At 68.5% G+C, this 57671-nt stretch carries 50 protein-coding genes (1 of these 50 cut by a window edge); 31 read left to right on the top strand and 19 right to left on the bottom strand.

Annotation, left to right across the window (positions count from 1 at the left end; all coding sequences use genetic code 11):
- Positions 1-1404 carry the 3' portion of a methyl-accepting chemotaxis protein gene (locus ACT541_RS03025; RefSeq protein ID WP_476134162.1) on the top strand. Its footprint begins 57 nt before the window's first position, so 1404 of the gene's 1461 nt are visible here — the last part of the coding sequence; the start codon falls outside the window, past its left edge; its stop codon occupies positions 1402-1404.
- Between the two features lie 73 nt (positions 1405-1477).
- Here ACT541_RS03025 and ACT541_RS03020 read toward each other — a convergent pair whose 3' ends face one another.
- From ACT541_RS03020 to ACT541_RS03010, 3 genes are all read right to left on the bottom strand, one after another.
- On the bottom strand, positions 1478-1786 hold the full coding sequence (locus ACT541_RS03020) for a 4Fe-4S dicluster domain-containing protein (protein ID WP_476134160.1): 309 nt from the start codon (positions 1784-1786) through the stop codon (positions 1478-1480).
- Between the two features lie 56 nt (positions 1787-1842).
- Entirely contained in the window at positions 1843-2754 is a 912-nt protein-coding gene (locus ACT541_RS03015) for a DUF3313 domain-containing protein (RefSeq protein WP_476134159.1), read from the bottom strand.
- A gap of 98 nt (positions 2755-2852) precedes the next feature.
- On the bottom strand, positions 2853-3272 hold the full coding sequence (locus ACT541_RS03010) for a DoxX family protein (RefSeq protein WP_476134158.1): 420 nt from the start codon (positions 3270-3272) through the stop codon (positions 2853-2855).
- Between the two features lie 126 nt (positions 3273-3398).
- On the opposite strand from ACT541_RS03010, the gene ACT541_RS03005 reads away from it, so the two are divergent.
- On the top strand, positions 3399-4382 hold the full coding sequence (locus ACT541_RS03005; RefSeq protein WP_476134157.1) for a LysR family transcriptional regulator: 984 nt from the start codon (positions 3399-3401) through the stop codon (positions 4380-4382).
- Here the strand turns inward: ACT541_RS03005 and ACT541_RS03000 are convergent.
- The 3 genes from ACT541_RS03000 to ACT541_RS02990 form a co-directional block, all read right to left on the bottom strand.
- Positions 4369-5271, bottom strand: coding sequence for a LysR family transcriptional regulator (locus tag ACT541_RS03000; RefSeq protein WP_476134155.1), 903 nt, complete (start codon positions 5269-5271; stop codon positions 4369-4371). The genes ACT541_RS03005 and ACT541_RS03000 overlap by 14 nt on opposite strands.
- 123 nt (positions 5272-5394) lie before the next feature.
- Complete coding sequence (locus ACT541_RS02995) at positions 5395-6471, bottom strand: tartrate dehydrogenase (protein ID WP_476134153.1); 1077 nt, start codon at positions 6469-6471, stop codon at positions 5395-5397.
- A 25-nt stretch (positions 6472-6496) separates the two neighbouring features.
- Positions 6497-7801: an MFS transporter gene (locus ACT541_RS02990; protein WP_476134152.1), complete on the bottom strand. Its 1305-nt coding sequence runs from the start codon at positions 7799-7801 to the stop codon at positions 6497-6499.
- A 160-nt stretch (positions 7802-7961) separates the two neighbouring features.
- Between ACT541_RS02990 and ACT541_RS02985 the strand changes: the two genes are divergently transcribed.
- Entirely contained in the window at positions 7962-8876 is a 915-nt protein-coding gene (locus tag ACT541_RS02985) for a LysR family transcriptional regulator (protein WP_476134150.1), read from the top strand.
- A gap of 59 nt (positions 8877-8935) precedes the next feature.
- Here the strand turns inward: ACT541_RS02985 and ACT541_RS02980 are convergent, their stop codons facing one another.
- From ACT541_RS02980 to ACT541_RS02955, 6 genes are all read right to left on the bottom strand, one after another.
- The gene (locus ACT541_RS02980) at positions 8936-9802 is read right to left on the bottom strand and encodes a fumarylacetoacetate hydrolase family protein (protein WP_476134149.1); all 867 of its coding nucleotides are present in this window, start codon (positions 9800-9802) and stop codon (positions 8936-8938) included.
- Positions 9803-10072: 270 nt separating this feature from the next.
- Positions 10073-10681, bottom strand: a complete 609-nt coding sequence (gene ttdB, locus ACT541_RS02975; protein WP_476134147.1) for a L(+)-tartrate dehydratase subunit beta — start codon at positions 10679-10681, stop codon at positions 10073-10075.
- The gene (gene ttdA, locus ACT541_RS02970; RefSeq protein WP_476134146.1) at positions 10678-11577 is read right to left on the bottom strand and encodes a L(+)-tartrate dehydratase subunit alpha; all 900 of its coding nucleotides are present in this window, start codon (positions 11575-11577) and stop codon (positions 10678-10680) included. The genes ttdB and ttdA overlap by 4 nt, the downstream gene beginning before the upstream one ends.
- A gap of 37 nt (positions 11578-11614) precedes the next feature.
- Entirely contained in the window at positions 11615-12916 is a 1302-nt protein-coding gene (locus ACT541_RS02965) for an MFS transporter (RefSeq protein ID WP_476134144.1), read from the bottom strand.
- 1483 nt (positions 12917-14399) lie between these two features.
- Positions 14400-15842, bottom strand: a complete 1443-nt coding sequence (locus ACT541_RS02960) for a hypothetical protein (RefSeq protein WP_476134143.1) — start codon at positions 15840-15842, stop codon at positions 14400-14402.
- A gap of 352 nt (positions 15843-16194) precedes the next feature.
- The gene (locus tag ACT541_RS02955; RefSeq protein WP_476134141.1) at positions 16195-17889 is read right to left on the bottom strand and encodes an Hsp70 family protein; all 1695 of its coding nucleotides are present in this window, start codon (positions 17887-17889) and stop codon (positions 16195-16197) included.
- Positions 17890-18800: 911 nt separating this feature from the next.
- Between ACT541_RS02955 and ACT541_RS02950 the strand changes: the two genes are divergently transcribed.
- The 14 genes from ACT541_RS02950 to ACT541_RS02885 all read left to right on the top strand — a co-directional run bounded on the left by ACT541_RS02950 (position 18801) and on the right by ACT541_RS02885 (position 37042).
- Positions 18801-18920, top strand: coding sequence for a potassium-transporting ATPase subunit F (locus ACT541_RS02950; RefSeq protein ID WP_476134139.1), 120 nt, complete (start codon positions 18801-18803; stop codon positions 18918-18920).
- A 36-nt stretch (positions 18921-18956) separates the two neighbouring features.
- Positions 18957-20666: a potassium-transporting ATPase subunit KdpA gene (gene kdpA / locus ACT541_RS02945; protein WP_476134138.1), complete on the top strand. Its 1710-nt coding sequence runs from the start codon at positions 18957-18959 to the stop codon at positions 20664-20666.
- A gap of 22 nt (positions 20667-20688) precedes the next feature.
- Positions 20689-22743, top strand: coding sequence for a potassium-transporting ATPase subunit KdpB (kdpB, locus tag ACT541_RS02940; RefSeq protein WP_476134137.1), 2055 nt, complete (start codon positions 20689-20691; stop codon positions 22741-22743).
- Positions 22744-22753: 10 nt separating this feature from the next.
- Entirely contained in the window at positions 22754-23359 is a 606-nt protein-coding gene (gene kdpC / locus ACT541_RS02935; RefSeq protein WP_476134136.1) for a potassium-transporting ATPase subunit KdpC, read from the top strand.
- A gap of 13 nt (positions 23360-23372) precedes the next feature.
- The gene (locus ACT541_RS02930; RefSeq protein WP_476134134.1) at positions 23373-26084 is read left to right on the top strand and encodes an ATP-binding protein; all 2712 of its coding nucleotides are present in this window, start codon (positions 23373-23375) and stop codon (positions 26082-26084) included.
- Positions 26081-26776 carry a response regulator gene (locus ACT541_RS02925; protein ID WP_476134132.1) on the top strand — a complete coding sequence of 232 codons (696 nt, stop codon included), beginning with the start codon at positions 26081-26083 and terminating at the stop codon, positions 26774-26776. Before ACT541_RS02930 ends, ACT541_RS02925 begins: the two co-directional genes overlap by 4 nt.
- Positions 26777-26794: 18 nt before the next feature.
- Positions 26795-27244 (top strand): PTS sugar transporter subunit IIA, encoded by a 450-nt coding sequence (locus ACT541_RS02920; RefSeq protein WP_476134131.1) that lies wholly within the window; start codon positions 26795-26797, stop codon positions 27242-27244.
- A gap of 239 nt (positions 27245-27483) precedes the next feature.
- Positions 27484-28197, top strand: a complete 714-nt coding sequence (locus tag ACT541_RS02915; RefSeq protein WP_476134129.1) for a response regulator — start codon at positions 27484-27486, stop codon at positions 28195-28197.
- A gap of 8 nt (positions 28198-28205) precedes the next feature.
- Positions 28206-29546 carry an ATP-binding protein gene (locus tag ACT541_RS02910; RefSeq protein ID WP_476134128.1) on the top strand — a complete coding sequence of 447 codons (1341 nt, stop codon included), beginning with the start codon at positions 28206-28208 and terminating at the stop codon, positions 29544-29546.
- An 83-nt stretch (positions 29547-29629) separates the two neighbouring features.
- Positions 29630-31255, top strand: coding sequence for an efflux RND transporter periplasmic adaptor subunit (locus ACT541_RS02905; RefSeq protein ID WP_476134126.1), 1626 nt, complete (start codon positions 29630-29632; stop codon positions 31253-31255).
- Between the two features lie 6 nt (positions 31256-31261).
- Positions 31262-34411, top strand: a complete 3150-nt coding sequence (locus tag ACT541_RS02900) for an efflux RND transporter permease subunit (protein WP_476134125.1) — start codon at positions 31262-31264, stop codon at positions 34409-34411.
- A gap of 18 nt (positions 34412-34429) precedes the next feature.
- Positions 34430-34810 (top strand): hypothetical protein, encoded by a 381-nt coding sequence (locus ACT541_RS02895; protein WP_476134124.1) that lies wholly within the window; start codon positions 34430-34432, stop codon positions 34808-34810.
- 55 nt (positions 34811-34865) lie between these two features.
- The gene (locus ACT541_RS02890; RefSeq protein ID WP_476134122.1) at positions 34866-35345 is read left to right on the top strand and encodes a DUF411 domain-containing protein; all 480 of its coding nucleotides are present in this window, start codon (positions 34866-34868) and stop codon (positions 35343-35345) included.
- Between the two features lie 59 nt (positions 35346-35404).
- Complete coding sequence (locus ACT541_RS02885) at positions 35405-37042, top strand: multicopper oxidase family protein (RefSeq protein ID WP_476134120.1); 1638 nt, start codon at positions 35405-35407, stop codon at positions 37040-37042.
- A gap of 96 nt (positions 37043-37138) precedes the next feature.
- Here the strand turns inward: ACT541_RS02885 and ACT541_RS02880 are convergent, their stop codons facing one another.
- From ACT541_RS02880 to ACT541_RS02860, 5 genes are all read right to left on the bottom strand, one after another.
- Positions 37139-38038 (bottom strand): LysR family transcriptional regulator, encoded by a 900-nt coding sequence (locus tag ACT541_RS02880; protein ID WP_476134118.1) that lies wholly within the window; start codon positions 38036-38038, stop codon positions 37139-37141.
- A 59-nt stretch (positions 38039-38097) separates the two neighbouring features.
- Positions 38098-38508, bottom strand: a complete 411-nt coding sequence (locus ACT541_RS02875) for a HypC/HybG/HupF family hydrogenase formation chaperone (RefSeq protein ID WP_476134117.1) — start codon at positions 38506-38508, stop codon at positions 38098-38100.
- The gene (gene hypA, locus ACT541_RS02870; protein ID WP_476134115.1) at positions 38499-38894 is read right to left on the bottom strand and encodes a hydrogenase maturation nickel metallochaperone HypA; all 396 of its coding nucleotides are present in this window, start codon (positions 38892-38894) and stop codon (positions 38499-38501) included. The genes ACT541_RS02875 and hypA overlap by 10 nt, the downstream gene beginning before the upstream one ends.
- Positions 38895-39047: 153 nt before the next feature.
- Entirely contained in the window at positions 39048-41240 is a 2193-nt protein-coding gene (gene fdhF, locus ACT541_RS02865) for a formate dehydrogenase subunit alpha (protein WP_476134113.1), read from the bottom strand.
- Positions 41241-41276: 36 nt separating this feature from the next.
- Positions 41277-41822, bottom strand: coding sequence for a 4Fe-4S dicluster domain-containing protein (locus ACT541_RS02860; protein WP_476134111.1), 546 nt, complete (start codon positions 41820-41822; stop codon positions 41277-41279).
- A 590-nt stretch (positions 41823-42412) separates the two neighbouring features.
- Between ACT541_RS02860 and ACT541_RS02855 the strand changes: the two genes are divergently transcribed.
- From ACT541_RS02855 to moaA, 13 genes are all read left to right on the top strand, one after another.
- Positions 42413-42997 (top strand): 4Fe-4S dicluster domain-containing protein, encoded by a 585-nt coding sequence (locus ACT541_RS02855; RefSeq protein ID WP_476134109.1) that lies wholly within the window; start codon positions 42413-42415, stop codon positions 42995-42997.
- A 2-nt stretch (positions 42998-42999) separates the two neighbouring features.
- Positions 43000-45015 (top strand): hydrogenase 4 subunit B, encoded by a 2016-nt coding sequence (gene hyfB, locus ACT541_RS02850; protein ID WP_476134107.1) that lies wholly within the window; start codon positions 43000-43002, stop codon positions 45013-45015.
- A 10-nt stretch (positions 45016-45025) separates the two neighbouring features.
- The gene (locus tag ACT541_RS02845) at positions 45026-45964 is read left to right on the top strand and encodes a respiratory chain complex I subunit 1 family protein (protein ID WP_476134106.1); all 939 of its coding nucleotides are present in this window, start codon (positions 45026-45028) and stop codon (positions 45962-45964) included.
- Positions 45965-45983: 19 nt separating this feature from the next.
- The gene (locus ACT541_RS02840; protein ID WP_476134104.1) at positions 45984-47423 is read left to right on the top strand and encodes a hydrogenase 4 subunit D; all 1440 of its coding nucleotides are present in this window, start codon (positions 45984-45986) and stop codon (positions 47421-47423) included.
- A 10-nt stretch (positions 47424-47433) separates the two neighbouring features.
- Positions 47434-48087 carry a hydrogenase 4 membrane subunit gene (gene hyfE, locus ACT541_RS02835; RefSeq protein ID WP_476134102.1) on the top strand — a complete coding sequence of 218 codons (654 nt, stop codon included), beginning with the start codon at positions 47434-47436 and terminating at the stop codon, positions 48085-48087.
- A gap of 5 nt (positions 48088-48092) precedes the next feature.
- Positions 48093-49667, top strand: coding sequence for a hydrogenase 4 subunit F (locus tag ACT541_RS02830; protein ID WP_476134101.1), 1575 nt, complete (start codon positions 48093-48095; stop codon positions 49665-49667).
- 25 nt (positions 49668-49692) lie between these two features.
- Positions 49693-51408: a hydrogenase large subunit gene (locus tag ACT541_RS02825; RefSeq protein WP_476134100.1), complete on the top strand. Its 1716-nt coding sequence runs from the start codon at positions 49693-49695 to the stop codon at positions 51406-51408.
- A 17-nt stretch (positions 51409-51425) separates the two neighbouring features.
- A complete protein-coding gene (locus ACT541_RS02820) occupies positions 51426-51977 on the top strand; it encodes a formate hydrogenlyase complex iron-sulfur subunit (protein WP_476134098.1) in 552 nt (183 codons plus the stop codon).
- Between the two features lie 77 nt (positions 51978-52054).
- Entirely contained in the window at positions 52055-52771 is a 717-nt protein-coding gene (locus tag ACT541_RS02815; RefSeq protein WP_476136014.1) for an NADH-quinone oxidoreductase subunit B family protein, read from the top strand.
- A complete protein-coding gene (locus tag ACT541_RS02810) occupies positions 52768-53169 on the top strand; it encodes a formate hydrogenlyase maturation HycH family protein (protein ID WP_476134097.1) in 402 nt (133 codons plus the stop codon). Before ACT541_RS02815 ends, ACT541_RS02810 begins: the two co-directional genes overlap by 4 nt.
- Positions 53166-53624 carry a hydrogenase maturation peptidase HycI gene (hycI, locus tag ACT541_RS02805; protein WP_476134096.1) on the top strand — a complete coding sequence of 153 codons (459 nt, stop codon included), beginning with the start codon at positions 53166-53168 and terminating at the stop codon, positions 53622-53624. Before ACT541_RS02810 ends, hycI begins: the two co-directional genes overlap by 4 nt.
- A 58-nt stretch (positions 53625-53682) precedes the next feature.
- Positions 53683-54582 (top strand): formate/nitrite transporter family protein, encoded by a 900-nt coding sequence (locus ACT541_RS02800; RefSeq protein ID WP_476134094.1) that lies wholly within the window; start codon positions 53683-53685, stop codon positions 54580-54582.
- Between the two features lie 60 nt (positions 54583-54642).
- The gene (gene moaA, locus ACT541_RS02795) at positions 54643-55665 is read left to right on the top strand and encodes a GTP 3',8-cyclase MoaA (protein WP_476134092.1); all 1023 of its coding nucleotides are present in this window, start codon (positions 54643-54645) and stop codon (positions 55663-55665) included.
- 79 nt (positions 55666-55744) lie between these two features.
- Here moaA and fdhD read toward each other — a convergent pair whose 3' ends face one another.
- Complete coding sequence (fdhD, locus tag ACT541_RS02790; protein WP_476134091.1) at positions 55745-56584, bottom strand: formate dehydrogenase accessory sulfurtransferase FdhD; 840 nt, start codon at positions 56582-56584, stop codon at positions 55745-55747.
- Positions 56585-56928: 344 nt separating this feature from the next.
- Between fdhD and ACT541_RS02785 the strand changes: the two genes are divergently transcribed.
- Positions 56929-57264, top strand: coding sequence for a hypothetical protein (locus ACT541_RS02785; RefSeq protein ID WP_476134090.1), 336 nt, complete (start codon positions 56929-56931; stop codon positions 57262-57264).
- Here ACT541_RS02785 and ACT541_RS02780 read toward each other — a convergent pair.
- Entirely contained in the window at positions 57237-57590 is a 354-nt protein-coding gene (locus ACT541_RS02780) for a hypothetical protein (protein WP_476134089.1), read from the bottom strand. The genes ACT541_RS02785 and ACT541_RS02780 overlap by 28 nt on opposite strands.
- Positions 57591-57671 lie beyond the last annotated feature (81 nt).

The raw sequence follows: 57671 nt of genomic DNA, 5'->3' as shown, positions 1-57671 counted from the left end.
GTGCTTCCGGGCTGCGCGGCGATCGCCGCCGCGATCGCCTTCGCTACCGGGCGCCATCTCGTCGCGACCGCCGTCATCGGCGCGCTCTTCGCCGCCGTCGGGTCTGGCGCGCTGGTCGTCGCGGGCGAACGCCCCTGGGCGCGGCAGGCGTCGTCCGGGGCGTTGATGGGGCTGGTCGGCCTCATGGTGCTGGCCACCGCCGGGACGGCTTGGCAGATCGACATGCACATGGCGTTCTTCGCCGCGCTGGCCGTGGTCGCGGGGTGGGTATGCTGGCAGTCGATCGCCGTCGCGGCAGGCGTCGTCGCCGTCCATCATCTTCTGTTGAACTTCGCCTATCCCATGGCCGTCTTCCCCGGAGGAGCGGACTTCGGCCGTGTCGTCGTCCATGCGATCGTCCTGGTCACCCAAGCGGGGACATTGGTGTGGTTGACGCTCAGGCTGGCGCGGTCGTTCGACACCGCGGCGCACGCCGTGCAGGCCGCTCATGCGGCGCGTACGGCGGCGGACGAGGCGGCTGCGAAGGAACGCGCGTTGTTCGCCGGTCAGGATCGGCGCCGCGATGTGATCGAAAGGGCCATCGCGACGTTCGAACGGTCGGTCGCTTCGACGATACGCGACCTCGACGCCCGCGCAGGCGAAATGGACGGGACGGCAAAGGCTCTCGAACTGACGTCGAGGACCACGTCGGAAGAGGTCGTGAATGCAGAGGCGGCATCGAGCCGCGCCACCTCGAGCGTCGACGGCGTGGCGGCTGCCGCCGAGGAGTTGAGTTCGTCGATCGCCGAGATCGCCGGACGCGTCGCGCGTACGGAGGAGATCGTGAGTGCCGCCAATCGGGATGCCGAGGCGGCCAACCACGAGGTCGAGAGTCTCGCCGCCGCGGCAGACAAGATCGGGGACGTCGTCGCGCTCATTCAGAACATCGCGGGGCAGACCAACCTGCTCGCTCTCAACGCGACGATCGAAGCCGCGCGCGCCGGAGATGTCGGCCGGGGCTTCGCCGTCGTCGCTTCCGAAGTGAAGGAACTGGCGAACCAGACGTCCAAGGCGACCGACGAGATCGCCGCACAGATTTCCGAGGTCCAGAACGCGACGGCAGGTGCCGTCGAGGCTATCCGCAAGATCGTCGGTCGCATGGGGGAAATCGACCAGTTGACCAATGCCGTCGTCGTCTCGATCGAACAGCAGAACGACGCGACCCGTGAGATCGCGCAGAATGTCGACGAGGCCGCCACCGGCGTCAAACAGGTCGCAGGTCTTCTCTCCGAGGTGACGAAGGCCGCCGATCGAACCGTCTCCGCGTCGGGAACGGTTTCGAATGGTTCGACGGCCGTCATCGACGCCACGCGCAGGATGCGCCACGACGTCGATTTGTTCTTGGCAGAAGTTCGGTCTGCATGATCGTCGGTGGTCCAGCGTTCGAGTTACCGGCGCATGGTCCGTGCGGCAAGCGAAGCCGATCACGCCGTGTCGATCAGAGGCTCTCCCCCAATGGGCTCCGGCGCAACCTTATCGCGCATTCCGGGCAGGCCTGGACACAGAGGCCGCAGGCGCGACAGGCTTCGGCACGCACCGCATAGGCGACCTTGCCGCCGCGAACCCACAGCTTCAGCTTCTGGAAGAAGCCGAACTCGGCCTTGTCCTGGGCCGCGATCGGCAGGATGTCGAAGACATTCTCCGGGCAGACGTCGGCGCATTCGCCCTTGCCCTCGCAGCGCCCGAAGTCGATCACGGGCAGAAAGGCGCCGGCGGGTTGCCGGCACGTGTCGTCGAGCGTCGTCACGTTTCGATCTCCCGTGGCTCGTCCATGTGTCTCGAGCGGTTGCTCGCTCCGGTGTCTCATCGGGTCGAATTCGTCCCGGCCGCCGCGTCTGCCGACTTGTCGGTCCATTCCGGCGGGGCACCGACGGCACCGGCGACGAGGCCGGGAATGCCCGGTTCGCGGCCGAAGGTGTCGCAGGCGGGGTATTTCGGCTCGCCGCCGAAGAAGGACTTGATCCGGCTCTTCGACGGCAGATCGACATCGATCAGCGACGGCTCTTCGCCCTTGACGATCAGCTTCGAGAAGTCGCTGCCGTAGGAGGCAGCGAGACCATAGGCATCGCCGACTTCCGACACCCGCGGCCCGTTGGTGATCGAGTTCGCGCCGCGCGCCCACACGATCGCAGCCTGCTGCGCGCCGGCGGCGTCGAGCGCCTCGCCCTCGATCGCGATGCCGCCGAGGCCGAAGGGCAGCCGCGGCACGCTCACCGGCAGGACGAAGCTGCTGCCGAACGTAACCGCCGTCGATACCCCCGCGACGACCTTGTCCGTCGGCGTGATGTCGACGACGACGTTGCGGATGGTCAGGTCGGCCGGTTGACTCGACGGGACGACGACGAACCGATCGCTCAAGGCGACGCAGATCGCTCGATCGAGGGCCTGCGCGACGAGCGCGCGGTCTCGGGCCTCGGCGATGCGGGTCGTCGCGGTGGAGGAAAAGACCGTCGGTCGGATACGCACCGTCTTGGCGTTGCCGACGGCGCCTTTCTCGACGAAGGACCGCGACCGGCTCAGGATGCCGCCTTCCTTGCCGAGCCGACCGTAGGTCGAGAGCGTTCCGCCCTCCTGGATCGGCATGTCGGCGCAGGCCGCCAGCAATGCCGCCAACGCCAAGGCGGCGAGCCGTGCGGCGAGGAAGCCGCGCTTCGTCGTCGGATGCCTCCCCCAAGGGGGGCGCCCCGGTACCGGGGCGCCAGGGGGCGGGACCATCAGGGATCGCTCTGCAGTGCCCGGAGTGATCCTGCCGTCGTCCCGATGCGACGCGAACCCCGACGCGCCGGGCGGACCTTCCTTCGATCGACCTTCGTTCATCGACGTGCCGCGCCTCGCAGTTCGTTGCCGCGAACCCAGACGACGAAGATGGCGAGGGCCAGCAGCGTCGCGTTGAAAGGCAATGCCGAGAATTCGCCGCGCACCGCGTGGAAGGGCATGGCGAGCACCTGGATGGCGGCGAGACCGAGGGCAGCGAGCGACGTCAGTTCGCGCCGGATGCCGACGAGCGCGGGGACGACGATGCCGATGGTTCCGGCGAGCTCGCAGATCCCGATGAAGCGGATCAGCCAGACCGGCGTGTCCATCGCCCAAGCGACGCCCATCTGGGCGAGTGCCACCGGGCTCATGAAGGCGTGCATCCCGCCCGCCATCCCGTAGAAGGCGGCGAGCGTCGACTGCGCCGCCCATGATCCGATCATCCATCCGCGTGCCCGGCGCACGGGAGCCATCGCCATGTCCACCATCGTCGTCTCCATCGTTTTCGAGCGGCCTCGAAGGCCGATTGCAGAGAGGCTACGAATTTCTCCACATTTGATCATTGGCGTGGTATTTGATGCTGTATTTCTCATGGAGAAATAATCTTGGATACGCTCCTGAGCCTTCGAGTCTTCGCCGCGGTGGCGGAGCTCAAGAGTTTCTCGGCCGCGGCCGAGCGGACGGGGTTGTCGGCGGCGATGGCGACGAAACACGTCCAGCACCTCGAGCGTCGTGTCGGCGCACGCCTGTTCAACCGGACCAGCCGCACCGTCAGTCTCACCGAAGCCGGCACGCTCTACCTACGCCGCGTCGGCGATCTGCTCGAGGGCCTGGACGACGTCGAGGCGACGTTGGCGGAAACGACCTTGGTGCCGCGCGGGCGGCTGAGGCTGAGCCTGCCGCCCTGGATGGCCAATCCGTCCTTCGTGCGCCTCGTCGCGCACTATGCCGAACGCTTTCCGGAGGTCTTGCTCGATCTCGACCTCGAGGGGCGCATGGTCAATCTCGTCGAGGAGGGGTTCGACCTCGCGCTCAGGGCGACGACCGTCCTCGACGACGGCCTGGTTGCCAGGAGGGTGGGCGAGGTTCGGTTCCACATGGTGGCAGCACCGTCGCTGCTAGAGCGGATCGGAACGCCACGGCGGATCGCGGATCTCGACGGCCTCCCCCTGCTCGCCTACACGCCCGTCATCGCCGGCGGTCGCATTCGGCTGGGCCACGGCGACGAGGCCCGCGAAGTCCGCTTCGCGCCCGTCCTGCAGACCACTCACGAAGGGCTTCTGCATCTGGCGGCGGTCGAGGGGCTGGGCGTGAACTTCGCTCCGAGCCCGTTGGTGGAGGAAGACGTGCGGGCGGGCCGGTTGGTTCGTCTGCTCGGCGACGAGCTGGATCTGAGATCGCCGCTCTTCGCGGTCTATCCCAATCGTGCCCAACTCCCCGCCAAGGTCCGGTCGTTTCTCGACTTTCTGTCGGAATACCGCCAGATCTGGGACGGGCAGTCCGGCCGGCTCGGATCTTTGGCACCAGCGGTCGAACCGGGGCGCGCGACGACGGTCCGATCCGCAGCGAGCGTCGTCATCGATCGATGATCTTGCCGAGAATGTCGAGAATCTCGTTTCTTGTTTCGTCGCGCGTGCCCTTCGACCAGACCAGGGCGAGCGGGAGCCCTTCCAGAGGGCGACCATCGACATCGCAGAGCGGAAGGAAATCGACACCCGGAATCGCGAGCCTCGCGGTGCGATTGGGCACGACTGCGAGCCCCAGATCGGCGCGCACCAGATTGATGATCGTCTGCTTCTCGTCGGCGATCTCGCCGATGCGCGGGGTCAAACCCGCCTCGTGGAAGAGCCTCATCGTCAGATCGTAGCTGTGAGGTCGCGCCTTGCGGTCCGGAACGATGAGCGGCTGATCCGCGATGTCGGCAAGCGTGAGGAAGGGTGCGTCCGCCAAGGGGTGAGACGACCGCAACGCGACGATCGGCGCCTCTTCCAACAAATGGATGAACTCCAGTCGGTCGTCAGGGCGCTCCGGCGGCCGAACGAAGGCCATGTCGAGCGATCCCGTCAGGACTCTCGGCAGCAGCTTGTTTGATTTGTCCTCGTGGACCTGCACGCTCAGCTCCGGATGGATCAGTTTGAGATTGTGAAGCAGCTGGGGGATGAGCCCCGACGCGGCGCTGTCGATGGTGCCGATCTTGACCCTCCTGTCCGGCTTCATGCGGCCGCGCCGACGGAACGTGTCCTCGATCCCCTCGATCCGCAGCAGAACGGCACGTGCCTCGCGAACCAGTTCGTTGCCTTCTCTGGTCAAAGCGACCGAGCGGGTCGTGCGCACGAAGAGCGGCGCGCCCAGCTCGTCCTCGAGCAGCTTGATCCAGCGGCCGAGAGCCGAAGGCAGCATCTCGAGTTTCATGGCGGCATGTCCGAAGTGGAGCTCGTCGGCGACGGCGAGGAAGCACCGCAAGTGCGTGAGTTCCATGTCTTCCTCCCGAGGCCGGTCGGAGTGGCGCCTCCGAACATGTCCGGACAGCCGACGCGCCTTGCCGGCGACGAGGTCTCGTCGCCGGCCTGATGTCGGAGCGGACGGCCGTCGCGCCGTCCGTCAGTCGTTGGCGCCGTCGATGGCGTCGATCATCGCCGCGGTGACGTCGGCGGTCCGCGCGGAACCGCCGAGATCCGGCGTGTGGAAGCGGGGATCGGCGGTCACCCGTTCGATCGCCGTCATCAGACGCTTCGCCGCCGCGGCTTCACCGAGATGCTCGAGCATCATCACCGCCGACCAGAAGGTGCCGATCGGGTTGGCGATGCCCTTGCCCATGATGTCGAAGGCCGAACCGTGAATCGGCTCGAACATGGAGGGGAAGGTGCGTTCCGGATTGAGGTTGGCGGTCGGCGCGATGCCGAGCGAGCCGGCGAGCGCCGCGGCGAGATCCGACAGGATGTCGGCGTGGAGGTTGGTGGCGACGATCGTGTCGATGCTCTCGGGCTTCATCACCATGCGCATGGTCATGGCGTCGACCAGCATCTTGTCCCAGGTCACGTCCGGGAACTCGGCCGCGACCTCGGCGGCAATCTGATCCCACATCACCATCGCGTGGCGCTGGGCGTTGGACTTGGTGACGACGGTCAGGAGCTTGCGAGGGCGGGAGCGGGCGAGCGCGAAGGCGAAGCGCATGATACGCTGCACGCCGGCCCGGGTCAGGATCGAGACGTCGGTCGCCGCCTCGATCGGCAGACCCTGATGGACGCGACCGCCGACGCCGGCATATTCACCTTCCGAATTCTCGCGAACGATCACCCAGTCGAGTTCCTTGTCCTCGACCTTGCGCAGCGGCGAGGTGATGCCCTTGAGGACGCGGGTCGGGCGGACGTTGGCGTATTGATCGAAGGGTTGGCAGATGGCGAGCCTGAGACCCCAGAGCGTCACGTGGTCGGGAATGTCGGGATGCCCGGCCGAGCCGAACAGGATGGCATCGTGGTCGCGGATCTGCTCGCGGCCGTCCTCCGGCATCATGCGGCCGTGCTTCAGGTAATAGTCACCGCCCCAGTCGAAGTGATCGAAGTGGAAGGCGAAGCTCCGTTCTCGGCGGGCCAGTGCCTCGAGGACTTCGACGCCGGCGGACACGACTTCGGTGCCGATGCCGTCGCCCGGAATGGCGGCGATCTTGTAGGTCTTCATGGGTCTTTCTCCGAATGGCAGAGGGTCAGGTACGGTTCGCTTCGGCGACGGCCGCAGCCGTGCGGTTGGCCGAGCGAGCCAGAACGAGCGTGAGGACGGCGGAGACGACGAGGAGGCCGGCGACGAACCACAGGCCGCCGAGGAAGCTGCCGCTGCGATCCTTGATCCAGCCGATCATCGCCGGGCCGACGAAGCCGCCGAGATTGCCGATCGAGTTGATCGTGGCGATGCCGGTCGCGGCGGCCGAACCCGAAAGGAACAGCGTCGGCATGCTCCACAGCGGCGGCTTGGCGCAGCTGATGCCGACGTTCACCAGCACCAGTGCCGTGACCGCACCGAGCACCGTCGAGGAGATGCCGGCCACGACGAGGCCGACGGCGGCGGCGATGCAGGCGATCACCACGTGCCAGGTCCGCTCGTTGCGACGGTCGGAATGCCAGGACCACAGGTACATGGCGACGACGGCGACGGTCGGCGGAATGGCGTTGAGCAGGCCGACCTCGAGATTGCCGAGCCCGAAGCCCTTGATGATCTGTGGCGCCCAGATGCCGAGCGTGTAGAGGCCGGCCGACGTGCCGAAATAGACCAGAGCCAGAGCCAGGACGCGGATGTCGAGAAGGCCGCGCAGGACGCCGACATGGGCGACCGAGGCCTTGGCGGCGGTCTCGGCATTCATGGTCTCGACCAGCCAGGCGCGCTCGTCGTCGGCGAGCCACTTCGCCTGTTCCGGGCGGTCGGTCATGTAGAAGAAGACGACGAAGCCGAGCACGATCGCCGGCGCCGCCTCGAGGAGGAACAGCCACTGCCAGCCCTTGAAGCCGGCGACGCCGTTCATCTCGAGCAACAGCGACGAGATCGGCGAGCCGATCACCACCGACAGCGGCGCCGCCGCCATGAACAGCGAGGTGATCGCCGCGCGACGCCGCGCCGGGAACCAGTAGCTGAGATAGAGGATGATACCTGGAAAGAAGCCGGCCTCCGACGCGCCCAACAGGAAGCGCAGCACGTTGAACGAGGTCGCGTCCCAGACGAAGGCCATCGCGCCCGAGCACAGACCCCAGGTGACCATCACCCGCGCGATCCAGATCCGAGCACCCACCTTGTCGAGAACGATGTTCGAGGGGACTTCGAACAGGAAGTATCCCCAGAAGAAGATGCCGGCACCGAAGCCGAACACCGCCGGCGAGAAGCCGAGGTCCTTGTTCATCGTCAAAGAGGCGAACCCGATGTTCACCCGGTCGATGTAGGCGATGAAGTAAAGGAGCATGATGAATGGCACGATCCGTAGCGCGACACGGCGCATGGTCCTGCTCTCAATGTCGTTCGACATCGTTGCGTCTCCGTTTCCCTGATTTTTTCCTTGTTTCCTTCCTAGTGGAAGGATTGGGGACATCTTGGGCTTGGGAGGCGACGGCGAACAATCGACGATCGATTTTATAAATTTCGTATATAATGCGCCATGCGACCAGGCCGTTCGAGGAGAGGCGAGGGTGGAACTGAACCAGTTGCGATGCTTCGTCGCCGTGGCGGAGGAACTGCATTTCGGTCGTGCCGCACGTAGGCTCGAGCAGCACCCTGCGGCCTTGGGAAGGCACGTGCGCTTGCTCGAGGACGACCTCGGCATTCAGCTCTTCCTGCGCACGACGCGCAACGTCGTGCTGACGGCGGAAGGAGCGTCGTTGCTCGACGAGGCACGCGACCTTCTCGATCGCGCGGCGAAGATCGCCCGACGCTTCCGCGACGGTGCCCGTCAGAAGGCCAGGACGCTGCGTATCGGCGCGATCGACACGGCGGCGGCCGGACTGGTGCCTCGTCTGCTCGGTCTCTTCCGCGAGACGATGCCGGGCGTCACCGTGCAACTGGTCGAGGACAAGACCATTCGGCTGTTGCCGCGGCTCCTGTCGGGGCGTCTCGATCTCGCGTTCGTCCGGCCGCCGGAGCACAAGGGCAGGGAACTCGAGTTTGAAGCCCTCTTCCGCGAGACTGCCGTCGTCGCCGTCACGAGCGGGCACCGTCTGGCGCGGCGCAAGAAGATCTCGGTCTTCGAGTTGGCGGACGAGCCGCTCATCGTTCCGGACCGCCGCTCGCGCCCCCACAGCCACGATCTGACGATGCGCCTCTTCGAACGAGCGGGCCTGCGTCCCGCGATCGCCCAGATCGCCGACGAGAAGCAGACCATCGTGCGTCTCGTCGCGGCCGGTTTCGGCTTCGCGATCGTGCCGCGATGGGCCTCGAAGGTGGCGACGGAGGGCGTTCGATGGGTCCCTCTCGACGTTCCCCGAGGCGAGAGCGATCTGCTGCTCCCCTTGGCGGCCGCGTGGATGCGGGGTGCCCGCGATCCGGTTCGCGACACGCTGCTGGACTTGTTGCGATCCAACATAGCCGCCCTTTCCGCCGACGCCTGATCGAAGCCGAAGCCCGAGCCGATCGGCGCGGTGCTTCGACTTCGCGAGCCGCGCGGGTGTCATTCGGCGGCGAGCATCGTGTCGACGTTCTCGTCTTCGACGACGGTGTTTGCGAGCCGTCCGATCTTCTCGATCATCACTTCGATGCGATCGCCGGGTTTCATGAAGAGCGGCGGACTGCGCTTCTTGCCGACGCCGCCGGGCGAGCCGGTGATGATGACATCGCCGGCCTCGAGCGGTGAGAAGGTCGAGATGTAGGCGATCAGATCCGGGATGCGGTGGATCATGTTGCCGGTCGAATCGTCCTGCACCTTGCAGCCGTTGAGCCAGGTCTCGATTTTCAGCGCATGCGGATCGGGAATCTCGTCGGCGGTGACGAGCCACGGACCGAAGGAGCCGGTGCTGCGCCAGTTTTTCCCGGCCGTGAACCACGAGTGCTGCCAGTCACGCACCGAGCCGTCCATGTAGCAGCTGTAGCCGGCGACATGATCGTAGGCACTTTCCGCCGGAATGCGGAACCCTTCGCGGCCGATGATCACCGCGAGTTCGCCTTCGTAGTCGAATTCTCGGGTCACGCAGGGCTTGACGACCGGCCCGTCGTGACCGGTCTGCGAATGGGGGAAGCGGACGAAGAGCGTCGGCGCGGGATTGGTCTCGGCGAATTCGGCGCGCTTGTCGGCGTAGTTCATGCCGACGCAGAAGATCTTGCCCGGCCGGTCGATCGTCGGAAGAAACGCGATCTCGTCGAGGCCGAAGTCTATCTGGGCGCGGCGGAATGCGGCGGCACGGGAAAGGCCGCCCTTCGCCAGCAACGTCTTGATGTCGGGAAACGTCGCCCCGAGCCGTCGACCGAGGTCGACGATGCCGAGGTCGGTGACCAGGCCATAGGAGTGTCTGGAATCGATATCGAAGTTCGCGAGTTTCATCTTGTTCCTCATGCGTCGGCGAATGCGCGGATCGGGACGCGATGCGTCGCCGTACGAGGCGCGTGACGTCCGAGGATCGGCGCACGGCGAGCACCGTCCTTCGAGCGTGACGACTCGTCGGTTGCATCGGCCTCGGGGGTGGCGAGAGCGCGTGATCGGGTATGTCGCAGTGGTGGCGCGTTCGGTTGCGCCGCCCCTTCGAAGAGCTCGTTCCGTCGATTTCGCGCGACGGAAGGCTAGCGGGAAGCGGGCTCCCCGCTCGCTGCGGCGTCACTTGATGAAGCGGACTTCCGACTTGATCTTGTCGGCGATCGCCGCGCGGCGTTCGTGGAAGACGGCCTTGTTCTTCTCGAACAGGTTGTTGCCCTTGGTGTCGATCGAGATGATCAACGGCCCAAAGTCCTTGACGCGGTTAACCCACAGCGTCTCGGGCATGCCGAGATCCTGCCATTCGGCGCGCTCGATTTCTTCGACGCGCGTCGCCGCGAGAACCGCACATCCGCCGGGGAACACGGCATGAACTGCCTTGTGGGTCCGGCAGCCCTCGACCGTCTCCGGACCCATGCCGCCTTTGCCGACGATCAACTTGACGCCGGTCTCCTCGATGAACTGCTTCTCGAACTTCTCCATGCGCATCGACGTCGTCGGGCCGATCGACACCATTTCGAACTTCTCGTCGTCGAGTTTGCGCACGATCGGCCCGGCGTGGAAGATCGCGAGCCCTTCGAGTGCGACCGGAAGCTCGCGCCCGAGCTCGATGAGGCGGCGGTGAGCGACGTCGCGGCAGGTGACGAGGTGTCCGGTGAGGTAGACGACGTCGCCCACTTCGAGGTCTTCGAGATCTTCGTCCCGGATCGGCGTCTGGAGGACCTTTTTCACAGCACGACTCCTTCATGCGAAAGAATTTCATAGGAGAGATCGGGAGCAAAGCGGATCTGGCCGCGGCGATGCGCCCAGCATCCGGTCGATACGGCGACGCCGATCGTCGAAGGATGTCGGGCCGACTGTTCGACGTTGACGCCCATGACGCTGGCGCTGCCCGTCAGACCCTGGGGCCCGATACCGACGTCGTTGAGCCCCGCTTCGAGCAGCCGTTCGAGTTGTGCGGCACGATCATTGGCGTTCGACGAGTCGACCGGACGCATCAGCGCTTTCTTGGAGAGACGCGCGGCGGTCTCCACTGCGGTCGAAACCCCGACGCCGACGAGGAGCGGCGGGCAGGCATTGACGCCGCGGTTGGTGATGACGTCGAACACGAAGTCGACGACGCCCTCGTAACCTTCGCCCGGCATGAGGACCTTGCCGGCGCCGGGCAGCGTGCAGCCGCCGCCGGCCATGTAGACGTCGATCGTCAGGCGATCGTCGTCGGGCACGATGTCCCAGTCGAGCCAGGGAATGCGGTAGCCGGTATTGTTGCCGGTGTTCTTCTCGTCGAAGGTCTGGACCGAGTTGTGCCGGAGCGGCGCTTTCCTCGTCGCTTCGAGGGTGGCGTCGCGCAGGCAGGATTCGAGTTCGCCGATAAAGGGGAACGCGGCTCCGACGGTGATGAAGTACTGGATCACGCCGGTGTCCTGGCAGCAGGGGCGATCGAGCTTGTCGGCCGCTTCCTGGTTTTCGGCCATCGAATTGTAGATGGCGGTGGCGAGAGGCATGGTCTCGGCCTCCCGCAGTTCGGCGAGTTTCGCCTTGACGTCGGTCGGCAGGCGTTTGCCGATGTAGGCGGTGAACTTCGCCATGACGTCGGTCAGCGTGGCGACCGCTTCAGTCCGTTCCACGGGTCTTCTCCTTGATTGGGACGATGGATGGCCGAGATCACTCGGCAGGTTCGACGGCGACGGTCGGAGCCTTTCCGGCCGAACGGGCGAGGACGAGGGTCAGCACGGCCGACAGAACGAGCAGCGCGGCGACGAAGTACAGGCCGCCGAGGTAGCTGCCGCTCCAGTCCTTGATCCAGCCGATCATCGCGGGGCCGGCGAAGCCGCCGAGGTTGCCGAAGGAGTTGATGGCAGCGATGCCGGCCGCGGCGGCGGAGCCCGACAGGAACATCGTGGGCATGCTCCACAGCGGGGGCTTGGCGCAGCTGATGCCGATGTTGACGAGCGTCAGCGCCCCGATCACGCCGATCACGCCGTTGGTGACGCCGGCCCAGAACAGCCCGGCCGCCGCGAGCAGGCAGGCCAGCACCACGTGCCAGGGGCGTTCCCCGGTGCGATCGGAGTGGCGCGCCCACCAGATCATGGCGACGACCGAGGCCGTCGGCGGGACCATGTTGAGCAGCCCCACCATCATCGACGAGACGCCGAGTTGCTTGATGATGATCGGAGCCCAGATGCCGAGCGTGTAGAGTCCGGCGGACGTCCCGAAGTAGACGAGGCTCAGCGCGATGACCCGGGGATCGGCGAGGCCGCGCAGGATCGAATGGCTGGCGTGACCGGCCTTCTTCGCATGCTCGGCATTCATTTCGGCGACGAGCCAACGCTTCTGGTCTTCAGGCAACCATTTGGCGAGTTCCGGTCGGTCGGTCATGTAGAAGAACACGACGAAGCCCAGCGCCACGGCCGGGACGGCCTCGGTGATGAAGAGCCATTGCCAGCCCGCCATGCCCATGATGCCGTTCATCTCGAGCAGCGCGGCGGCGAGCGGCGATCCCAACGCCGTGGAGATCGGCGCAGCCGCCATGAAAAGCGCGGTCACGCCAGCGCGATGGCGGGCCGGGAACCAGTAGCTCAGGTAGAGAATGATGCCGGGAAAGAACCCGGCTTCGGCGACGCCGAGAAGAAAGCGGACCGCATAGAAGCTGTTCGGGCCGACGATGAACGCGTTGGCACCCGAGATGATGCCCCAGGTGATCATCACGCGCGTGATCCACATCCGCGCGCCCACCCTCTCGAGGATCAGATTGGAGGGAATCTCGAACAGAAAATAGCCGAGAAAGAAGATGCCGGCGCCGAAGCCATAGACACTGGCGGAGAAGCCGAGATCTTTGTTCATCGTCAGTGCCGCGAACGAGATGTGAACGCGATTCATGAAGGCGATGAAGTAGAGAAGCATGATGAATGGGACGATGCGCAAGGCGATGCGCGCGATTGTTCGCCTTTCCAATTCTTCCGACATGATTTTTCTCCCTGATCATTCCGAGTGGGGCGTAAGTAAATGCCCCAATATTCGGAATAAATATTACAGGGATCGACGCGGGACTTAATTCTTGCGCGATTATACAAATATTGCGAATAGTCTATCGGTTCGGAGCTGAGCGCATGCCGAACCGAGGATCGGATTGCAAACTCCGTGTGGTGCCAGGTCGACGCGACGTCTCGTGGACCGGGCGGGGAACGGAAGTGTGCATTTTGTATTACGACCCGTTGGGGTGTTCTATTCTCGAGGTCATTAGGCACTCGATAGGTTGAGCATCCGCTTGCCGGGCGATGTGATCTGGCCTGCTGCTGGTTTCTCTGACACCGAGTTCGAGTGTCGAGCAGGGTCCTGCCGAGAGACGAGCCAACGACGGTTTCGATATTCGGCGCCGCCGTCTCGCTTCCCTGCTTGGCCACCTATGCGATACTGCGCTTCCCTGCATGCTCTGCATCAATTCCCTGTTTGAGAGCTCAGGGAATTCGGGCATATCCATCTGAATTAACACGCATTTCAGATGCCGGTTGGATCCAGTGCCGGCTGGTTCGGCGTAGTTTCCCTGCGATTTCCCTGCAAGCAGGGAATTCGGAGACCGGTTCGCGTTCGACTGCGTCCACCGCCATAAGCCTTCGCCGATAGCGGGCTTTTTTGCGTTCTGCCCACCGAGCGGAATTGTCTCGGCGCGTCCGTGGGGCCTGTGGGCCTGTGCCGCGAAACCACCTCGGTACTGGATCGCAGTCCGGTGACGCCCGAAGCCTCGATTGGGCCTTTGGGGTACATTTTCTCGTCGTCGCGCGTTTCCGAGCCCCGCCGGAACGATGAACCTCGCCTGGCGCTGCAGAGCACAGGGTGTCGCGATCGTGGCAAGCGATGTGCGGACGGTGCCGGGACCCGAGGCTGCGCCGCTGTCTGGCCCACCGGCGTTGCCGCGAACACCACCGCGAGCCCATTCGGCCATCCGTTCGAACTCCGCGGGGCTGACGGAGCCGATCGTCGAGTGCCGGCGTTCGGGTCGTAGAAGCGTTCGACGTGGTCGAACAGGTCGGCTCGCGCTTGGTCGTGCGGGTCCGGCAGATTTTCCACGGACACGTTCCGTCTTCAGCGACGAGAAGAAGCTCTCCGTCGCCGAGATGTCCCGGACTTTCCCGGCCCGGTTCATCGAACGAGAGGCGCCCGCCTCGGCGAACAGGCGCTGAAACGTCTCGCTGGCGTATCGGCGGCCGCGGTCGAAATGGTGCGGCAGCACGCCCGGTCTTCCTCGCCGACAGATCGCCATGACGAGGCGCCGGTGACGAGTTGCGCCGTCACCGACGCATTCATCGACCCGCCGACGGCGCTTCGATCGCCGCCACGACGTGGAGTCGGCCTTCCGCCGTCCAAGGATGTCGCGCTCCGCTTCGAGCCTGGTGACGGTGCCTCCGAGTTTCGTCCGGTTCAGGGTTCGCGCTGGCGGTTGGGCGCCGTCTCAGCGCCCGACCGGACCCTCGCGGGCCCGGCGCGCGACGAGGTCGCGCAGCTCCGTCTCGAACGACTGCAACGCCGGGTCGACCGCGCCCGCCCGCTCGACGGTCTGAGTCTTCGTCCAACGCGCCGCGATGTCGAAGCCTTCCCGGACACAGAAGAGACCGAAGGCGCTTTCGATACCCGCGACGATGCCGAACAGCACGCCATACAACATGCGCCGGTCGAGGATCAGGCGGCGGCGGGCCGGCTCGACGATCCGCAGCCGATCGACGACGCGGACCTTGAGCGCCGCCCAGGCGACGAGGAGGTCGCGCCCACGCACGGCCGCCGCGACGCGCAGGAGCGCGACCCCCGCGAGAGCGACGGTCGCGACGAGCAGCGAGGCGGTGCCGGCGTGGGCCGGATCGTAGTGGACGAGCGTCAGGCTCATCGCCCAGAACTCGGCGACGAGCACCGGCAGGCCGATCATCGGCGAACCGTAGCGCCAGAAGACCGCGCCCGGCGCGGCGAAGAGCCAGATGTCGACGACATGGCGGCGGCCGGTCCCCTCGTGCCGCTCCCGCCAATGCCGGGCGACGACGTCGTGCAACAGCCCCGCCTCGAGATCGGCCAGGGGCAGATTCGGATATCCGTTCGCATCGCGATAGGCCGAAGCGCCGACGTCGCGGCGGCGTTCGGCATCGGAGATCGCACGGGCGAAGTCGAGCCATCGGCGATGGCGGTTCCGGGCCTTTTCGACCGGGTCGCCGGGCCGCGCCGGGATCGGCTGCGACAGGCCGACCAGCGGCTCGATCGCCGCGACGACCGCCGCCGGGCCGAGCCCGTTCGTCAGATCGACATGCGATCCGTGGATCGCGCGCGGCAGTCGTTCGGCGATCCGCAGCAGCGTGACGGCCCGACATTCCTTGCGCTCCGCCGGCGCCAGTGCCTTCCAGGCCGGCTCCAGCGACAGCCAGTCGGCGACGCGCCAGGGAAAACCCGCCGGCGTGCGCCCCTCGATCGGCACGAGCGGATCGTCGGCACCGACCAACCGGCCGAGCACCGCGAGATAGGCCCGCTCCGCCGGTCCACGGTCGGCGAGCTGCCGCGTCCGCAACGCGAGTTCGCTCCAGCCGAGATAGGCCTCGGCGCCACCGAAGCCGAGATGGCGGACGAGCATCGTCTGGTCGGTCGAATATTCGAAGCGCGCCTCCACCAGTGCCACCACCACCAGCGGACCGTGGTCGGCGGCGATCTGGTCGCGTGCTTCCTCGCGCGGCCCGATCCTGGGCGGCGGCGGCAGCAGCGGCAGCGCCCAGGCGAGAATGCGGTCGCGCAGCGCCCGAACCTCGTCGATCCGCGCCTCGGTCGCCGCGTCGAGGAGCGATCGCCACCATGCCCCCGCCCATTTCGCATCGAGGCCGGTGGGCTCGCGCCCCTCCATATCCCGCACGATCACGAGCATGGGGGGGAAGACTGCGTCGAAGGTCTCGAGAACCGACGGGGCGACGCGCGGCTCGATCTCGGACGAGACCTCGGGTGGGGCAGTCGGTGCCGGGGAAGGCGATACCGAAAAGGGTGGGGACGGAGGCCGATCGACGGACGATGCGTCGGCACTCGGTTCGCCGACGTCCACGGTCTCGACCAAGGGCTTCCTCGCTCGCGCCAGAGCAGCGTCGCGCGCCTCGACGAGCGCCTGGAAGCCCGCCGGATCCTCGTCGGGCCGGTGGGTCCTCAGAGCTTTGGCATAGGCGCGGCGGATGGCAGCCGGATCGTCTGTGGCGGCGATGCCGAGAAGAGCCCAGGGATGGGTCATGTCAGGAGACCGGGTCGAAGACGGGTCGCGAGACGGCGTCGAGCTGCTCGGCGAATTCGGCACGCAGTCGCTCCGGATCGCGCAGGCCGGGATCGTTCAGGGCCACCTCGAACCGTTGCAGCAGGACGAGGATCACCTCGCGCCGCTCGCCGGTCGCCTCGGCGAAGAGGCGTTCGGCGCGGGCGATCAGGGCGTGGTTCTCGGCGAGTTCGCGTGGTGGCAGCTTGATTCGCGCCAGCGCGGCGAAGCGCGCCTCGAGCTCGACTTCCGACAGATTGGCCTGATTGCGGAAGATCTCCCGTTTCACCACGCCGGTGGAGACGACCTTCACCTCCACCTCCAGCGCGCCGTTGATGTCGTAGGTGTAGCGGACTTCGATCGCCTGACTGCCGCGCGGCCCCGGCGGCACGGCAACACGCAGCCCACCGAGGCGAACGTTCTCCTCCGGGCGGAGATTCTCGCCCTGCAAGACGTCGAAGGCGACCAACGTCTGCCCGTCCGCCGCCGTGTAGTAGGTGCAGGCACGGCTGATCGGCACGACCGAATTGCGCTCGATGATCGGCGACATCACCTGCCGGTCGCCGGCCGACGCGTCGAGGACCGACGTGCCCAGCGTGAAGGGGCAGACGTCGGTCATGATGACGTCTTCGAGCGCGACATGGCGCGACTTCAACCCCGCCTGGACGGCGGCGCCCAGCGCGACGACGTGGTCGGGGCGCGGATGGAGCATCGGGAAGCGGCCGAAGAGCCGCGTCGCCAACGCCCGGATCATGGGCATCCGCGTCGCCCCGCCGACCAGCACGACGTGGTCGATCTCGCGGGTCTCGATGCGCGCGTCGCGGATCGCCCGTTCGATCGGCGCGACGATGCGGGCGAGCAATGGCGCCGACCGTTCTTCGAAGGCGGCGCGATCGATCCGTCCGGCGACGTTTCCCGCCGCCGTCGCCAGGGCGTAGTCGGTCGTCGCGGCGTCCGACAGGCGATGCACCGTCGCCTGGGCCTCGGCCCAGACCAGGGCCGCCTCGGTTCGCGACATCGAACCGCGGACGATGCCGTGACGTTCGCACAGGAGATCGGCCATGGCGTCGCGGAAGTCGTTTCCACCGAGCAGGGAATCGCCGGCGGAGGCGCGCACCTCCATGATCCCCTCGTACTTGTGCAGCAACGACACGTCGAAGGTTCCACCGCCGAGATCGAGCACGATGAACGTACCCTCCTCCGTCGCCTCGAGGCCGTGGGCGAGTGCCGCGGCCGTCGGCTCGTTGATCAGCCGGTCGACCTTCAGCCCCGCCAGGCGGGCCGCATCGAGCGTCGCGCGGCGTTGCGGATCGTTGAAATAGGCCGGCACCGAGATGATCGCCTCGTCGACCGGCTCGCCGAGCCGGGTCTCGGCATCCTCGCGCAACGCTCGCAACACCAGCGCCGAGAGTTCCTCGGCGCGGAAGGTGCGGCCGCCGAGAACCGGGGTGACCGACGATCCCATCAACCGCTTGAACGAGGCGACGGAAGCCTCGGGATGGCTGACCAATCGATCGAGCGCGGCACGACCGACGAGCGCGACGCCGCCCTCGCCGATCGAGACGGCGGACGGGGTCAGGGTGTCACCGAGGGCGTTCTCGATCAGCCGGGGGCCGTCGTCCGTCCACACGGCGACGAGCGAGTTGGTGGTTCCCAGATCGATTCCGACGACGGCCATGAAGCGGCTTCCGCAATGCGGCGGCGTCGCGTCGCCGCACCGTTGACATCGGTCGTCGACACCGGACCTTTCCGGGACGACGCCGCCCACGCGGACCGCCCGATGCTCGTCCGCGCTCGAACGCGAAGCATGTCCCGCGACGACAACCCTAGCGTTCAGATCCGGTCGAAGGAAGTCGTTTCTACTGCCCGCGGTGGTCTCGCCGCGATTCAACTCGGTGGGGTGGCGTCGCGGCCACCACGGCACGGATCGCCGCGGCAGCGATCGCGCCGCGTGCCGTCGGGAGAGCCGACACGGCGCTCGGCCGGAAGGTGGAGCACGACGAACATCTTCGGGGCGGCCGATGCGCGTCCATTCCCGGATCGGCTTCCCCCGGTTCCCTGAATGTCCGGGACCTCTCCCTGTTCGGTCACGCAGGGAAGTCCCCGCTGTCTCCATGACAGAACGAACATTTCGATCGCCCCCCCGCTCGCTCTCGACGAGGTCGGCGAAACGTCCCTGCGGATTCCCCGAAAGCATGGCCTTCCGAGACCGGTTCGCACCCGACCGCTCGACCCCATGCAAGCTATTGATTTCATGTACTTTTGAACTTGCTGTTCACCGGCCGAAGGACCGGCCGGCATCGGCGATGCCGAATCCTCGAATCGGGGCGGAAGCGCACGGCGCGTCGCGGCCGATGCCCTGCGACCCGAAGCGGCCGCCCGTTTCCCCCGATCCGTCCGCCCTCCCGAGCGGCGCCGGCGCGGATGCGTCCTTATGAAATCACTATGCCCGACGTCCGTCTTCCCCATCGATCCCTGACGGGCATCGGGAGGAGAAATCCGGCGAAGACAGTCCGTTCGGGAGCTTCGCCATGTTGGACTTCGCCTGTTTCTTCGGAGCCGTCGGGCTCTTCGGCCTCGCCGCCCTCTATGCCCACGCCTGCGGCGATCTGTGAGGCGGCCATGACCGAACCCCTCCTCGCCCTCGTCGTCGCCCTCGCGCTGGCGGCCTATCTCGTCCACACGCTGGTGCGGCCCGAGAAGTACTGAGCGCGCCCCTTTCCCAGACTCCATCGAGGTGACGCCATGACCGCTGTCGGCTGGCTGCAGATTCTGCTCGTCCTCGCGCTCGTCCTCGCCACCGTCGTGCCGCTCGGCCGGCTGATGGCGCAGGTCTTCTCAGGCGAGCGCACGTTCCTTTCGCCGATCGTCGTCCCACTCGAGCGCGGGCTTCTCGCGCTCGTCGGGCGCCGTGCCCTCCATGCCCAGACCTGGCTCGGCTACACGATCGCCATGCTGGTCTTCAACGCCGCCGGCTTCGCGGCTCTCTACGCGATCCAGCGGCTTCAGGGCGTGCTGCCGGGCAACCCGCAGGGCTTCGACGGCGTCGATCCGCTGCTCGCCTTCAACACCGCGATGAGCTTCGTCACCAACACCAACTGGCAGGCCTATGGCGGCGAGACCACCATGAGCCACTTGACCCAGATGGCCGGTCTCGCGGTGCAGAACTTCCTGTCGGCGGCGACCGGCATGGCGCTGGCGGCGGCGATGATCCGCGCCTTCGCCCATTCAGGCACCGATCGGCTCGGCAACTTCTGGGTCGACGTCACCCGGGTGACGCTGCACGTCCTCTTGCCGCTCTCGATCGTGCTGGCGCTCGTCTTCGTCGCTTTCGGCATGCCACAGACGCTCGCGGCGTCGGTCGACGCGACGACGCTGGAGGGCGCGAAGCAGACGATCGTGCTCGGCCCGGTCGCCAGCCAAGAGGCGATCAAGCTCCTCGGCACCAACGGCGGCGGCTTCTTCAACGCCAATGCCGCCCATCCGTTCGAGAACCCGACGGCGATCACCAACGCCCTCGAGATCTGGGCGCTGCTGGCGATCTCCTTCGCGCTCACCCACACCTTCGGCCGCATGGTCGGCGACACCCGGCAGGGCTGGGCGATCATGGCGGTGATGGCGATCATCCTCGTCGGCTGTCTCGTCGTCGCCTACCGGGCGGAGGCCGGCGGCAATCCGCTGCTGACCGCCCTCGGCGTCGACCCGGCGCTCGGCAACATGGAGGGCAAGGAGGTCCGCTTCGGCCCCGCGGCCTCCGCGCTCTATGCGGTGGCGACCACGGCGACCTCGACGGGCTCGGTCGACGCCATGCACGAGAGCTTCATGCCGCTCGGCGGCTTCATGCCGCTCCTCCTCATCAAGCTCGGCGAGATCGTCCCCGGCGGCGTCGGCTCCGGCCTCTTCGGCATCCTCGTCATCGCCGTGCTGACCGTCTTCATCGCCGGGCTGATGGTCGGCCGCACCCCGGAATACCTCGGCAAGAAGATCGAGGCGAAGGAGATGAAGCTGGCGATGCTCGCCCAGCTGATCCTGCCGGCGACCATCCTCGGCTTCACGGCCGTGGCCGCGATGCTGCCGTCGGCGCTGGCGAGCCTCGCCAATGCCGGTCCGCACGGATTGACCGAGCTGCTCTACGCCTATGCCTCGGCGACCGGCAACAACGGCTCCGCCTTCGCCGGCCTCTCGGCCAACACGCCGTGGTTCGATACGACGCTCGGCATCGCCATGTTCCTCGGCCGCTTCGGCTACATCGTGCCGGTCATGGCGATCGCCGGATCGCTCGTCGTCAAGACGCGGGCTTCGGCCTCGGCCGGCACCTTCCCGACCCACGGGCCGCTCTTCGTCGGCCTCGTCACGGCGGTGATCCTGATCCTCGGCGGTCTGCAGTTCTTCCCGGCCTTCGCGCTCGGGCCGATCGTCGAGCATCTGATGATCCCGACCGGCCTGACCTTCTGATCCAACGTTCCGAGGACCGATCATGTCCCAGACAGTCGCCCGCGCCCCGTCGCTCTTCGACGGCAGGATCCTCGCCCGCGCTTCGATCGATGCCGTCGCCAAGCTCGATCCGCGCCGTCTCGTCCGCAATCCGGTGATCTTCGTGACGGAGGTCGTCGCGCTCGTCGTGACGCTGGTCTTCGTCAAGGACCTCGTCACCGCCACCGGCACGCCGGTCTTCGACGGCCAGATCGCCGCCTGGCTGTGGTTCACCGTGCTCTTCGCCAACTTCGCCGAAGCGGTCGCGGAAGGGCGCGGCAAGGCGCAGGCCGATGCGCTCAGGAAGACCCGCTCGGACACCATGGCCAAGCGGCTGCTGTTCGATGCCCCGGACGACCACGCCCATTCGGTCGTCTCCTCGCTCGATCTCGAGCTCGACGACCTCGTGCTGGTCGAGGCCGGCGACGTCATCCCCGCCGACGGCGAGGTGATCCGCGGCGTCGCTTCGGTCAACGAGAGCGCCATCACCGGCGAATCCGCCCCCGTGATCCGCGAATCCGGCGGCGACCGCTCGGCGGTGACCGGCGGGACGACCGTGCTCTCCGACTGGATCGTGGTGAAGATCACCGCCGCGCCGGGCTCGACCTTCATCGACCGGATGATCGCGCTGGTCGAAGGGGCGGAGCGGCAGAAGACGCCGAACGAGCTGGCGCTCTCCATCCTGCTCTCGGGTCTGACGCTGATCTTCCTCATCACCGTCGTGACGCTGTGGGGCATCGCCGGCTATTCCGGCACGGTGGTCTCGGTGACGGTGCTGATCGCCCTCCTCGTCACGCTGATCCCGACGACGATCGGCGGGCTCCTCTCGGCGATCGGCATCGCCGGCATGGACCGGCTGATCCGCTTCAACGTCATCGCCACGTCGGGCCGCGCCGTCGAGGCCGCCGGCGACGTCGACACGCTGCTCCTCGACAAGACCGGCACCATCACCTTCGGCAACCGCATGGCGACGGAGTTCCTCCCCGTCCCGGGCGTCTCGGTCGAGGCGCTGGCGGAAGCGGCCCTCGTGGCGTCGGCCGCCGACGAGACGCCGGAAGGCCGCTCGATCGTCGCGCTCGCCCGCGGGATGCACGGTGTCGCCGAGCCTTCGGGGATCGAAGCCGCGACCTTCGTGCCCTTCACGGCGCAGACCCGCCTGTCGGGTGCCGACTTCGCCGGCCGTTCGGTGCGCAAGGGCGCGGTCGACGCGGTGATGCGGCATCTCGGGCTCACGCTCGACCGGACGCAGCCCTCCTTCCGCGAGGCGGTCGACCGCATCGCCCGGACCGGCGGCACGCCGCTCGCGGTCTGCGACGGCGATCGTCTGATCGGCGCGATCCATCTCAAGGACGTGGTCAAGCCGGACATCAAGGAGCGCTTCGCCGAACTGCGCGCCATGGGCATCCGCACGGTGATGGTGACGGGCGACAACCCGGTCACCGCCGCGGCGATCGCCTCGGAGGCCGGCGTCGACGACTTCATCGCCGAGGCGACGCCGCAGGACAAGCTCGCCTACATCCGCTCGGAGCAGAAGCACGGCCGCCTCATCGCCATGTGCGGCGACGGCACCAACGACGCGCCCGCCCTCGCCCAGGCCGACGTCGGCGTGGCGATGCAGTCGGGGACTCAGGCGGCGCGCGAGGCCGGCAACATGGTCGATCTCGACAGCAACCCGACGAAGCTGATCGAGGTGGTGGCGATCGGCAAGCAGCTGCTGATGACCCGCGGCTCGCTCACCACCTTCTCGATCGCCAACGACGTCGCCAAGTATTTCGCGATCATCCCGGCGCTGTTCGTGGCGACCTATCCGCAGCTCGGCGCGCTCAACGTGATGGGGCTCGCCTCGCCGCAGAGCGCCATCCTGTCGGCGGTGATCTTCAACGCGCTGATCATCATCGCGCTGATCCCGCTGGCGCTGAAGGGCATCGCCTATCGCCCGGTCGGCGCGGCGGCGCTGCTGCGCCGCAACCTCCTCGTCTGGGGCGTCGGCGGTCTCGTCCTGCCCTTCGTCGGCATCAAGGCGATCGACCTCGTCGTCGCCGCCCTCCGTCTCGCCTGAGGTGACGACCATGATCGAACATCTCCGCCCCGCCTTCGCCCTCCTCGGCGGCCTGACCGTCCTGACCGGCGTCGCCTATCCGCTGGCGATCACCGGCATCGCCCAGGTCGCGATGCCCGGCGCCGCCAACGGCAGTCTCGTCGAGGTCGGCGGCAAGGTCGTCGGGTCGCGTCTGATCGGCCAGAGCTTCACGGATCCGAAGTGGTTCCACGGCCGCCCGTCGGCGACCTCCGCCGCCGATCCGAACGACGCGTCGAAGACCGTCGATGCGCCCTACAACGCCGCCAATTCCTCGGGCTCCAACCTCGGACCGCTGTCGGCCAAGCTCGTCGAGCGAGTGAAGGGCGACGCCGAGGCGCTGAAGGGGGAGAGCGGCGCCGCCGCCGTTCCCGCCGACGCGGTCACTACGTCGGCGAGCGGTCTCGATCCCGACATCTCGCCGGAGTTCGCCCGCCTGCAGGCCAAGCGCGTCGCCGCGGCGCGCGGCCTGCCGCTCGAGCGGATCGAGGCGCTGATCGCGGAAAGGACCCGCGGGCGCGAACTCGGCGTCTTCGGCGAGCCGCGGGTCGGCGTGCTCGACCTCAATCTCGCCCTGTCGCGGCTCGATCCTTCGTGAGGAGGGACCTGCGATGAACGACGCCCGCACCCGTGACGGTCGCCCCTCGCCGGACGCGCTCCTGGCGCTCGCCGAGCGCGAGGGGCGCGGGCGGCTGAAGATCCACCTCGGCGCGGCGCCGGGCGTCGGCAAGACCTTCGCCATGCTGTCGAACGCGCGGCGCTTGGCCGGCGAGGGCGTCGACGTCGTCGTCGGCCTCGTCGAGACCCACGGCCGTGCCGAGACGGCGGCCCTGATCGACGGACTCGAGGTGCTGCCGCGCCGTCCGGTCGTCCATCGGGGTCGATCGCTGATGGAGTTCGACATCGACGCGGCGCTGGCACGGCGGCCGGGCCTCCTGGTGGTCGACGAACTCGCCCATACGAACGTCCCGGGCTCCCGCCATCCCAAGCGCTTCCAGGACGTCGAGGAACTGCTCGACGCCGGCATCGACGTCTGGACGGCGCTCAACATCCAGCATCTGGAGAGCCTGTCCGACGTCGTCGGCCGCATCACCGGCGTCGTCGTGCGCGAGACCGTGCCCGACCGCATCCTCGAGCGCGCCGACGAGGTCGTCCTCGTCGACCTGACGCCCGACGAGCTGATCGAGCGGCTGAAGGACGGCAAGGTCTATCTCCCGGAGACCGCCGCCCGCGCCGTCGACCACTTCTTCAGGCCGTCGAACCTCACGGCGCTGCGCGAACTGGCGCTGCGCCGCACCGCCGCCCATGTCGACGACGAAATGCTGGCCTTCCTGCGCCAGAGCGCCATCGAGGGACCGTGGCCGACGGCCGAGCGCATTCTCGTCTGCGTCGGCGCCGACCCGCGTTCGGAGGAGGTGGTGCGGATCGCCGCACGGCAGGCGGGCGGGCTCAACGCGCCGTGGACGGCGCTGCACGTCGACCGGCCGGACGTCGCCCGCACGGACGAGGCCTCGATCCGTCGGCTCGACGCCAACCTGCATCTCGCCGAACGGCTGGGCGCCGATCGCGTCCGCATCATCGGCGCCGACATCGTCACCGAGATCCTGCGTTTCGCACGGCGGGAGAACGTGTCGCGGATCGTCGTCGGCCGGTCGGAACGGCACGGGCGTTTCCGCCGCTTCTTCGGCCGCTCGCTCTCCGACGATCTGGTGGCGCGCGCCGCCGACATCTCGGTGCAGGTGGTCGCCGGCGCCGGCGACGCCCCCGCCCGCCGCGATCCGAGCCCGAACACGCTCGATCGCCGACACCTCGGCGTCGGCTTTGCCGCGGCGGCGCTGGCGGTCGCGACCTCGATCGGCGTCGGTATCGGGCTCACCCGCTGGATCGACCTGCCCAACGTCTCGATGATCTTCCTGTCGGCCGTGGTGCTCTGCGCGCTCGGCTTCGGCCGCGCCTCGGCGCTGGCGGCGGCGCTGCTGTCGTTCCTCGGCTACAATTTCTTCTTCATCGAGCCGATCTACACCTTCACCGTCGCCAAGCCGCACGAGCTCTTCGCACTGGTCGTCTTCCTCTTCGTCGCCGCGACAGTCGGCGGGCTCGCCGGCCGCGCGCACGAACAGGCGGAAGCGGCGCTGGCGCGGGCCCGCACCACCCGTGCCCTCTACGAATACTCGCGCAAGATCGCCGGCGTCGCGGCGCTCGAGCCGCTGATGTGGACGGCGGTCGCGCAGGTGGCCGGCGCGGTGCGCGGCAAGGCCGTCGCGCTGCTGGGCGAGGCGGGCGATCTGCGCCGGGCCGGAGCCTTCCCGCCCGACGTCGACCTCGGCGTCACCGAGATGGGCGCGGCGCGCTGGGCCTATGAGCGCGGCGAGGTCGCCGGACGCCGCTCGCCGACGTTGCCCAACGCCGACCTCCAGTTTCGTCCGCTGGTGACGGCGAGCGGCACCGTCGGGGTGATCGGTTTCGCGCCGAACGACCCCGACGCCCACGTCGGCGAGGACGCCGAGCGCTTCCTGGCAGCGCTCTGCGACCAGACGGCGATCGCCGCCGAACGCATCCAGCTCGGCATCCGCGCGTCGGATGCCGCCGCCGCGGCCGAGAGCGAGCGTCTGCGTTCGGCGCTGCTGTCGTCGATCTCCCACGACCTCAGGACGCCGCTCGCCTCGATCCTCGGCTCGGTGACGAGCCTGCGCGACTTCGGCGAGAAGCTCGCCCCGGCGACCCGGCGCGATCTCCTCTCGGCGATCGAGGAGGAGACGCGGCGGCTGTCGCAGTTCGTCGCCAACCTCCTCGACATGACGCGGCTCGAGACCGGCAATCTCGAACTCGCCACCGACTGGGTCGACCTCTCCGACGTCGCCCACGGCGCCGTCGCCCGCGCCGAACGACTGCACCCGGGCCGCCGGCTCGTGCTGGAAGACGGCGGCGCGCCCTTGGTGCTTGAGGGCAACGGCACGCTGCTCGAACAGGTGCTGTTCAATCTGCTCGACAACGCGGTGAAGTACTCCGCCGCCGACACCACCGTGCGCGTCCGGCTCGCCCGCGAGGGCGGCTCCGCCCGCATCGAGGTCGAGGACGAGGGCATCGGCATTCCGCCCGAGGAACTCGAACGGGTCTTCGAGAAGTTCCACCGCGTCGCCCGCGGCGACGGCCGCGCCGCCGGAACCGGGCTGGGCCTCGCCATCTGCCGCGGCGTCGTCACCGCCATGGGCGGAGCGATCTCCGCCGCGAGCCCCGTCGCCGACGGTCGCGGCACCCGCATGACCGTCCGCCTGCCGTTGCCGCCGGTCGCGGCCGGCGAACCGAAAGGAGAGAGCCGATGACCGCCTCTCGCGTCCTCGTCGTCGACGACGAACCCCAGATCCACCGTTTCCTGAAACCGGCGCTGATCGCCTCGGGCCACGAGGTCGAATGCGTCGAGGACGGCGCCTCCGCGATCCGCCTGGCGGCAACGTGGAGCCCCGACCTGATCCTGCTCGATCTCGGCCTGCCCGACATCGACGGCAAGGAGGTGGTTCGCGCCATCCGCGAATGGTCGACGACACCGATCATCGTGCTCTCGGCCCGCGACCGGGAGAGCGAGAAGATCGCCGCCCTCGATCTCGGCGCCGACGACTACGTCAACAAGCCCTTCGGCGTCGGCGAGTTGCTCGCCCGCCTGCGCGCCGCGCTGCGTCACGCCGCCCGCCGCGACGGCGAGGCACCGGTGGTCACGACCGGCGGTCTCGTCGTCGACACCCTGCGCCGGATCGTCACCCGCGACGGCGAACGCGTGCATCTGACGCCGAAGGAATACGACCTGCTCCACGTGCTCGCCCGCAACGTCGGCAAGGTGGTGACCCAGAAGATGCTGACCTCGGCGATCTGGGGCGCGAGCCTCACCGCCGATCCGCAGTATCTCCGCGTCCTGGTCAGCCAGCTGCGGCAGAAGATCGACGCCGCCCCGCCGGCCCCCTCGCTGGTCGAGACAGAGACCGGCGTCGGCTATCGGCTGCGCGATCAGGACACCCCGTGAGAGACGGTTCGAAACGCCATGTCCGACAGTGAGCCGCTCGCCCTCGACGTGATCGAACTCGATCTCGTCGCCCGCACCAAGTCCGAAGTGCTCGAACGTCTCGCCCAGCGAGCAGGCACGGTCGCCGGTCGCAGCGGCGGCGAGATCGCCCGCGCGCTCGGCGATCGCGAACGGCTGGGATCGACCGGCGTCGGATCCGGCGTGGCGCTGCCCCATGCCGACATCCGCGGCCTCACCCGACCGCTGGCGCTCTTCGCCCGCCTGGCCTCGCCGGTCGACTGGGACGCCATCGACGATCACTCCGTCGACCTGGTCGTCGTCGTCCTGTCGCCGTCGCTCGACGGCCGCGGCTCGCCCGACCTCCTGGCGACGTTCGCGCGGGCTCTCAGAAATCCATCGGTTCGAAAGAAGCTCGCATCGTGTTCGAGCGCAGATCGGATCGGCGAGATCCTTGCCGGCCGAGACTGACGCAATCCGTTCGAGTGGGTTCCGAAGTGCCGCGAGCCCCGTCTCTCGTTCAGCCGAGGCGAGGGTGGTCTGGCGCGTGGTCCCGTCCGGTTGTCGATTCACGTTCGGCGTCTCGGGAGGGCGTCGCCGGTCTCGGCCTCCGCACCGGCGCCCGGTTCGGTCACCGCCTCGGACGCTTGTCGTCGATCGAAAAATCGGTCACGACGATGACGGGGCAGAATCCGGAGGCAATGCGAGACGTGGCGGAGACGCTCGGGCACGACATCCTGCTCGTCGACGACGACGGTGAGATCCGCCGCCTCGTCTCGAAGCTGCTGAGGGAGGACGGCCACCGGGTCACCTCGGTCGGATCCGCCGTGGAGATGCGCGAGGCGATCGCGCGTCGCAAGCCCGATCTCGTCCTCCTCGACGTCATGCTGCCGGGCACCGACGGCCTCACCCTCTGCCGCGAATTGCGCGCCGGCTCGTCCCTGCCGATCATCATGCTCACCGCCAAGGGCGACGACGTCGATCGCATCGTCGGGCTCGAGATGGGCGCGGACGACTATCTCGCCAAGCCCTTCCATCCGCGCGAACTCCTCGCCCGCATCCGCGCCGTGTTGCGGCGGGCGCGGCCGAGCGAGGACGGGGGTGCGAAGAGCGGGCGGGAGATCCGCTTCGCCGGCTGGCGGCTCGACACGGCGCGACGCGAACTGACCGATCCGCGCGGCGTCGTCATCGATCTGTCGACCGGCGAATACGACCTGCTCCTCACCTTCCTGGAGACGCCGCAGCGGGTGCTGAGCCGCGAGCTGCTGCTCGACGCCACCCGCAACCGCGACGCCGAGCCCTTCGATCGGGCGATCGACGTCCAGGTGAGCCGGCTCAGGCGCAAGCTCGAGACCGCCGGCGAAGTGATCAAGACGGTGCGGGGTGCCGGCTACTTCTTCGTCCCCGACGTCGAACGCACGTGAGGGGCTCCATGCGCGCCTTCGCCTCGAGCCTCGCCGCGCGGACCATGCTGGTGCTCTTCCTCGGCATCGGCGCGGTCCATCTCCTCAGCCTGTGGACCTATCGCCACGCCCTCGACCGCGAGGCGGCCACGGCGGACGTCACGCGTCTCGCCGATCGGCTGCTCACCATCCGTCGCGCGGTGATGCGGGTGGTGCCGGAGGAGCGGGAGGCGGTGGCACACGATCTCTCCGGCGGGCCGATCGCCGCCCATTGGAGCCGCAACGAACACGCGGTCGCCGGTGGTCCGGGCAGCGGCGAACTCGCCGGTCTCGCCGATCGCCTCCGCACGCTCGGCGGCGACCTCGCGCCGAGCGACGTGGTGGTCGGCGCCAACCGCGATCGTCGCGACGACCCCCATCTCGCGGTCGTCTCGCTCGCCCTGCCCGATCGAACCTGGATCAACTTCTCGCTGGTCGAACAGGCGTCGCGGCACGAGGACGGCCACGGCACGTTGCTCTCCACCTCGCTGATGGCGCTCGGGGCGATGGTGCTGTCGATCCTGATGGTGCGCTGGCTGACCCGGCCGCTCCTCGGCTTCGTCGACGCGGCCCGCCGCATCTATCGCGGCGGCGAGACGGTGGCGGTGCCCGAGGACGGACCGACCGAGATCCGTACCCTCGCCATCGCCTTCAACGAGATGCAGCGGCGGATCAAGCGGATGATCGACGATCGCACCCATGCGCTCGCCGCCGTCAGCCACGACCTGCGCACCCCGATCACCCGCCTTCGGCTGCGCCTCGGCGAGGTCGAGAGCGCGACGACGCGGGGCGCGATCTCCGGCGACCTCGACGAGATGGAGCGGATGATCGACCAGACGCTCGCCTACCTCGCCGGCGACCGCGACGACGAGCCCTCGAGGCCGGTCGACGTCGCCGCCATCCTCGCGACGCTGGTCGACGACCAGATCGACGCCGGCCGCGACGTCACTCTCGACGGTGCCCACGGCGCCGTGATCGAGGGCCGGCGGCTGGGGCTGAAGCGCGCCTTCGCCAATCTCCTCGACAACGCGGTGAAGTACGGTGGCCGGGCCGAGGTCCGCATCGCCGTCGAGACGGACGGCGTCACCGTCGCCATCGCCGACCAGGGGCCGGGCATTGCCGCAGCCGATCGTGCCCGGGTGCTCGATCCCTTCGTTCGACTGGAGCCCTCGCGCAGCCGCGACACCGGCGGCTGGGGCCTCGGCCTCGCCATCGCCCACCGCATCGTCGAGAGCCACGGCGGCACGCTCGAACTCGACGACAACACGCCCACGGGCCTCGTCGTCCGCGTCCATCTGCCGGCCACGCGGGGCGGTCCACGGCCGGGCTGAAACAATTTGTTACGGAACTGAAATCCTGTGACGGGCGCCGTCGGGCAGGGTCACGGTCGGGACAGTCCGCCACCGGAACCGACATGCGCCGCAGCCTGCAGATCGCCTCGCTCGCCCTCGCCCTCCTCGCCGCCCCGGCGACGCGCGCCCACGACGGTCACGATCACGGCGCCCCGCCGCCGCCGATCTCGACCACGGTGGCGCCGCGTGCCGACGCCTCCTCGGCCGATCTGGAGATGGTCGTGGTGGCGCGCGCCGGGGTGCTCGAGATCCTCGTCGACCGCTTCCGCGACAACGCCCCGGTGACCGACGCGATCGTCGAGGTCGACGGGCCGGCCGGCCTCGCAAAGGCGAGTGCCGAGAGCGGCGTCTACCGCCTCCCCGCGCCCTGGGCGACACCGGGCCGGGCGATCGATCTCGCCGTCACCATCCAGGCCGGCGACATCGTCGACGTGCTGACCACGACGCTGACCCTGCCGCCGGCGGAGGCGAAGCCGGTCGACGGATCGGTCGTCACCCCGGCGCAGGCGAGCGACGGCGGACCGGCGGGTGTCGGGGACGCGCTCGGCGGCTGGGGCCTCGCGCTCGCCGGCTTCGCGGCGGGGCTCGTCGTCGCCGCCGCCTTCGGGCGCCGGAAGATCGCGGCCGCGGCTCTGGTCGGACTGCTCCTCGCGGGGCTCGGGCACGGATCCCCGGCGGACGCGGCCGAATCGGCGCGCGATCTGGCGCAGCGTCTGCCCGACGGCTCGCTCTTCGTGCCGAAGTCGAGCCAGCGAATCCTCGGCCTGCGCACCCTCTTCACCGAGATCGCCGACCACCCGACGACGGTGGAACTGCCCGGCCGCGTCATCCCCGATCCCGACGGATCGGGCGTCGTCCAACCCTCGCTCGCCGGACGGCTGAAGCCGCCGCCGGGCGGGTTCCCGCGTCTCGGCACCACGGTGGCGGCGGGCGACGTCCTCGCCTTCGTCGAACCGGCGGTGGCGGCGGCGGACGTCACCACGCAGCATCAGCAGGCGCGCGAGCTCGACCAGCAGATCGCTCTGGTGGAACGCCGCCTCGAGCGCTATCGCCAGATCACCGCCTCGATCACCCGCGCCCAGATCGAGGACGCGGAGATCGAACGCGACGGTCTCCTGGCGCGGCGCAACAATCTCGCGAAGCGCGAGCGCGCGGCGGAAGCCCTCGTCGCGCCGGTCGCGGGCGTGGTCGCGGCGGTCGCCGCCACCGCCGGGCAGATCGCCGAGCCCAACGCGATCGTCTTCCGCATCGTCGATCCCCACCGCTTCTGGGTCGAGGCGCTGGCCTACGAAGCGCATGTCTTCGCCCCCCGGGCGAACGGCCGACCGGCCGGCGGAGAGAGCTTCCCGCTCACCTTCGTCGGCAGCGGCCTCTCCGACCGCGCCCAGGCGGTGCCGGTGCATTTCTCGGTCGACGGCGAGGCCAAGGGCCTGCGCGCCGGACAACTCCTCACCGTGGCGGCGAGGCTCGCCGAGACGCGCGGCGGCATCGCCGTGCCGCGCGCCGCGGTGCTGCGCGGCTCCAACGGGCGAACGCTGGTGTGGGAACACACCAACCCGGAGCGCTTCGTGCCGCGCGAGGTTCGCGTCGAGCCGCTCGACGGCGAGCGCGTGCTGATCGTCGCCGGGGTCGAGGCCGGGCGGCGGATCGTCACCGGCGGTGCCGAACTCCTCAATCAGATCCGGTGAGGCGGCATGTTCCAGTTTCTCGTCTCGCAGTCGCTGAAGCACCGGATCTTCGTCGTGGCGATCGCCGCCGCGCTGGTCGTCTGGGGCGCGCTCACCGCGAGCCGGCTGCCGGTCGACGTCTTCCCCGATCTCAACCGGCCGACGGTCACCATCATGACCGAGGCCGAGGGCCTCGCGCCGCCCGAGGTCGAGCAGCTCGTCACCTGGCCGATCGAGACCCAGATGAACGGCCTGCCCGGTGTCTCCCGCGTCCGCTCGGTGTCGGGGGTGGGCCTCTCGATCGTCTACGTCGAGTTCGACTGGTCGACCGAGATCTTCCGCAATCGCCAGCAGGTCGCCGAGAAGCTGACGCTCGTGCAGGCGCAGCTGCCGACCGGCGTCGTGCCGCAGATGGGGCCGGTCGCCTCGATCATGGGTCAGATCGTGCTGATCGCCGTCACCGGCAGCGACGCGGTCACGCCGATGGAGCTGCGCGAGACCGCCGACTTCGTCCTGCGCCCGCGCCTCCTCACCATCCCCGGCGTCGCCCAGGTGATCCCGATCGGCGGCGAGGTGCGGCAGTTCCGCGTCTCGCCCGATCCGGCGGCGATGCGGGCGCTCGGCGTCAACCTCGAGCAGATCGAGAAGGCGGTCGCCCGCTTCGGTTCCAACACCGGCGGCGGCTTCACCGACCAGTACAGCCGCGAGTTCCTGATCCGTGCCATCGGACGCACCAAGAGCCTCACCGATCTCGGCGGCCTCGTCGTCGCCACCGTCGACGGCCGCCCGGTGACGCTCGAACAGGTCGCCACCGTCGACCACGCCGCCAAGCTGAAGCGCGGCGAGGCCGGCTTCATGGGCCGCTCGAGCGTCATCGTCTCGGTGGAGAAGCAGCCGGGCGTCGACACGGTGCGGCTGACCCGCGACATCGAGGCGGCGCTCGCCGATCTCGCCCCCGCCCTGCCGGCCGGGATCACCGCGAAGGAGCTCCTGTTCCGACAGGCGAACTTCATCGAGGCGTCGATCGGCAACGTCGAGAAGGTGCTGATGGAGGCGGTCGTCGTCGTCGCGATCGTCCTCTTCGCCTTCCTGCTCAACGTGCGGACCACGGCGATCTCGCTCACCGCCGTGCCGGTGTCGATCCTGGTGACGGCGATCGTCTTCCATCTCGCCGGCCTCACCATCAACACCATGACGCTGGGCGGCCTCGCCATCGCCGTCGGCGAGCTGGTCGACGACGCGGTGGTCGACGTCGAGAACATCTTCCGCCGGCTGCGCGAAAACCGCGAGGCCGGCAATCCGCGCTCGATCTTCGACGTGGTGGTCGACGCCAGCCGCGAGGTGCGCTCCGGCATCGTCTACGCCACGATGATCATCGTGCTGGTCTTCGTGCCGCTGTTCTCGCTCGACGGCATCGAGGGCCGGCTGTTCGCGCCGCTCGGACAGGCCTATGTGGTGTCGATCGCCGCGAGCCTCCTGGTCTCGATCACCCTGACGCCGGTCATGGCCTATTGGCTGCTGCCGGGGATGAAGCGGCTCGACCACTCCGACGGCGCCCTGGTGCGTCTCTTGAAGCGGGCGAACGCCCGGGCGCTCGCCTTCGTCTTCGCACGTCCCGCCCTGCCGCTCGCCGGCGCGGGGCTCGGCGTCGTCCTCGCCGTCGCCGCCGCGACGCAGCTGCCGCGCACCTTCCTGCCGCCCTTCAACGAGGGCACGCTGACCATCAACCTCCTGTTCGATCCCGGCATCTCGCTCGCCGAGAGCCACCGCGTCGGCCTCGTCGCCGAGCGGCTGATCATGGAGGTGCCGGAGGTCAAGCTGGTCGGCCGCCGCACCGGCCGGGCCGAGCTCGACGAACACGCCGAGGGCGTCCACTCCTCGGAGGTCGAGGTCGATCTCCATGCCGGCGGCCGCTCGAAGGACGCGATCGCCGCCGACATCCGCGCCCGCCTCGCGGTGCTGCCGGTCGCCACCAACGTCGGCCAGCCGATCTCGCACCGGCTCGACCACATGCTCTCCGGCGTGCGCGCCCAGATCGCGCTGAAGATCTTCGGCGAGGATCTCGACACGATGCGCGCCGTCGCCGCCGAGTTCCGCGAGAAGCTCGCCGCCGTCCCCGGCGTCGTCGATCTCCAGGTCGAGAAGCAGGTGCGCATCCCGCAGCTCGAGGTGATCGTCGACTACCGCCGCGCCGCCCTGCACGGGCTCCAGCCGGCCGCCGTCACCGACCAGCTCGAGCGCCTCTCCAACGGCCGCCTCGTCAGCCGCGTCGTCGACGGCAATCGCCGCTTCGACGTGGTGGTGCGGCTCGAGGACGACCGGCGCACGACGCGGGCGCTCGGCGACATGCTGATCGAGACCCCCGAGGGCTGGATCCCGCTGCGCCAGATCGCCGACGTGGTGGAGACCGACGGCCCCAACCAGATCCTGCGCGAGAACGGCCATCGCCGGGTGGTCGTCTTCGCCAACACCTCGGGCGATGCGAACATGGGCGAGGTGATCGGCCGCATCCGCGCCATCGTCGCCGCGACCCGACTGCCGGAAGGCATCTCCACCGGGCTCGACGGCACCTTCCGGGCGCAGGAGGAGAGCATGCGCAAGATCGGCCTCCTGTCGATCGTGTCGCTGATGATGGTCGTCGCCATCCTGTGGAGCCGCTATCGCTCCGCGATCTTCGTCGGCGTGATCATGGCGAGCGTGCCACTGGCGCTGATCGGCTCGGTGGCGGCGTTGTGGATCGCCGGCCAGCCGCTGTCGGTCGCCTCGATGATCGGCTTCGTCACGCTGACCGGCATCGCCACCCGCAACGGCATCCTCAAGATCAGCCACATCCTCAATCTGGCGATCCACGAGGGCCTGCCGTTCGGGCCGGAGCTGGTGATGCGCGGCTCGCTCGAGCGGCTGACGCCGGTCTTGATGACCGCGCTCTCCGCCGGCGTGGCGCTGCTGCCGCTGATGATCGACGCCCATGCGCCGGGCAAGGAGATCCTCCACCCGGTCGCCGTCACCATCTTCGGCGGACTCGTCACCGCCACCGCGCTCGACACGCTGGTGACGCCGGTGCTGGTCCTGCTCTTCGGCCGCCGCTCGCTCGAGCGCGCCGTCGCCGAGGCGCGCGCCGACAAGGCGAACGCCGCTTCGCCCTCCTCGACAGCCCACCCGCTCGAGGCCTACTGACTCATGACCGAGGCATCCATGATCCGTCCTTCGACCCTCCTCGCCGCACTCGTTCTCGCCGCGCTGGTCGGCGCCGGCCCGGCCACCGCCCATCAACCGCGCCTCGGCCCTCACGGCGGCGCGTTGGTCGACGCGGGCAGTCACCATGCCGAACTGGTCGCCGACGGCACCACCACCGTCACCGTCCATCTCTCCGACCTGTCGGATGCGGCGGTGCCCTCGACCGGTTTCAGGGCGGAGGCGATCCTGATCGTCGACGGCAAGCCGGTGCGCTTCGGGTTCACGCCGGTGGAGCCGTCACACCTCGTCGGCACCGCGCCGGTGCCGGTGCCGAAGGGCGTCAAGGGCGCGGTCCGCCTCACCGGACCGGACGGTGCGACGTCCCAGGCGAAGTTCTGAACCGGAGCCATCTCGACCGGCGAGATGCGCCGGCCGCTCGCGAAAGGCACGCGCCATGATCGAAAGACGCCGTTTCCTCACCCTCGTCGGCGGTCTCGCCATCGCCGCCACTCCGCTCGTCACGGCCGCCCCCGCGCGGGCGCGCCCGCCGATGCGGGTTCATCGCGATCCGAGCTGCGGCTGCTGCGAGGCCTGGGTCGCCCATGTGAGGCGCGCCGGTTTCGAGGCCCGGATCGAGGTCGCCGACGACATCGACACGGTCAAACGTCGCCTCGGCGTGCCGGACGCACTCGCCTCCTGCCACACCGCCGAGATCGACGGCTATGTCGTCGAAGGCCACGTGCCGGCGGAGACGATCGAGAAGCTTCTCGCCGAGCGGCCGGCGATCCGCGGTCTCGCCGTCCCCGGCATGCCGACCGGCTCGCCGGGCATGGAGACCCCCGGTGCGGCGCCCGAGGCGTTCCGGGTGATCGCCTTCGCGGCCGACGGCCGGATGTCCGTCTTCGCCGATTTCCCACGCGGCTGGGCCGGCTGAAACGCCGACCCGATCACCCGCATCCCGACCCGTCCTTCCCGCGTCCTCGGAGTTTCGCCATGACCTTCGCCCCGTCGCCCCTCTCGCTCGATCGCCGCCGCCTTCTCGTCGGCTCGTCGGCCCTGCTCCTCGGCGGGCTCGCCGGGATCGGTCGCGTGCGTGCCGCCGCGCCGCTCCTCACCGTCGGGTCGCGGATGCTCGAGGTGAAGGGCAAGGCGGCGAAGGTCTTCGGCATCACCGGGCCGAACGGGCAGCCGGGACTGGTGGCGCGGGAGGGCGAGCGGTTCGCGGGCGAAGTGGTCAACGCCACCGACGGGCCGCTGATCATGCATTGGCACGGCCAGGTCTTCGCCCCCTTCGATCAGGACCGCGCGCGGCCCGGCGGCGGCGAGAGCCCGGTCGGCGGCCGCGACGCCGCCGACTTCCTCCTCACCCCCGGCACCCACTGGATGCATTCGCATCAGATGACCGAACAGCGCCTGCTCGCCGCGCCGATGGTGACGATCGAGAAGGACGCCGGCGACGTGCAGAACGTCGTCGTCATGTTGCACGACTTCGCCTTCCGCTCGCCCGAGGAAATCCTCGCCGAACTCTCCGGCGGCGGCGGCGCTCACGGCGCCCATGGCGCGGCGGCCGCTCCGGCGGCGCAGGACCCGCACGCCGGCCACGGCGCGACACCCGCCCCGGCCCCGAGCGACGACCACGCCCACCACGGCGCCGCCGTGCCGACGCCCGCGCCCATGCCGACGATGCCGATGGCGCCGATGAGCGGCCACGCCATGCACGGTTCCGGTCCCGGCGCGATGCCGGGCATGGGCGCCGGTGGGAAGACGGGTTCGGGCATGATGCAGGGGATGGGCCCCGGCGCGATGATGGGCATGATGGGCGCCGCGCCGCATGCCAACGACGTCCGCTACGACGCCCATCTCGCCAACGACCGCACCCTCGACGACCCGCAGGTGGTGCGGGTCGAGCGCGGCGGCCGGGTACGACTGCGCATCGTCAACGGCGCCACGGCGACGGCCTATCTCGTCGACACCGGACGGCTGGCCGCCGAATGCGTCGCCGTCGACGGTTCGCCCTGTCGCCCGCTCGCCGGCACCCGCTTTCCGTTGGCGCAGGGGCAGCGCCTCGACCTCGTCGTCACCGTTCCGCGCGAGGGCGGTGCCTTCCCGATCCTGGCGCAGGTCGAGGCCGACCGGGCGCTGACCGGCATCGTGCTGGCGACCGCCGGTGCCGAGGTGAAGCGTCTCGGCGACACGGCCGAGACCGCCGCCGCGCACACCGACCTGTCGCTCGACCTGCGGCTCGCCGCCACGCGGCCGCTCGCCGCCCGTGCCGTCGACCGCACCTTCCACCTGATGCTCGGCGAGGCACCCGGCTATCGCTGGACGCTCAACGGCGCGGTGCACGGCGAGCACACGCCGCTCGAGGCGAAGGTCGGCGAGCGCATCGAGATCACGTTCATGAACCCGACCTCGATGATGCATCCGATGCATCTGCACGGGCATCATTTCCAGGTGGTCGGCTCGCATGGAGGCCGCTTCGCCGGGCCGATGCGCGACACCGTGATCGTGCCACCGCACACGCCGGTGGTGGTCGCCGTCGACCTCGACAAGCCGGGCAGCTGGTTCCTCCACTGCCACCACCTCTACCACATGGCCACCGGCATGATGACCGAACTCAGGGTGGGGTGACGCCGGGATCGAGGACCGGGTGCCGCGCCGGCACGATCCCACGAAGCGGATCCGCTCGGTGCCGCGCATTCCGACACCGGGCGACGCGCAACCCGATCAGGCGCGCAGCGACAGAGCCGACGACAGGACCCGCGCCTCGGCGACCAGCGCCGCGGTCAGGGGCGGTTGCGGATCGCGGTGGCCGGTCACCAGACCGACCAGATTGGCGACCTCGGGCGCGACGATCGGGATGCACTTCACGGTGTCGGGGAAGGCCAGTTCCTCGGCCATCAGCCGCGGCATGATCGTCGACCAGTGGCCGGCGCGGACATGCGAGGCGATGACGACGATCGAGCTCGTCTCGAGCAACGGCTCGGTGCGGCAGCCGACCTCGGCGAAGACGCGGTCGATGATCCGGCGGTTCTGCATCGACGGCGTCAGCAGGCAGAGCGGCAGCGTCGCCACCTCCTCCCAGGTCACCGTGGCGCGGTCGGAGAAGGGATTGCCCTGCGCCGTCACCAGATGATGGCGCTCGCGATAGAGCGGCACTTCCGAGACCCGTCCGAGCGGTTCGTTGTCGAGATAGGTCAGGCCGGCATCGACCTCGAGATTCTCGATCATCGACAGCACCTCGGTCGAGGTGTGGGACGAGATCGTCAGCTTGATCCCGGGATGCCGGGTCCAGAAGGCCGAGGTCAGGCAGGAGACGACCGGTAGCACCGTCGGGATGACGGCGAGGCGCAGATGGCCGGTCAGCCCCTGCTTCATCGTCTCGACGTCGGCGCGCATCGCCCGTGTGTCGCCGACGATCCGCCGCGCCCATTCCAGCACGCGCTCGCCCTCCGGCGTGAAGCCGACGAACCGGGCGCCGCGGTCGACCAGCGGCACGCCGAGGATCGACTCCAATTGTTTGACGGCGGCTGAAAGATTTGGCTGCGACACGCCGCAGACCTGGGCGGCTCGCCCGAAATGCTTTTCGCGAGCCAGAGCCAAGAGGAATTCGAGTTTTTCGTACATGGTTCGCCGATCTTGGCTTTCGAAACCGACGGACGAGAAGCTCGAGCGAGCCGAAACGTTCAGGCGGTCTCGGCGCTGATATCACTCGTCGCCGGCGGCGTCATGTCGGGACAGTTACAAGGGTCCCGGTGATTCGCTGACCTTACGCGCGTCACCGCGACATCTTCTCGCAGGGGATGGTCTTCGCCGTCGAGCGCGATCGCGCCGATGGCACGGTCCATCGCCTCGAACAGCACGAGGCGCGACCGGGCGTCCTCGTCGCTCAGGCACTGGAGCAGGAAACCGGCATGGGCGACGCCCCAGCCGCCGACCAGCGCCTCGAGCGACGCGTCGTCCTCGGCGAGGAGCGCCGCCGAGACGACCTCGACCGTCGCCCGGTCGTCGGCGATGGTGGACGCCGGCGCGATCCGGACGGTGCGGGCCGCGGCGTCCTCGACGGCGACGATCCGCATCGGCAGGGCTAGGCACATGCCGCGCCCTCCCCCGCCGTCTCGACCGCCGGCGCACGTCCGGGCCAGACCACTTCCATCTCGACCAGCCGCATCTCGTCGCCGCCGGTCCGCTCGAGGCGGGTGCCGGCGCAGGTCGGACAGACGTCGAAACGCTCGGTCACCTCGATGTCGGCGGCGCAGTCGAGGCAGTGGAGCCGCCCCGGCGTGCGTTCGATCTCGAAGCGGGCGCCCTCCATCCAGCTGCCGCGGGTGGTCGTCTCGAGCGCGAAGAGGAGCGCGTCGGGATCGACGCAGCCGAAGCGGCCGATCCGGATGCGCAGCCGCCTCAGGCCGACGAAGCCGCGCCGCCGCTGCTCCTCGTCGAGGATGTCGAGAATGGATTCGCACAGCGTCAGTTCGTGCATCGGTTCCACTCCGTGGATGCCGGGTCCCGGATCGTCGGGGCGAGCGATCCGGAACCCGGAGAGTTTCCCCCGCGTGGACGGACGCGGGGGCCGCGCGGATCAGGGACACCCGCGCGGGAGACCGACGGCGCACGAGGCGCCGCCGGCGACATCTCACGCGGGCACGGCTTCCCGTTTGGCCGCGGCGACCGGGCGATCGCCGATCGCGGCGGCGCCGGCGAGCCCGCGCTTGAGCTTGGAATATTCCTGCACGACGTAGTTCTCCGCCCACGCCTGGTCGGCGATCGGCTCGACCCGCACGGCCGAGTACTTGTACTCGGGCGTCTTCGAGATCGGGTCGACGTGATGGACGGTGAGCTCGTTGCAGGCGCCGATCCACCACTGGTAGGTCATGTAGACCGCACCCTTGTTGGTGCGATCGGTCACCATCGCCCGGGCGATGACCTTGCCGCGCCGCGACTGCACCCAGACCAGCTGCTGGTCCTTGACGCCGAGAGGCTCGGCATCGTCCGGGTTGATCGTGACGTAGCCGGGTTCCTCGGCGAGCGTGGCGAGCGCCGAGCAGTTGCCGGTCATCGAACGGCACGAGTAGTGGCCGACCTCGCGCACGGTGCAGAGCCCGAGCGGGAACTCGGCGTCGACCTTCTCCAGCGGCGCGCGCCACTCGGCGGCGAAGAGCAGGCCCTTGCCGGACTTGGTCTGGAATTCGTTGCCCTCGTAGAGCCACGGCGTGCCGGGATGGCTCTCGTCGGGGCACGGCCACTGGACGTAGCCGAGGCCGGCGAGCTTCTCGAAGGTCGCGCCCTTGTAGAGGTGGCAGAGCGAGATCAGCTCGTTCCAGATCTCTTCGGTCGAATGGTAGTCGATGCCGTCGTAGCCGAGAGCCTTGGCCATCAGGCCGTAGATCTCCCAGTCGTGCTTGACGTCGCCCTTGGCGTCGACCGCCTTGTAGAAGCGCTGGAAGCCGCGATCGGCGGAGGAGAAGATGCCGTCGTGCTCGCCCCAGGAGGTCGCCGGCAGGATGACGTCGGCGAACATCGCCGTCTTCGTCATGAAGATGTCCTGCACGATGATGAACTCGAGCGCCTCGAAGCCCTTGCGCACCGTGGCGAGATCCGGCTCGGTCTGGGCCGGGTCCTCGCCGAAGATGTACATCGCCTTCAGCTTGCCCTCTTCCGCCGCGTGCGGAACGTCGGTGATCGACATGCCGACCTTGTCCGGCAGGCTCGGGACGCCCCAGGCCTCGGCGAACTTGGCGCGCGCCTCGGCGTCGGTGACGTAGTAGTAGCCGGGGAAGACGTTCGGCAGCGCGCCCATGTCGCAGGCGCCCTGGACGTTGTTCTGGCCGCGGACCGGGCCGACGCCGACGTTGGGCTTGCCGAGGTTGCCGGTGAGCAGCGCCAGGCCAGAGAGGCCCTTGACCACGTCGACCGCCTGACCCCACTGCGTCACGCCCATGCCCCACAGGATCGTGGCGGTCTTGGCCTCGGCATAGGTGCGCATCGCCCGGCGGATCTCCGAAGCCTTCAGGCCGGTGATCTCCTCGACGTATTCGGGCGTGTATTTCTCGACGGTCTTCTTGTACTCCTCGAAGCCCTCCGTGAAGTTCGCCACGTAGTCCTTGTCGTAGAGGCCTTCGGTGATCAGCACGTTGGCGAAGGCATTGACCAGCGCCATGTTCGAGCCGTTCCTGAGGGCCAGCCACTGGTCGGCGATGCGCGCGGTCTCGATGCGGCGCGGGTCGCAGACGATGATCTTGGCGCCCTTCTCCTTCGCCTTGACGATACGGCGGGCGACGATCGGATGGCTGTCGGCGGCGTTGTAGCCGAAGCACAGGATGCAGTCGGTGTCCTCGATCTCGGCGATCGAGTTGGACATCGCGCCGTTGCCGAGCGTCACCATCAGACCGGCGACCGAGGGGCCGTGGCAGACACGGGCGCAGCAGTCGATGTTGTTGGTGCCGATGACGGCGCGGGCGAACTTCTGGGCGACGTAGTTCGATTCGTTGCCGGTGCCGCGCGAGCTACCGGTCAGCATGATCGAATCCGGGCCGTGCTTCGCCTTGATCTCGGCGAGGCGGCCGCTCGCGAAGGCGATCGCCTCGTCCCAGGACACCGCCTCGAACTCCCTGTCGCGCGAACGCCGGATCATCGGCGACTTCAGGCGCGGCGTCAGGATCTTGGTGTCGTTGACGAAATCCCAGCCGTACCAGCCCTTCAGGCACAGTTCGCCCTGGTTGGTGACGCCGTCCAGCGCCTCGGCGCCGACGATCTTGCCGTTTTCGACCAGCAGCGCGAGCTTGCAGCCCGATCCACAGTACGGGCAGACGGAAATGTGCTTTTCCATGGTCTCGACCTCGAAAGGAGATGAGGGATCCGGCCGTCAGGCCGCTTCGATGGCAGCCGTCTCGACGGCGGTGCGCAGCTGACGCCGGGCGCGGGTCTCGGCGAGGCGGGCCTCGTCCATCACGTGCAGGGCATCGGTGGGGCAGACCTTGACGCAGGCGGGACCGCCGGCGTGATCGATACAGAGGTCGCACTTGTGAGCTTCGGCGCGGACGCCGTCGGCGACGGTGATGCCGGCGAAGCGGCGCACGGCCGGACGCGTGGTCACCTGCATGGCGCCGAAGGGACAGGCGACGACGCAGCTCTTGCAGCCCAGACACTTCGACTGGTCGACCTGCACCGTGCCGTCGCGATAGCCGATGGCATGCGACGGACAGGCATTGGCGCAGGGGGCGTCCTCGCAGTGCCGGCAGGTCACCGGGGTCGAGATGTTCAGGGTCTTCAGAACGACCAGACGCGGCTCGAACGGCACGTCGGCGAGAACATCGACGTTCTCACGCGGCGCATGAGCGAGCACGCAGGCGACTTCGCAGGTACGGCAGCCGATGCACTTGGACGGCTCGGCGACGATGAAGCGGTTCATCTCGAATTCTCCTCGAGAAGGACGTCTGGCGACCCCGGAAGGCCGGGGCCGGGGGTTCCGGAACCTCGCGTTCCGCGAGGTCGAAGGTCGGACGGCGGAGGTCCGGGGCTTCCGCCCGCTCCCGCCGAACGCACGGGCCCGTCACGGGCTCGTGCAGGCACCGCCTGACGGCGGCTGCCGGTTTCACGCATTCAAAGCGCACCTCGCCCGAGGCCCCACCGGGTTGGTGGAGGTTCGATTGGTTTTCCTGATCGAGCGACAACAAAGATTTATTGAAGTCATATCCCGATCTCGAATTCGCATATCAGGCTTACACACCAATAAGACCTGGACAAAAAGATCGCGCAAATGCGTATACGATGTTTTGTCTCTGGCAATTTCGTACTCGTGGCTCTATGCGATTTGTCGTGGCCGAATGAGTTTCGGTGATTTTTGAAATCGAAGACTGTGATTTACTTCGACTATGAAGTGATAAATATCAGTCGATCGATTTTGGTTATCGCCGCCCCATCGGCATCGCGGACGAGGAAGCCAGCCGGACGACGACAGTCGGTTCGTCCGTGGCCCTCGCCGCCGCATGGAGGTTGGAGATGAACCGCTTCGTCATCGCGGACCCGGGACGTTGCATCGGCTGCAATACCTGCCTGGCCGCCTGCAGCGCCGCCCACGAGCAGAGGGGCGCGCAGAAGGCGCCCCGGCTGACCGTGACCCGCACTGCGACCGGCTCTGCGCCGGTGCTCTGTCGTCAGTGCGACGACGCCCCTTGCGCCCGCGTCTGTCCGGTCGAGGCGATCCGTCTCGAAGGCGGCGCGGTAAAGCTCGACGAGAAACGCTGCGTCGGCTGCAAGATGTGCGCGCTCGCCTGCCCCTTCGGCGCGATCTCGCCCTCGGGCACGCCGATGTCCGGCGTCGCCGGCGTCGTCATGCCGGAGGCCCGTCGCCCCGCCGGCCTCGATCCGATTCTCGCCTGGGACATCGGCGTCAAGACGGTCGCCGTGAAGTGCGACCTCTGCGATGGCTCGGACACCGGCCCCGCCTGCGTCCGCGTCTGCCCGACCAACGCCCTGTGGGACGTCGGAACCGGCACTCTCGCCCGTTCCAACGACATGCGGCGCCTCGCCACGGCGAGCGCGCGCGGTCCCGCCCTGCCTCTCGCCCTCGAGGAGCATGACTGACCATGTCCGCCATCGATCTCCTTCTCCTGTCGCTCGCCGTCTTCGCGTTCGGCGCCCTCGCGGGCCTGGCCCTGCGCGCCTCGGAACGCGCGGCGATCGCCGTCGTCGGCCTCGCCGGCACGCTCGCCGGCGCACTCGGCCTGTTCGCCGGCCTGAAGGCCCTCGCCGCGCCCGCCGTCACGCTCGATCTCGGCGGGCCCTTCCCCTTCGCCAGGCTCCTCCTGCGCCTCGATCCGCTGAACGGCCTGATGGTCGCGGTGATCTGCGGCCTGGCGCTGGTCGCCTCGATCTATTCGCTCGCCTACGTGCGCGAGTACGAAGGTCGCGGCGTCGGCGCGATGGGCTTCTTCACGCTCACCTTCGTCGCCTCGATGGTGCTGGTGGTGGTGAGTGACGACGCCTTCTGGTTCCTCGTCTTCTTCGAGATGATGTCGCTGGCCTCCTACTTCCTGGTCATCTTCGACCAGAACGAAGAGGCGGTGTCGGCGGGCTTCCTCTACTTCCTGGTCGCGCATGCCGGATCGGTCGCGATCATGGCCGCCTTCTTCCTGATGGCGAATGCCGCCGGTTCGTTCGAATTCGCCGACTTCCGCGCCCATCGCCCCGGCGAGCTCGCGGCCTCGGTCGCCTTCGTGCTGGCGCTTCTCGGCTTCGGCGCCAAGGCCGGCATGATCCCGTTGCACATCTGGCTGCCGCGCGCTCACCCGGCCGCGCCGTCGCACGCCTCGGCGCTGATGTCGGGCGTGATGATCAAGATCGGCATCTTCGGCATCGTGAAGGTCGGCATCGACCTGCTCGGCGGCACCGTCGCCTGGTGGGGCCTCGTCGTCCTCGCCCTCGGCGCGATCTCGTCGGTGCTGGGTGTGATCTACGCGCTCGCCGAACACGACATCAAGAAGCTGCTCGCCTACCACTCGGTCGAGAACATCGGCATCATCATGCTCGGTGTCGGCACCGGCATGATCGGTCTCGCCACCGACCGTCCGGTCGTCGCCGTCCTCGGCCTGATGGCCGGCCTCTATCACCTCGTCAACCACGCGGTGTTCAAGGGCCTCCTGTTCCTCGGCGCCGGCTCGGTGATCTGGCGTGTCCACACCAAGGACATGGAAGAGATGGGCGGTCTCGGCCGCACCATGCCCTGGACGTCGATGTCCTTCCTCGTCGGCGCACTCGCGATCTCCGCCATCCCGCCGCTGAACGGCTTCGTCTCCGAGTGGTACACCTACCAGTCGCTGTTCGTCGCCGCGCTCGACGGCACCTTCGCGGTGCGCTTCGCCACGCCCGTAGCCGCCACCCTGCTGGCGCTGACCGGCGCTCTCGCGGTGATGTGCTTCGTCAAGGCCTACGGCGTCGTCTTCTCCGGTGCCCCGCGCAGCCGTCATGCGGCGGAAGCGACCGAAGTCCCCGCGCCGATGATCGTCGGCATGGTGCTGCTCGCCGCCGCCTGCGTCGTGCTCGGCATCGCCGCGCCGCTCGTCGCACCGGTGCTCGCCTCGACCGCCGCCGCCACGCTCGGCCTGTCGCCGATCGCGGTCGCCGACGGTGCCCTGCTCGTCGCCGGCGGCAACGACGCCGCGACGCTCTCCACCCCGCTGGTCGCGCTGCTCCTCGTCGGCCTCGCCACGCTCCCCGCACTCCTCGGTTCGATCTCGTCGGTCGCACGCCGCGTGCCGCGCAAGGGCGACGCCCCCTGGGCCTGCGGCTATCTGCCGGACGGCCACATGACGGTCTCGGCCGGCTCCTTCGCCCAGCCGATCCGCATGTTCTTCGCGCCGCTCTACGCGGTTCGGGGTCGGGTCGCCGCCTTCGACCGGGCGATGGAGGCGCGTTTCGACCGCTTCGTCTCCGGCTGCCGGCGCAACGAACAGATCTTCGACACCCGTCTGGTCGCGCCGATCGTCGAGGCCGTCACCTCGATCGGCAACCGCGCGAGGGCGATCCAGAGCGGCGATCTGCGTGTCCACTGCCTCTACATCGTCGCGGCCCTGGTCGCCCTGCTTCTCGTGACCCTGCGCTAGGAGCCCCGCCATGCCCAGCTTCGCCAATCTCGTCGTCGCGCTCGTGCAGACGCTCCTCCTCGCCGCCGCCGCACCGCTGGTCTCCGGTTGCCTCAGGGTGCTGCGCGCCAAGATGCACACCCGCCACGGCCCCGGTATCCTCCAGGACTACCGCGACCTGTTCAAACTGCTGAAGCGTCAGGACGTTCGCCCCCCGGCGGCGGGCTTCGCCTTCCGCCTGATGCCGATCGTCATGCCGGCGACGCTGCTCGTCGTGGCGATGGGCACGCCGATCCTGACCCGGGCGACGCCGATCGCCGCCCTCGGCGACCTGATCACCACGATCTATCTCTTCGCGCTCGCCCGCTTCTTCTTCGCCCTCTCGGGTCTGGACAGCGGTTCCTCCTTCGCCGGCATCGGCGCCAGCCGCGAACTGACCCTCGGCGTGCTGGTCGAACCGGCGATGCTGCTGTCGCTCTTCACCGCGGCGCTGCTGGTGGGTTCGACCAACCTCGGCGACATCGGCTCGGCCATCGTCGCCGGCCACCCCAAGGCCATGGCGGCGACGCTGCTCGCCGGCGTCGCCTTCGCCTTCACCTGCTACATCGAGCTCGGCAAGCTCCCCTACGACATGGCCGAAGCCGAGCAGGAGCTCCAGGAAGGCCCGCTCACCGAGTATTCCGGCCCGTCGCTGGCGCTGGTGAAGTGGTCGCTGTCGCTGAAGCAGATCGTCGTCGTCGCCTGGTTCGTCGGCACCTTCGTGCCCTTCGGCTCGGCGACCGAGATCACGCTGCCGGCCCTCGCGTTCGGCCTCGTCGCCTTCGTCATCAAGGTCGCGGCGATCATGCTCGCCGTCGGCATCGTCGAAAATTCGGTGGCTCGCGCCCGCTTCCGCCTGACCTCGCGCCACACCTGGCTCGGGCTCGGCATCGCTTCGCTCGCCTTCGTCTTCCATCTGGCCGGCCTCTGAGCCGCGACGGGAGAGAGACATGATCAATCTCGCACTCGCGACCATCCTGTTGCCCTTCGTCGGGGCGATCGTGGTGGCGCTCGCCCCCCAGCCCGCGGCCAAGACGATCGGTCGTCTGTTCGCCGGCCTCTCCTTCCTCTCGGTGCTGACGCTGGCGATCTCCTTCGCCCGCGGCGGCAAGGTGGCCGTCGAACGCGCCGTCCTGAGCTTCGGCGACGTCGAAGTCCTCGGCTTCGCGGTCGACAAGGTGTCGGTCCTCGTCGCGGTGGCGGTCGTCGCCATCGGCCTGCTCGTCACCCTCTACTCGGTCGACTACTTCTCGGCCGGCAACCGCGAACACGCCGACATCGGCCGGCGCCGCTTCTGGTCCTTCATCCTGGTCTTCATCGGGGCGATGGCGGGTCTCGTCTTCACCTCGACGGTGATCGGCCAGCTGGTGTTCTTCGAGATCACCGGTGCCTGCTCCTGGGCGCTGATCGGCTACTACGAGAAGCCCAAGGCGCTCGCCTCGGCCCTCAAGGCGCTGATCGTCACCCACATCGCCTCGCTCGGCCTCTACGCCGCCGCCGTGGTGCTGTTCCTGTCGACCGGCACCTTCGCCCTGTCGGCGATCGGCACGCTGCCGGTCGCGACCAAGACCATCGTCCTCCTGGCGATCCTGGTCGCCGCCTGGGGCAAGTCGGCGCAGCTGCCCTTCCACATGTGGCTGCCCGACGCGATGGAGGCGCCGACCCCGGTGTCGGCCTATCTCCATGCCGCCTCGATGGTGAAGGTCGGCGTCTACATCTATGCCCGCGCGCTGATGTCGTCGAACGGCGCCCCGGAGATCGTCGGCTGGGTCGGCACGATCATGGCCGTGATCACGCTGGTCTACGGCTTCGCCATGTACCTGCCGCAGGCAGACCTGAAGCGTCTGCTCGCCTGGTCGACCATCACCCAGCTCGGCTACATCTTCCTCGGCCTGTCGCTGTCGGTGTTCGGTTCGCAGCTCGCCTTCGACGGCGCGATCGCCCACATCTTCAACCACGCCTTCGCCAAGACGCTGTTCTTCCTGGTGGCGGGTGCGCTCAGCTACACCGCCGGCACCCGCATGCTGCCGGTGCTGCGCGGCATCCTGGCGAAGTCGCCGATCCTCGGCATCGGCTTCGTGGTGGCGGCCTTCGCCATCACCGGCGTGCCGCCCTTCTCGGGCTTCTTCTCGAAGTTCGCGATCTTCGCCGGCGGCTTCCGGATGGCCGATGCCCATCCGGCGCTGTGGGTCCTGGTCGCCGTCGCGCTGCTCGAGTCGGTCGCCTCCTTCGCCTGGTTCCTGAAGTGGATCGGCAAGACCGTCCCCGGCACGCCGTCGGAGACGATGGCCGCCGCCCAGCCGGTCCCCGCCTCGATGCGCTTCGTGCTCACCGTCCTGATCGTGATGGCCGTCGCGTCGTCCTTCATCGCCACCGCCTGGCTCGGTTGAGGAGGCAGACATGTCCGGATTTCAACTCGTCAACGGTCTCGCCGGCCTGCTGATCGTCACCTCGCTCCTGGTCATCACGGCACGGCGTCCGACCGGGTCTGCCTTCTACTACGCGCTGCAGTCGCTGGTGCTCGTCGCCATCTTCCTGACGCTCGGCGCCACGGTCGGTTCGCACGAACTGACCGCCTGGGCCGCGACCTCCTTCGTCACCAAGGTCCTCCTGGTGCCGATCCTGATGACGCGCCTCCTCGGCCGGCTCGACGACGTCAAGCTCGGCTCGGGCGAGCGCGTGCCGCCGGCCGTCTCGGTGTTGATGGCCGCCGTCGTCGTCGTGCTGTGCTTCTGGGTGGTGGACGGCGTGTCGCTGCCGGCCGCCGAGGCGATCAAGCCGGCGCTCGCCGTGTCGCTCGGCCACTTCTTCCTCGGCCTCGCGGCGATCGTCACCCAGCGCAACATCCTCAAGCAGGTGTTCGGCTACTGCCTGATGGAGAACGGCTCGCATCTGACGCTGGCGCTGCTCGCCGCCAAGGCGCCGGAAGTCGTCGAGATCGGCATCGCCACCGACGCCGTCTTCGCCGTGGTGATCATGGCCGTCCTCGGCCTGCAGATCCACCGCACCCTCGGCACGCTCGACGCCGACCAGCTCACTTCTCTGAAGGGATGACCGCCATGGTGCCCTCTATCCTTCCTCCCCTGATGCTCGCCGTGCCGCTGGTGGCCGCGATCTCCATCGCGCTGCTGCCCGCCCGCGACGGCGGCAACCGCACCATCGAAGCGGTCCACGTCGGCTCCGGCGTGGTGGTGGCCCTGGCCTCGCTGCTGGCGGTCGGACGCGTCCTCGCCGGTGCCGATCTCTCGGCGGTCGGCGGCTGGTTCGTCATCGACCCGCTGGCGGCGATCTTCGTCGCCCTGATCGGCCTCGTCGGCCTCCTCACCGGCCTCTACGCCGTCGCCTACGTCCGCCACGACGTCGCCCACGGCGAGCTGACGCCCTCCAAGCACAAGCTGTTCTTCGCCTTCTTTCAGTTCTTCGTCTTCACGATGATGCTCGCGGTCACCTCGAACAACATCGTGCTGACCTGGGTGGCGGTCGAGGCGACGACGCTGGGCTCGGCCTTCCTCGTCGGTCTCTACGGCCGGCGCTCGAGCCTCGAGGCGGCGTGGAAATACGTCATCATCTGCACCGTCGGCGTGGCCTTCGGCCTCTACGGCACCGTGCTGACCTTCGCCGACGGCGCCGCCGCCTTCGGCGATCCCGAGAAGGCGGTGTTCTGGACCTCGCTGACCGCCGACGCCGCCCGGCTCGACCCGATGCTGGCCAAGATCGCCTTCGTCTTCGTGCTGATCGGTTTCGGCACCAAGGCCGGCCTCTTCCCGATGCACGGCTGGCTGCCGGACGCCCACTCGGAAGCCCCGAGCCCGGTCTCGGCGCTGCTCTCCGGCGTGCTGCTCAAGTGCGCTCTCTTCGTGGTGATCCGCTATCTCGCCGTCACCTCGCGCGCCGTCGGCCCCGAGTTCCCGCAGATGCTGCTGCTCGCCCTCGGCTTCCTGTCGGTCACCGTCGCCGTCTTCCTCTTCCTCGTCCAGAAGGACCTGAAGCGGAAACTCGCCTATTCGAGCGTCGAGCACGTCGGCCTGATCGCCATCGGCCTCGGCTTCGGCGGCCCGCTCGGCGTCGGCGCGGCGCTCTTGCATGCGATCAACCACTCCTTCGCCAAGTCGCTGATCTTCTGCGCCTCGGGCAACGTGCTGATGAAGTACGGCACCCGTGACCTGACCCAGGTGAAGGGCCTGCTCCGCGTCGCCCCGGCGAGCGGCGTGATGGTGCTGATCTCCGCCCTGGCGCTCGCCGGCTTCCCGCCCTTCGCGGTCTTCGTCTCCGAGTTCCTGGTGATCGGCGCGGGCTTCGCGGCGGGTCAGTGGCTGCCGGCGATCATCCTCGGCCTGCTGCTCACCATCGCCGTCGCCGCCTTCGTCCAGATCATCTCCGGCTCGGTGCTCGGCAAGGCGCCGGAGACTGTTCCGGTCGGCGACGTCGGCTGGCGGGCGCTCGCCCCGATGTGGGCGCTGGTGGCGATCGTCGTGGCGCTCGGCGTCGCGGTGCCGCGGCCGGTCGGCCAGCTGGTGCGCGAAGCGACCGCCGTCGTCGTCGGTGGCGACCGCGGTGCCGTGATCGCGGCCCCCTGGCAGAAGTCCCTCGAACCGGTCGCAGCCCTCGCCCCCCGGGCCGAGCCGCGCATCTGACCCGCCGTCTTCAGGAGACGAGATCATGAACGTCAGCCCCAAGCTCCCGGTCGGCGCCTCGCACATCGCCGCTCTCCGGGCCGAGTTGCCCCACGCCGTGCTCGACGAGAGCCGCCAGACCGCCGACCAGCTCACCGTCACGGTGAAGCTCGACAGCCTGCCGGAAGCCGTCGCCTATCTCTACTACGGCCGCGGTGGCTGGCTGTCGGTGGTCGTCGGCAACGACGAGCGCTCGCTCGACGGCACCTTCGGCCTCTACTACGTGCTGTCGATGGAGGAAGAGGACCCCTGCTACGTGGTGGTCCACGCCAAGGTGCCGGAAGGCAAGGAGGAGTTCCCCTCGGTCACGCCCAAGGTGCCCGCCTGCGTCTGGGGCGAGCGCGAGGTGCGCGACATGTACGGCCTGGTGCCGGTCGGTCTGCCCGACGCCCGCCGTCTGGTGCTGCCCGACGACTGGCCGGAGAACCTTCACCCGCTGCGCAAGGACGCGATGGACCATCGCTTCCGCCCGGCGCCGACCAAGGACGACGAGACCTATTCCTTCGTCAACGACTCCGACCGCGAGACCACCGTCGTCCCGCTCGGACCGCTGCACATCACCTCCGACGAACCCGGCCACTTCCGCCTGTTCGTCGACGGTGAGGACATCATCGATGCCGACTACCGGATGTTCTACGTCCACCGCGGCATGGAGAAGGTGGCCGAGACCCGCATGGGCTACGACGAGGTCACCTTCCTCGCCGATCGCGTCTGCGGCATCTGCGGCTACGCCCATTCGGTCGCCTACGCCAACTCGGTCGAGAACGCGCTCGGCATCGAGGTGCCACTGCGTGGTCAGGCGATCCGCTCGATCCTGCTCGAGACCGAGCGGCTGCACAGCCATCTGCTCAACCTCGGTCTCGCCTGCCACTTCGTCGGCTTCGACACCGGCTTCATGCAGTTCTTCCGCATCCGCGAGAAGTCGATGATGCTGGCGGAGATGCTGACCGGCAATCGCAAGACCTATGCGATCAACCTGATCGGCGGCGTCCGTCGCGACATCCTGGGCGAACAGAAGGCCCGCACGCTGGCGACCGTCCGCGAGCTGCGCGACGACGTCACCCGGCTCGTCGACATGCTGATCTCGACCGCCAACGTCGAAGGCCGCGTCAAGGGCGTCGGCATCCTCGACCCGAAGGTCGCCCGCGACTACTCGCCGGTCGGACCGCTCGTTCGCGGTTCGGGTCACCGCCGCGACACCCGCGTGCTGCATCCCTTCCAGGGCTACAGGTTGACCGATCTCGGCATCAACACCGGCGACGGCTGCGACGTGCTCGCCCGCACGCTGGTGCGCGTGCAGGAGGTCTTCGACAGCATCGGCCTGATCGAGGCGCTGCTCACCGACACGCCGGCCGGGCCGATCCTCACCGAGGACTTCACCTACGTGCCGCACAAGTTCGCCCTCGGCTTCACCGAGGCGCCGCGCGGCGAGGACATCCACTGGTCGATGACCGGCGACAACCAGAAGCTCTATCGCTGGCGCTGCCGCGCCTCGACCTACGCCAACTGGCCGGTGCTGCGCTACATGCTGCGCGGCAACACGGTGTCGGACGCGCCGCTGATCGTCGCCTCGATCGACCCCTGCTACTCGTGCACCGACCGCGTCACCGTCGTCGACGTCAAGAAGGCCACCCAGAAGACCATCCCCTACAAGGAGATGGAACGCTACTGCCGTGACCGCACCGCATCGCCGCTGAAGTGAGATCGGGAGAGACGACCATGTTCAAGCTCATCAAGGAGATCTTCCGATCCGGCGAAGCGACGGTGAAGTACCCCTTCGCCCCGCTCGCCATGGAGAAGGACCTGCGCGGCAAGCCCGAGCACACCGGCGAGCAGTGCATCGCCTGCGCCGCCTGCACCATCGCCTGCCCCGCCAACGCCATCACGATGGCGACCGACGTCGAGGCGGCGACCCGCACCTGGTCGATCGACTACGGCCGCTGCGTCTTCTGCGGCCGCTGCGAGGAGGTCTGCCCGACCGACGCGATCCGGCTGACGGAGGAATTCGAACTGGCGGTGGCGAACCGCGCCGATCTCGTCATGAAGGCGGTGTTCAGGCTCGCCCGTTGCGAGGTCTGCGACACGCCCTTCGCCGTCGCCAAGGAAGTCGCCTACGTCCAGGACATCGTCGCCGCGGGCGCGCCGACCGCCGACGAGGCGGCGCAGCGTCGCCGGCTGGCGGCCACGTGCCCGAGCTGCAAGCGCATCCACGACGTGACCCAGATCGCCGCCTTCGGCGTCGCCCGCCGCATCGAGGAGACCCGTCGATGACCCGCCTTCCCACCGTCGACCAGTTCACCCCCGCCTCCGGCATCGGCAGGATCGACACGCCGGCCGACATCGCCAGGATGAAGGGGGCGCTGCTCAAGGACATCCAGCGGTCGGCCTACGTCTACCGGGTCGATTGCGGCGGCTGCAACGGCTGCGAGATCGAGATCTTCGCCGCCATCACGCCGCTCTTCGATGCCGAGCGTTTCGGCATCAAGGTGGTGTCCTCTCCGCGCCATGCCGACATCCTGCTGTTCACCGGCGCGGTGACCCGCTCGATGCGCATGCCGGCGCTGCGCGCCTACGAAGCCGCACCCGACCCGAAGATCGTCGTCTCCTACGGCGCCTGCGGCTGCTCGGGCGGCATCTTCCACGACCTCTATTCGGTCTGGGGCGGCACCGACAAGATCGTGCCGGTCGACGTCTACATCCCCGGCTGCCCGCCCTCGCCGGCGGCGACGATCTACGGCTTCGCCGTGGCGCTCGGCCTGCTCGGCCAGAAGCTGAAGGCCAAGACCCACGTCGAGGGCGAGAACGAGCGCGTGGCGATCGCCCACCCGACCGTGCCCTACAATCTGCGCGTCCTGGTCGAACGCGAGGCGCGGCGGATGGCGGGCTATCGTCAGGGCGGCGATCTCGCCGAGGTCTTCCTCGCCGCGATGGAGGCCCCGGAGGGTCGGCCCTTCGCCGACCGTCTCGACGGCCTGATGCGCACCACGTCCGATCCGCGCACGCGCGAGATCTTCGAGGCGCTCGGCGGCGTGATCACCGCCGCGATCGGGAGGCTGACGAGATGAAGAAGGTCGTCTTCTACCGCCTCGGCGAGAAGTTCCTCGAGCGCGAGGAGGACGTTCCCGCCTCGTCGAAGAACGTCGTCTATCACGCGCTGGCGATCGGCCATCACGTCGGCGTCTTCGACTGCCTCGAGCCGTTCCTGCACTGCTCGTTCGACTTCTGGGAGCGCCTGCTGGCGCTGCTGCCGGAGGGCGAGGCGCGGCGCAAGCTCGAGGGCGTCGACCGCTTCGGCGAGATCATGGTCGACCGCACCCACACCGCCCTCCTCGGCCAGGCCTTCGCCGAGGCGCGCCCGCGTCTCGACGAAGACATGGTCGAATGGTGCGACACGTTCCAGACTTCGCTCGCCGCGATCGAGATGGAACCGGCGATCTATCTGATGGGGAGGAAGGTGCCGTGACCGACATCGTGTTCACCGTCGGCAATTCGCTGATGGGCGACGACGGCGCCGGGCCGCTTCTGGCCGAAAAGCTGGAGCGGGAACCCGCCGCCGGCTGGGAGGCGATCGACGGCGGCTCGGCCCCGGAGAACGTCATGCATGCGGTGCGCGCCGCCGCCCCCGACCGGGTTCTCCTGGTCGACGCGGCCGAGATGGGGCTGCCGCCCGGCTCGGTCCGCCGGATCGATCCGGGGATGGTCGCCGATCGCTTCCTGATCGACACCCATGCGATCCCCCTCGATTTCCTGATCGCCTCGCTCGGCGAGACGGTCGGCGAGGTGATCTTCGTCGGCATCCAGCCGGCCCGGGTCGCCTTTTACGAAGACATGACGCCGGCGGTCGTGGCGGCCGTCGACCACCTCCACCGCGGGCTCGCGGGCGGCCTCGATCCGGCATTGCTGCCGCCCGTCGTCTGAAGTGGACAGCCCCGCCCGCGCACTCCATCACGGTACCAGGACCAACAGGAGACCGACAATGGCAGACAAGGCCACTCCGTCGGCGCCGGCCCTCTTCGGATCGGACGCCTATTCCCCCGCCGAAATCCAGGACAAGGTCGAGAAACTCGGCGTCAAGAAGGCCCACATGCCCTTCCTGCCCGAGCTCGTGCTGGCGATCGTCGCCGGCGGCTCGATCGGCCTCGGCGGCATGTTCTTCGCCATCGTGCTCGGCGATCCCACCCTCGGCTATGCCGCTCAGCGTCTGCTCGGAGGCGTGGTCTTCACCCTCGGCCTCGGTCTGGTGATGATCGCCGGCGCCGAACTCTTCACCGGCAACTGCCTGATCGTCATGGCCTGGGCCAATCGGCAGATCACGACGGCGGAAGTCCTGAAGAACTGGACGATCGTCTGGTTCGGCAACCTGATCGGTGCGCTCGGCCTCGTCTTCCTGCTGTGGATGTGCCACTTCCCCGATCTCAACGGCGGCAACGTCGGACTGGGGATGCTGAAGCTCGCGGTGTCGAAGCTCTCGCCCGACTTCGTGACGATCTTCTTCAAGGGCATCATGTGCAACATCCTGGTCTGCCTCGGCGTCTGGCTCGCCTATGCCGGCCGCTCGGTCGCCGACAAGATGGCCGGCATGGTGTTCCCGGTCGCCGCCTTCATCGCCGCCGGCTTCGAACACTGCATCGCCAACATGCTGTTCCTGCCGATGGCCTGGCTGATGACCGTGACCGGTCACGTCCCCGCCGGCTTCGACACGTCGGTGATCACCATCCCCTCGATCATCCACAATCTCGTCCCCGCCACGCTCGGCAACATCGTCGGCGGCGCCGGATTCGTCGGGGCGATCTACTGGCTGATCTACCGCAAGGGCCTCGGCGGCATCACGCCGCTGCCGCGCAACGACGACCCCGTCGCCCGCCCGGCGGAATGACCGACCACGCGCGGGGGATCTCCTCCCCCGCGTGTCCCTCCCGCGGTCAGGAACGACGCCATGACCAGCCAGCCTCTCCGCGACGCGAGCCCCCGCCTCGTCGACGGCCACGATCGGCGCATCGACTATCTCCGCGTCTCGCTCACCGACCGCTGCAACTTCCGTTGCGGCTACTGCATGGGCGAGAACGCGACCTTCCTGCCGCGACGCGAGCTTCTCACCCTCGAGGAGATCGACCGGCTGGCCTCGATCTTCGTCTCGCTCGGCGTCCGCCGCCTGCGACTGACCGGCGGCGAGCCGCTGGCCCGCCGCGGCGTCGTCGGACTGGTGCGGTCGCTCTCGCGCCACCTCGCCGACGGACGGCTCGACGAGATCACGCTCACCACCAACGGTTCGCTCCTCGCCCCCGTGGCGGAGGATCTGTTCTCGGCCGGGGTGCGGCGGGTCAACGTCTCACTCGACACGCTGGACCCCGTCCGCTTCGCCGAGATCTGTCGCACCGGCCGCCTCTCCGACGTGCTCGACGGCCTCGACGCCGCCCGCCGCGTCGGCATGGGCGTGCGCCTCAACGCCGTCGTGCTTTCCGGCATCAACGATCACGCCATCGAAGACCTGATGCTCTTCGCCCACGACCGCGGCATGAGCCTCGGCCTGATCGAGACCATGCCGATCGGCCACGGCGGCATCGAGCCGTCGAACCGCTACGTGCCGCTCGAGGCGGTGCGTCGGCGGCTCGAGCAGCGCTGGACGCTGACCGACCTGCCCGACCGGACGCAGGGGCCGGCGCGCTACGCCGAGGTCGTCGAGACCGGCGGGCGCATCGGCTTCATCACCCCGATGAGCCACGGCTTCTGCGCCACCTGCAATCGGGTGCGCCTCTCCGCCGACGGCCGCCTCACGCTCTGCCTCGGCCGCTCCGGCGGCGTCGACCTGAAGACGCTGCTGCGCTCCAGCGAGAGCGACGAGCCGGTGCGCGCCGCGATCGTCGCGGCGATCGCCAGAAAGCCCGGCGGTCACGCCTTCGACCCGACCCGCGCCGACTTCGGCCGCGTCGATCGGGCGATGTGGGAGACCGGCGGCTGATACCCGCCGAAACGAGAAGCGCCGCGGAAACCGCGGCGCTCGATCCTTCGAAATCTCTGGAGAAACGCGGCTGCCCGCCTCACGAGGCGATGGCGACGCCCGTCTCGAACGCCACCCGCGACGGCGACGCATAGAGCGTGAAGCGGTGTTCGCGGGCGAAACCGACCAGCCCGACATGCGCCTTCTCCGCCAGCTCGACCGCCAGCGACGTCGGTGCCGACACCGCCGCGACCAGCGCGATGCCGGCGGCAGCCGTCTTGTGGACCAGTTCGTAGGAGCAGCGGCTCGACATCAGGACGAAGCCGTTCGTCGTGTCGAGGCCGCCGGCGAGCACCGCGCCGATCGTCTTGTCGAGCGCATTGTGGCGGCCGACGTCCTCGCGCACGACCCGGATCCGCCCGTCGAGATCGCAGAAGGCGGCGGCATGGACCGCGCCGACCTCGGCGTTGAGCGCCTGATGAGGCGCGAAGTCGCCGATCGCCCGCCGCAGCGCCGAAGGCGCGATCCGCGTGGTCGTGGCGACGCGGGCGACCGGCCGCAGCGCCTCGGAGAAGCGGTCGACGCCGCACAGGCCGCAGCCCGAGCGACCCGCCAGCGACCGGCGCCGCGCGTCGAGCGCCAGCGCCCGGCTCTCGGGCACCTCGATCCGCACTTCGATGCCGCGCGCCTCGCTGCAGAGTTCGATCGCGCCGATCTCGTCGATCGTCTCGACCACGCCCTCGGTGACGGCGAAGCCGCGCGCGAAGTCCTCGAGATCGGCCGGCGTCGCCAGCATGACGGCGAAGGAGCGGCCGGCGAACATCAGGGCGACCGGCAGTTCGACGGCGATGCGCTCGTCGACGGAACGGCTCTGCCCGCCGTCGTGCCGGCAGGCGATCACCGGCCGACAACCCGCGGTTTCGGCAGAAGACGATGTCATGGCGATGGTCCGGCAGTCGTTCAACATCATCAGGATTACACAACATCCCTCTCTACACAAATGTTTTCCTGATACGATTTGTTTATCGGTCGATAATTCAATCGTATTGCTCGATTTGTACAATGTAATTTTAGCGTCATCAGATTGATTTGGTCGTACGTATTCTCTGATTGCATTGTCGTATTGGTCTTTTCATATGCGAATGGCAGTAGATTTGTTGGAACTCGATCTTTCTGCAGATCGAACCGCCTTCCTCGCGTCGATTTTCTGCGTGAAGACGATGCCGGACCATGAGCCCCGCAGGTCGCTCGGCCGACGTCGGCGACCTCGTGGCGAGGGTGCCGGTGGTCGAAGCCTTCGCCAACGATGCCGCGAAGAAATGGAACATGCCGTTCCCGTCGCTGTCGACGCGGCTCGAGGAGAAGACCGGGCGCCGCATCATCCGCGCCGATCGGGATGTCGCGGACTTCGATGCCGTCGCCCGCGCGTTCGCCGGTAGGCCGGGCGAACTGTCGACGCAGGAATGGGCCCGCTTCCGCGACGCCGTGCGGGAATCGCCGACCACGACGGGCCGATCGCGATCGAGTCGGCGATCGACATGTGAGGGGCGGACATGTGAGAGGCTGGCCCGCGAGGGGGCACACGCCGCCGATCACGCCCCGACGGGGCGGCCGTCGTAGGGGAACTCGCCGCGCACCAGTTCGCCGATCCGCCGGCGATAGTCCTCGCGGTCGTAGAGCGCATCGATCGTCGCGCGCCAGGCGTCGCCGACGGCGCGATAGCGCGCCTCGTCCTGCGAGAACGAGCGGATCAGGCCGGGCAGGCGGGCGATCATGTCGTCGCCGTCGCGGAGCATGTTCTCGCGGGCGCCGAGGTCCTTCGAGGGGAAGAAGCGCTCCTCGAAGATCGCAAAGCTCAGGCCGCCCTGCTGGATCGGCTGGGAGAAATAGCCGTCGAAGCCTTCGCCGAAGGTGATCGAGAACAGGCAGCGCGTCGCCAGATCCATGAACGTGTCGAAGGAGATGCCGCGGATCTCGCGCAGCTCGTAGTCGGGCAGTTCGCGCGCCAGCGCCGCCAGAACCGCCGC

It is taken from the genome of Pinisolibacter sp. DMC100, assembly GCF_056313705.1.
This window is presented reverse-complemented; position numbering and strand designations above follow the sequence as displayed.

Excerpts from the sequence above, each read along its gene's own strand:
- fdhF (WP_476134113.1), bottom strand. The coding sequence starts at position 41,240 with ATGGAAAAGCACATTTCCGTCTGCCCGTACTGTGGATCGGGCTGCAAG.
- ACT541_RS02780 (WP_476134089.1), bottom strand. The coding sequence starts at position 57,590 with ATGGATCTGGCGACGCGCTGCCTGTTCTCGATCACCTTCGGCGAAGGC.
- ACT541_RS03010 (WP_476134158.1), bottom strand. The coding sequence starts at position 3,272 with ATGGCGATGGCTCCCGTGCGCCGGGCACGCGGATGGATGATCGGATCA.
- hyfE (WP_476134102.1), top strand. The coding sequence starts at position 47,434 with ATGTCCGGATTTCAACTCGTCAACGGTCTCGCCGGCCTGCTGATCGTC.
- ACT541_RS02930 (WP_476134134.1), top strand. The coding sequence starts at position 23,373 with ATGAACGACGCCCGCACCCGTGACGGTCGCCCCTCGCCGGACGCGCTC.
- ACT541_RS02950 (WP_476134139.1), top strand. The coding sequence starts at position 18,801 with ATGCCCACGCCTGCGGCGATCTGTGAGGCGGCCATGACCGAACCCCTC.
- ACT541_RS02905 (WP_476134126.1), top strand. The coding sequence starts at position 29,630 with ATGCGCCGCAGCCTGCAGATCGCCTCGCTCGCCCTCGCCCTCCTCGCC.
- hypA (WP_476134115.1), bottom strand. The coding sequence starts at position 38,894 with ATGCACGAACTGACGCTGTGCGAATCCATTCTCGACATCCTCGACGAG.
- ACT541_RS02920 (WP_476134131.1), top strand. The coding sequence starts at position 26,795 with ATGTCCGACAGTGAGCCGCTCGCCCTCGACGTGATCGAACTCGATCTC.
- kdpC (WP_476134136.1), top strand. The coding sequence starts at position 22,754 with ATGATCGAACATCTCCGCCCCGCCTTCGCCCTCCTCGGCGGCCTGACC.
- ACT541_RS02895 (WP_476134124.1), top strand. The coding sequence starts at position 34,430 with ATGATCCGTCCTTCGACCCTCCTCGCCGCACTCGTTCTCGCCGCGCTG.
- ACT541_RS02980 (WP_476134149.1), bottom strand. The coding sequence starts at position 9,802 with ATGAAACTCGCGAACTTCGATATCGATTCCAGACACTCCTATGGCCTG.
- ACT541_RS02900 (WP_476134125.1), top strand. The coding sequence starts at position 31,262 with ATGTTCCAGTTTCTCGTCTCGCAGTCGCTGAAGCACCGGATCTTCGTC.
- ACT541_RS02890 (WP_476134122.1), top strand. The coding sequence starts at position 34,866 with ATGATCGAAAGACGCCGTTTCCTCACCCTCGTCGGCGGTCTCGCCATC.
- ACT541_RS02960 (WP_476134143.1), bottom strand. The coding sequence starts at position 15,842 with ATGCTCGTGATCGTGCGGGATATGGAGGGGCGCGAGCCCACCGGCCTC.
- ACT541_RS02840 (WP_476134104.1), top strand. The coding sequence starts at position 45,984 with ATGATCAATCTCGCACTCGCGACCATCCTGTTGCCCTTCGTCGGGGCG.
- ACT541_RS02880 (WP_476134118.1), bottom strand. The coding sequence starts at position 38,038 with ATGTACGAAAAACTCGAATTCCTCTTGGCTCTGGCTCGCGAAAAGCAT.
- kdpA (WP_476134138.1), top strand. The coding sequence starts at position 18,957 with ATGACCGCTGTCGGCTGGCTGCAGATTCTGCTCGTCCTCGCGCTCGTC.
- moaA (WP_476134092.1), top strand. The coding sequence starts at position 54,643 with ATGACCAGCCAGCCTCTCCGCGACGCGAGCCCCCGCCTCGTCGACGGC.
- ACT541_RS02830 (WP_476134101.1), top strand. The coding sequence starts at position 48,093 with ATGGTGCCCTCTATCCTTCCTCCCCTGATGCTCGCCGTGCCGCTGGTG.
- ACT541_RS02955 (WP_476134141.1), bottom strand. The coding sequence starts at position 17,889 with ATGGCCGTCGTCGGAATCGATCTGGGAACCACCAACTCGCTCGTCGCC.
- hyfB (WP_476134107.1), top strand. The coding sequence starts at position 43,000 with ATGTCCGCCATCGATCTCCTTCTCCTGTCGCTCGCCGTCTTCGCGTTC.
- ACT541_RS02885 (WP_476134120.1), top strand. The coding sequence starts at position 35,405 with ATGACCTTCGCCCCGTCGCCCCTCTCGCTCGATCGCCGCCGCCTTCTC.
- ACT541_RS02800 (WP_476134094.1), top strand. The coding sequence starts at position 53,683 with ATGGCAGACAAGGCCACTCCGTCGGCGCCGGCCCTCTTCGGATCGGAC.
- ACT541_RS02810 (WP_476134097.1), top strand. The coding sequence starts at position 52,768 with ATGAAGAAGGTCGTCTTCTACCGCCTCGGCGAGAAGTTCCTCGAGCGC.
- ACT541_RS02845 (WP_476134106.1), top strand. The coding sequence starts at position 45,026 with ATGCCCAGCTTCGCCAATCTCGTCGTCGCGCTCGTGCAGACGCTCCTC.
- ACT541_RS02925 (WP_476134132.1), top strand. The coding sequence starts at position 26,081 with ATGACCGCCTCTCGCGTCCTCGTCGTCGACGACGAACCCCAGATCCAC.
- ACT541_RS02820 (WP_476134098.1), top strand. The coding sequence starts at position 51,426 with ATGTTCAAGCTCATCAAGGAGATCTTCCGATCCGGCGAAGCGACGGTG.
- ACT541_RS02860 (WP_476134111.1), bottom strand. The coding sequence starts at position 41,822 with ATGAACCGCTTCATCGTCGCCGAGCCGTCCAAGTGCATCGGCTGCCGT.
- ACT541_RS02990 (WP_476134152.1), bottom strand. The coding sequence starts at position 7,801 with ATGTCGAACGACATTGAGAGCAGGACCATGCGCCGTGTCGCGCTACGG.
- ACT541_RS02910 (WP_476134128.1), top strand. The coding sequence starts at position 28,206 with ATGCGCGCCTTCGCCTCGAGCCTCGCCGCGCGGACCATGCTGGTGCTC.
- kdpB (WP_476134137.1), top strand. The coding sequence starts at position 20,689 with ATGTCCCAGACAGTCGCCCGCGCCCCGTCGCTCTTCGACGGCAGGATC.
- ACT541_RS02855 (WP_476134109.1), top strand. The coding sequence starts at position 42,413 with ATGAACCGCTTCGTCATCGCGGACCCGGGACGTTGCATCGGCTGCAAT.
- fdhD (WP_476134091.1), bottom strand. The coding sequence starts at position 56,584 with ATGACATCGTCTTCTGCCGAAACCGCGGGTTGTCGGCCGGTGATCGCC.
- ACT541_RS02965 (WP_476134144.1), bottom strand. The coding sequence starts at position 12,916 with ATGTCGGAAGAATTGGAAAGGCGAACAATCGCGCGCATCGCCTTGCGC.
- ACT541_RS02875 (WP_476134117.1), bottom strand. The coding sequence starts at position 38,508 with ATGTGCCTAGCCCTGCCGATGCGGATCGTCGCCGTCGAGGACGCCGCG.
- ACT541_RS02995 (WP_476134153.1), bottom strand. The coding sequence starts at position 6,471 with ATGAAGACCTACAAGATCGCCGCCATTCCGGGCGACGGCATCGGCACC.
- ACT541_RS03000 (WP_476134155.1), bottom strand. The coding sequence starts at position 5,271 with ATGGAACTCACGCACTTGCGGTGCTTCCTCGCCGTCGCCGACGAGCTC.
- ACT541_RS02825 (WP_476134100.1), top strand. The coding sequence starts at position 49,693 with ATGAACGTCAGCCCCAAGCTCCCGGTCGGCGCCTCGCACATCGCCGCT.
- ACT541_RS02815 (WP_476136014.1), top strand. The coding sequence starts at position 52,055 with ATGAAGGGGGCGCTGCTCAAGGACATCCAGCGGTCGGCCTACGTCTAC.
- ACT541_RS03015 (WP_476134159.1), bottom strand. The coding sequence starts at position 2,754 with ATGGTCCCGCCCCCTGGCGCCCCGGTACCGGGGCGCCCCCCTTGGGGG.